This is a genomic window from Pontibacter sp. E15-1 (genome assembly GCF_022601975.1).
GTDB lineage: Bacteria > Bacteroidota > Bacteroidia > Cytophagales > Hymenobacteraceae > Pontibacter.
Genome location: NZ_JAKVIR010000031.1, coordinates 1 through 57,671, shown reverse-complemented (window position 1 = coordinate 57,671; position 57,671 = coordinate 1). Strand labels below are relative to the sequence as shown.

The following is a 57,671-nucleotide window of genomic DNA, read 5'->3' as shown; positions in this document are numbered from 1 at the left end:
ACACGCCCGGCACCACATCGGCCGCGCCCATACCCGCTCCCTTTGAGAACAGCAGGAGGTACTCTTTTAATGATCTTCGTTGCATAAGTCTGATAAACGCAAGGGGATGGCGGCTAAACGCAAAATTGCCCGTGCGGCCATACCGACGGGCAATTTATCACTTTGTATGTATAGTTTATCCTTTCAGGTTGGAGTTTTCCATATCCAGGAAGTGGCTGAAGGTATCGCCGCGCAGGCCCAGGCGGATCGTCTCCAGCGGAATCACCTCGCTTGGGGCGATGTTGCCCAGGTTCACGTTGGCACCCAGCAGCTTGATAAACCATACCTGCTGCGATTTCTGCGGGGCCTCCCACAGGATCTTCTCAAACGGGATCTTGGTCAGGATTTCCTCCACCAAGCCGCTCCGCACCTCGCCGGTTGCCCGGAACAAGCCCACGTTGCCGCCCTCGCGGGCCTCCCCGATCACCTTCCAGGCACCGGCGTCCAGCTCGGCCTGCATCAGCCTGATCCACATGTATGGCGGGATGATCTTGGTGTCGTCCTTGGAGCCCACCTCCGACAGCACGGTTACCTGCTCCGACAGGTTTCTGATGTAGTTGCACTTCACCTCATGCTCCATCTCCAGAGAGCCGTCCGATACCTCGGCATAGGTCATCTGGTACTTGTCGAGCAGGCGGCGGTAGTCCTCAAACTGGTTGCGCACGATGAAGGCCTCGAAAAGCGTGCCCCCAAAATACACCGGTATGCCCGCGGCCCGGTATACATCCAGCTTCTTCTGCAGGTTCGGCACCACATAGGAAGTGGCCCAGCCTAGTTTCACAATGTCCGTGTACTCTCCGGCAACCTCTATAAAATCTTCTACCTCACGTATGCTCAGGCCCTTGTCCATGGCCATGGTGTAACCGCGCTCACGTGGCTTCAGCGCACGCTCGGGAATACTATTAAGCGAATAATTCATTTATTTTTATTTGCGATACTGATCAATCAATCGGGACAGGGCACGCTGCGACTCCAGTTCGGGGAAGAACTCGAAGAGCAGCTTGTGCTTATCAAAGTCCAAAACTAACGCATTTTCCAGATAATTGTAAGCTTCGCGGTATTTTCCTGCCGAAAGCATGTAGGCGCAGGCCCTGTAATACAGCTCAGCCTCCTTGGGCTGAATCTCGATGGCATTCAGAATAATGTCGGTGGCTTCCTCGAAATTGCCCTGCTCGAACAGGATGATGGACCAGTTCAGGTAGATGTCCTTGTCGTCGGGCCGGATGTCGGCGGCGCGCATATAGCTCTCCAGCGCCGACACCACATGCCCCACCTGGTACTCCGCCGAGGCCAGCGCCACCCAGTAGTCAGCGCTGTCGTCGTACAGGTCCACCGCCTTCTTGAAGAAGTGCACGGCCTCATACCACTTGCCCTGCGCGTCCAGGATCATACCGATCCCAAACCAGGCCTCGTCCATCTCGGGCTCCAGGTCCACGGACTTCTGGTAATAGCGCCGCGACAGGTCCCACTGCTTCAGCTTCTCGTAACACTCCCCGATGTTGCAGTAGGCCTCGGCCGAGGGGCCGCTGTGCTCTACCATAAAGCCAAACGCCTCAATGGCCTTCAGGTAATCGCCCACAAACACCAGCGCGTTGGCCATGTTGTTGTAGGCAGTGATAAACTTGGGATCGATGATGGTGGCGTAGTCGTAGGCGGCGATGGCTTTCTCGTAGGCCCCCATCTTGTTGTACATGTTGCCCAGGTTGAACCAGGCGACTGAGGAGTAGGGCTCATTGTCGACGAACTTCTGGAAAAACGCCGTGTTTTCGCTGATAGTGTTGGTCACCTCCAGGCAATACAGAATCTCCTGCATGGCCGCCTCGTTCTCCATATTCAGCTCGATGCACTTTTTGTAGTACTTCACCGCCGAGCTGAACTTGCCCCAGGTCTGGTAAGCAAGCCCGATGTTGAAGTAAATGTCGTCGCGGTCGTCGGAGGCGTAGGCCAGGGCCTTCTTAAAATGGTCGATGGCCTCGCGGAACTCGCTGCGCTGTGTAAAGATGATGCCGCGCGTCAGCTGCACGTCTGCGTTCTCGGGGTCTACCTCTGCCACCTGGTTGATGAGGGTGAGCGCATCCTCGAAATTGCCGGCCATGGCCAGCAGCTGCGCCTTGTCGATCTGCATCTCGGTGGAGAAAGGGTATTGGGCGAGGGCAGAGTCGCAGGCCGCCAGCGCCTTGGTATATTCAAAATTAGCGGTGTAGTGATCAATTATGTACTCAAAATCCGTCAGGTCGAAGAACACTGTCTCGTTGCTGCCGAGCATGCGCTCGAAGCGTTGAATCAGTTCCAGTTCCTCGCTATGTTCTTCAAAGTTCTCTTTCATCTCCGATATCCATCCAGCTGCGTGAAAACAGCTTTTGTTTTATTACATTTTAACAGGGCAAATAGTTTAGTCGCGGCTGCCGGCTGCCAGATGAAGCTGCAGCTGCCCGCACACCCAGGCAATGGACTCGGCAACGGGCCTAAACGAGAAGCCAAGCGCATCGCATACCTTCTGGCTGCTGAAGGCGTGGCTTTTCGCAGCCACCCTAGCCGTCTGTTTCGTGATGAGCGGCCGCGCCCCGGTAAGGCGGGCCCGCACGTGCTCCAGGCGCCACACCACCTCGGCCACCAGCGGCGGCACTTTTGTGTTCGGCGCCTTTTTGCCGAAACAGCTGGCCGCCTGCTCAAAAAATGACTTATAGCTGAGGAGCCCCGCATTCAATATAAACCTTTCTCCGGATATATCCGAGAAGGTGAGTTGCAGCATGGCCGCCACCACGTCGCGCACATCCACAAAGTTAGCACTCCCGCCGGTATAAAAAGGGTGCTCGTTGTAGGCATACTTAAAGAGCTGTGTGCTGCTGCGGTCCCAATCGGCGGGGCCAAGCACAATAGAGGGGTTCACGATCACGGCGTTCAGCCCTTCGGCCACGCCGCGCCATACCTCCAGCTCGCCCCAATACTTCGTGCTGGCATAGGCCGAGTGCTCCTCGGCCGCATCCCATTTATTGCTCTCCGTGAGCACGCTGGTGCCTTTTGGCCGCCCCACCGCCGCGATGGAGCTGACGTGGCAAAGCTTGATCTCCGGGTGCTCCAGGCATGCGTCCACGATATTTGCGGTTCCTTCGATGTTCACTTGCTTCAGGGCCGCCTCGTCCTGCGGGGCATAGGAAACCAGGCCAGCGCAGTGAAAGACATAGCGCACGCCCTGTAGCGCCTCCCTAAGGAAGGTCGGGTCCAGTACGTCGCCTTCCTGCCAGTGCACCTGCCCGGCGCCCCGAATAGCCGGTACCTGCCCCCGGTAAAGCGCCCTGACCTGATGCCCCTGCTGCAGCAGCGCCGGAATCAGGAACGTGCCGATCAGGCCGCTGCCCCCCGTTACAAATACCATGCGTGTGGAAGTATGTTTCTAAGATCAGATTTGATTTGCTAGAGCAGGCTGTTGCGGAGCGGCAGCGCAAACGCCTTGCTCAGGTGCTTGCTGCTGAGTACGCGCCTCAGGCTGTCTGTATGCTTCAGGCCGTGCGTGTCGGACCCCAGAAAGTCGACCAGTCCCTCGTCTATCAGGCGCTCGGCAAAGTCTTTGGCCCCCGGCGAGTAATAGCCCGTGAGTGAGTTCAGGTTAGGCTGAAACAGCACGCCGTGCTCGCGCAGGGTCGCAAGCGCGTCGAACTTGCCATAGAAATAGGTATAGCGCTCTGGGTGCGCCAGCACGGGTTTATACCCTTTTGAGCGCATCATGAAGATGGCTTCCCGCAGGTTGAGAGGCTCGTTGAGGAAGGAGGTTTCGAACAGCAGGTACTTGTCGCCAAACGTCAGCAGTTCCTCGTTATTCTGCAGCTTCTCCAGGAAACCCTCATCCAGGTAATACTCGGCCGCGCACGCCAGCTCCATCTCTATCCCGGCCACGGCCACGGCCTTTTGCAGCTCGGCCAGCTTCCCGCGGATAATCTCGGGCGTGTTCTTGTAAAAATCGCTCATGATGTGGGGCGTCATGATCAGCTTGCGGTAGCCCAGCGCCTGCAAGGCCCGCACCAGTTCGAGCGAGCGCTCGATGTTCTCAGCGCCATCGTCGATGCCGGGCAGGATATGCGAGTGCATGTCCACCCGTAGGGCGCTGAACGATTCCTCGAGGGGGGCGCTGCTTCCAAAAATGTTCTTCAAAAACTGTATCATCTGCAACTCTTTGGCACCTGTGGCAACCCATCAGCTGCTATCGGGTAGGTAAACTTCAAAATAACGCAATTAAACATCACTGTCAAAATCAAGCCAATTTACGCATACCTCGCGCTAAAACATAGGCTTTTCCTAATAAGTAGTGCAATCCGCGCCGGGCGGTTTCCCGGGCGCATAAAACACTCTTGGCCTCCATACACAACCGCGTAGCCCCCCTATATAATTCCATAGTGTTAAGATGCCGGCTTAATTTTGATAAAATATTAAAATAGCGGTCAAATATTGAAAATTACTCAATTATCACACCCATAAAACACACCTGGTTAATTATTTATCAATATCTATCCAAAATGACACGCCTTTTCTATAGCTTTGTAAACAACGGATTTACAATGCCGTTAAACTGAATAATAACTACTACACCTGCTATACTCTAAAGAATAAATGGAATTAAGAACGACTGAAAATCAGCGTATGATCGCGGACATGATCCGTGATTTTGGTGCAAAGCATATCAAACCGAAGATGATGGAATGGGACGAAAGCCAGGAGTTCCCGATCGAAGTCTTCAAAGAGTTGGGCAAGCTAGGCCTGATGGGCGTGCTGGTGCCGACAGAGTATGGCGGCTCGGGCTTCGGGTACCTGGAGTATGTGACGGCCATTGCTGAGTTATCAAAGATCGACGGTTCCATTGGCCTTTCGATGGCGGCGCACAACTCGCTGTGCACCGGCCACATCTTACAATTCGGAAACGAGGAGCAGAAAGGCAAATACCTCCCGAAACTGGCCACCGCCGAGTGGATTGGGGCCTGGGGCCTGACGGAGCCGAACACGGGCTCGGACGCTGGCAACATGCGCACGGTGGCTGTGCAGGACGGCGACCATTGGGTAATCAACGGAGCCAAGAACTTCATCACCCATGGCAAATCAGGCAATGTGGCGGTGGTGATCGTGCGTACCGGCGAGGTAGGCGACTCCCACGGCATGACCACCTTTGTTGTTGAGCGCGGCACACCGGGTTTTAGCGCCGGCCGCAAGGAAGACAAGCTGGGCATGCGCGCCTCCGAAACGACAGAGATGATATTTGAGGATTGCCGCGTGCACCAGAGCCAGATGCTGGGCAACGTGGGCGAGGGCTTCATCCAGGCCATGAAAGTGCTGGATGGCGGCCGCATATCCATTGCCGCGCTTTCGCTGGGGATCGCCCAGGGTGCGTTTGATGCCGCCCTGGCCTACTCGCAGGAGCGCAACCAGTTTAACAAGCCAATCTCCAGCTTCCAGGGCATCTCCTTCAAGCTGGCCGACATGGCCACTGAGATTGAGGCGGCATCGCTGCTCACCTATCAGGCGGCAGACATGAAGAACCGGGGCCTGAACGTGACCAAGGAGTCTGCCATGGCGAAGTATTATGCCTCTGAGGTGGCGGTGCGCGCGGCAACTGAGGGCGTGCAGATTTTCGGCGGTTACGGCTTCACGAAAGACTATCCCGCCGAGAAATACTACCGCGACGCAAAGCTTTGCACCATCGGGGAGGGAACAAGTGAGATACAGAAACTTGTTATTGCCAGAGCGATACTGAAGTAATTGCCGCGTAGGTAGGTATAAAACCTCCTTTTAGCAGGATTTTAGAAAAAATAAGGGTCGGGGAGAAATATATTTAGCCAATCTATTGATTTTTAAGTATAACCTTGACTAAATTTGCAACCCTAATTCAAAGAGAAACGAGACCAATATGATTATTATCAACGTAAAGGATAACGAGTCTGTAGACCGTGCATTGAAGAGATTCAAAAAGAAATTCGAGAGAACCGGCGTTTTGAAAGAGCTGCGTTCCAGAGCGTATTTCGAGAAGCCATCTATTTCAAAGAGAAAGCAAAAAGAAAGAGCGGTATACAAGCAGCAGATGTTTGCTGATCAAAACTACTAGTCTTTCTAACAACATACTTTATTTTTCCATAAATTGGTAAGGCTGCTCCACAACAGTGGCCATACCGATTTATGGATTTGTTTTTTAAGTACCTCCAATACGAGAAGCGGTATAGCCCGCACACCCTTACCTCCTATCACACCGATCTGGGCCAGTTTGCGCAGTACCTGCGCGATGTCTACGAGATCACGGACGCCGCCGAGGCCGACCATACCATTATCCGCTCCTGGATCCTGACGCTGGTGCAGCAGAACATCCAGCCGCGCTCCATCAACCGCAAGATTGCCTGCCTGCGCTCGTACTATCGTTTCCTGCTGGCGCAGGAGCGTATCGCGGTCAACCCCATGCTGCGCATCAAGGCTCCCAAAGCCTCCAAGAAACTCCCTGTTTTTGTGGCTGAAGAGCCCTTTAACGCCTTGCTTGACACCTTTACTTTCGAGGAAAACTTTGAGGGCCAGCGAGATCGCCTGATTTTGGAGTTTTTGTATGGCACCGGTATCCGCCTGGCCGAGCTTCTGGGCGTCCAACACGCTGATATTGACCACCGTGGCAAAACAGTGCGCGTGCTCGGCAAGGGCAATAAAGAGCGCATTGTTCCCCTCAATGATTCGCTTCTGAGCAGTATAGGGGCCTATCAGGAGCAGAAAGCGCGCTTTTTTGAGGATAACAATTCGGTAAACTTGCTCGTTACTAATAAGGCTCGTCCCCTATATCCGAAGTTCGTTTATCGCGTCGTAAAAAAGTACATTAGCTTGATCACAACCTCCGAACATAACAGCCCGCACGTGTTGCGCCATTCCTTTGCAACGCACTTGCTGAACAAGGGGGCCGACCTGAACGCGATCAAGGATCTACTGGGCCATGCAAGCCTTGCGGCAACGCAGGTGTACACCCACAATTCGATCGAAAAGCTTAAATCTATTTTCGAGAAAGCACATCCAAAAGCATAAGTTAAATCATTAAACGTAAAAATTATGAAGCTACAAATGCATTCCGTTAACTTCGAGGCTGATGAGCAGCTGAATACCTTTATTCAGCAGAAGGCAAATAAATTGGAAACGTTTTACGACAGAATAATTAACGGGGAGATTTTCCTGAAAAACAACAATAAAGACGGCATAGACAACAAGACGGTGGAAATCAGGCTTTTCGTGCCGGGCTCTACGCTTTTCTCGCAGGAAGACGCCCCTTCGTTTGAGGCCGCTACCGATGCCGCCGTGGATGCCATGCGCCGCCAACTGAAAAAGCACAAGCAGAAGCAAATGGCCCACTGAACAGCGGAAGCTTCGCTTCCACTGTAATTCCGAATTACGAATTCCGAATTAGGAAATCATATATAAACAGAACGGCCTGCTACATGTAGCAGGCCGTTCTGTTTATATATGATTTGGGCTTTTGCATCTAATCGAAACACGGAGCGAAAGCAGTCTCAGCCTGCCGTTGTTGTGTGTTCTCACCAACAACTTGTTGGTCAAAAGACGCAACAAGGGCAGCTTTGCGAAAGTCCTGTATGATTTATATATGGTATGATCTTGATTTTCGGCTACAGGCCGAACTCAGCTTTGATCTTGTCTACGTAGTCGAGTTTCTCCCATGTGAAGGTCTCGAACTCCTTGATTTCCTTCTGCCCGTTTCTGGCAATCTCTACCTGCTTCATCTGCGGGGTTCTGCCCATATGACCGTAAGCCGCTGTTTCCGCAAAGATAGGGTTCTGCAAGCCGAAGCGCTGCACAATGGCGTAAGGGCGCATATCGAACAGCTTGTTCACCTTCTCGGCTATCTCGCCGTCGCTCATGGTGTTTCCTGCCGCGTCTTTCACTTTGGTAGAGCCGTAAGTCGTCACGTACAAGCCAACCGGCTTGGCTACCCCGATGGCATAGGCCACTTGCACCAACGCCTGGTCGGCCACGCCCGCTGCCACCAAGTTTTTGGCGATATGGCGGGTTGCGTAGGCTGCCGAACGGTCTACTTTGGAAGAGTCTTTCCCGGAGAAAGCACCGCCACCGTGCGCGCCCTTGCCACCATACGTATCCACGATGATCTTGCGGCCGGTCAGGCCGGTGTCGCCGTGTGGGCCACCGATCACGAACTTACCGGTTGGGTTGATGTGGTATTTGATGTTGTCGTCGAACAAAGACTGGATGCGCTCTGAGAGCTGCTTGAGTACACGCGGCATCAGGATGGCGGCAACATCTGCCTTGATCTGCTGCACCATCTTTGTCTCGGCTGCGTTCTTTGCCTCCGGGCTGTCGTTCTCTGCCATTACAAACTCATCGTGCTGGGTGGAGATCACGATCGTGTCGATCATCTCCGGCATGTGGTTGTCGTTGTAGCGGATGGTTACCTGCGACTTGGCATCGGGGCGGAGGTAGGTCATTTCCTTGCCCTCTTTGCGTATGGCCGACAGCTCCTGCAGCAAAAGGTGCGAGATGCTGAGCGCCAGTGGCATGTAATTGTCCGTTTCGTTGGTGGCATAGCCGAACATCATGCCCTGGTCGCCGGCACCTTGGTCCTCGGGGTTGGTGCGCTCCACGCCCTGGTTGATGTCTGCTGACTGCTCATGGATGGCCGAGATCACACCGCAGGCGTCCGCGTCGAACTTATATTCTGATTTGGTATAGCCAATGCGCTTGATCACCTCGCGGGCCACCTTCTGCACATCTACGTAAGCTTCTGTTTTCACCTCTCCGCTCAGCACCACCAACCCGGTGGTTACCAGCGTTTCGCAGGCTACTTTCGACTGTGGGTCCTGCTTGAGGAACTCATCTAACAGCGCATCCGATATCTGATCCGCCACTTTATCCGGATGTCCTTCTGAAACAGACTCCGATGTAAACAAATAAGGCATTAGTATGGGTTTAGGTACAAAGTATAAACCGGCTGCACGCACTGGCAGCGGATACAAAGCTAAAATAATTCCGCCATACTTAAAATAAACATATACAAAGAGAAACTCCCCGCCCTGCAATCACGACGACAAAAGTCCAGACGCCTAGCTCATTGCCTTCCAGCACGATACTGTTCCGGGGCCGATACACGATCCGGATTACCGCCAGAGGGCCGAAAACCTTTTGAAATTACGTACCGTTTGAATGGTAAATAACTTCACCCGACATATCCTATATATGAAATCTATACTAGCTGTATTTGCTTTATTTACCCTGCTGTCTGGCACTGTGCTTGGCCAGGGCAACGATTCCCCTTATGAAACCAGCCTGAAAGTAGACGCCCCCATTATTGCCGCCGGCATGGGCCTGAGCGCCTATGGGTTGAGCCTGATGCAGGACAAGGATGGTATGACGGAGCTGGAGGCCCTGTCGCAGAATAAAAATGATGTAAACCGCTTCGACCGGTTTTCGGCGGGCTGGCACTCTGAGTCAGCGAAGAAAACGAGCGATTACCCGTTCTATGGTTCCTTTGCTGCAGCCCCGCTGGTGATGCTGCTCAACGACAATGCGCGCGGCAAAGCCGGGCAGGTTTTTGTGCTGTACGTGGAAACTATGGCCGTGACCGGCGCCTTCTTCACGATGACCAACGGCCTTATACCACGCGACCGACCGCTTACCTATAGCTCTGAGGTAGAGCTTTCAGACAAGACCACCGCAAACGCCCGTAACGCGTTTTATGCAGGCCATACCGCTGCCGCTGCCAGTGCCACTTTTTTTGCCGCAAAGATTTTCCACGATTTTAACCCGAACTCCGCTGCCCGCCCTTATGTATGGGCTGCCGCTGCCGCTGTTCCGGCTGGCGTAGGCTATCTCCGGCTCCGCGCAGGCAAGCACTTCCTGAGCGACAATTTGCTGGGGTATGCGATGGGTGCCGCGGCTGGTATACTGGTGCCGCAGCTCCACAAGAAATCCAATAAAACAAATATGAGCCTGGTGCCTATCTCGGGCCGCGATTACAGTGGCGCGTTGCTGACCTATACGTTTTAGGGTTTCTCTGCGGCAAAGCCGGGCATTTGATGCATAGGCCTCCGCCTGACAGACTTCCCTATAACTTTTAATTAAAAAAGCGCAGACCGTACGGATTGACGGTCTGCGCTTTTTTTGTAGAGCGGCTTTTCGTTTGCCTAGCTCTTGTCTTCCTTCTTTTTCTTCAGGTTCTCCTCAAAAAGCTTAAAGATGCGCTTATACTCATCCGTCCAGCTGGCGGGTTCTACGAAGCCGTGACTCTCGACCGGGTATACCGCCAGTTCCCAATTGTCTTTGCCTAGTTCGATCAGGCGCTGCGTCAGGCGCACCACGTCCTGAAAGTGGACGTTGGTATCGACCATGCCGTGCGCGATCAGCAGGGCGCCTTTCAGGCCCTCTGCATAGTAGATGGGCGAGCTCTTGGCATACGCGGTGCTGTCGGTATAGGGCGTGTTCAGGATGTTGGAGGTATAGCCGTGGTTGTAGTGCGCCCAGTCTGTAACAGAGCGGAGCGCGGCACCGGCGGCAAACACATCCGGCTCTGTGAACATGGCCATCAGCGTGATAAAGCCGCCGTAGGAACCGCCATATATGCCGATGCGGCTCGGGTCTACGTTATACTTTTCCGTCAGAAACTTAGCGCCGTCCACGTGGTCGCTCAGGTCTTTGCCGCCCATAAAGCGGTAGATGCCCGTGCGCACGTCGCGGCCGTAGCCAGCGCTTCCACGGTAGTCGATATCGAGCACGGTATAGCCCTGGTCGGCCAGGAAGTTATGGAACATGTACTCCCTGAAATAGCTGCTCCACCATTTGTGGGCGTTTTGGAGGTAGCCCGCGCCATGCACGAACACCACAGCGGGTCCATTTTGCTCAGGTTTCTCAGGTCGGTACACACGGGCATATACTTCGGCTCCGTCCTGCGCCTTGAACGTCACCACTTCCGGCTCGCGCCAGTCATAGGATTTGAACTCGGCAGTGAGCGAATGTGTCACCTGCTTCGGTTTCCCGTTTTTCTTGTTGTCCATCACATACAGCTCCCAGGGCATGTTGCTGGCCGACGAGCGTATGGCCAGATCCTTCTCGTTGGGCGACAGCGTGACTTCCTGCGCACCGGGCATATCGGTCAATTGCACCAGTTCCCCTCCCTCCAGGGGCATGCGGTAGAAGTGCTGCTCGCCGGGGTGCGTTTTATTGGCGGTGAAATACCAGTTCTTTTTGTCGTCCGACAGCCGCACTCCCGACACCTCGAACTTGCCGCTGGTCAGGGCTTTCTTCTGGCCGCTGCGCACGTCCACGGTATATAGGTGCGCGTAGCCGCTTTCCTCCGACTGAAACCATACCCGCTGGTTGTCGGGCATCCAGCCGATATCCCCGGAGCCATACCCAATGCCCGGCCCATTGATCCAGGCCTCATCGCGCTGGCGGTCCAGCAGGGAGAGTTTACCGGTTGCGGGGTCCAGCTTCAGTATCCAGCGGTCTTTGTTGTCCTCGGAGCGGGCCACCACTACCGCCTGCCTGCCATTGTCAGACCAGTATGGGCCGTAAATCGCCGTCGCCCGGATGGCCTCTTTTCTGGTTTTCGTGCTTGCAGAGTCTTTGGCCGAGGCGCTTTTCGCCACCCGCTCGGCTATATATGCCGGCTGCTGGTCCATTCCCGCGATTCCCTTCATAGAAACCGAAAAAGCCGTGTCGCGCTTTGTGTCATAGACGAAAAAGGCGGAGGCATTCTGGGCGTCGCCCACCTTGGTGCGGGTCATGAGGTCCTCGGTATAACCGGAGGAGGTGATGTAGTTCGGCACGATCGCCACTTTCGCGTTCTTTGGCCGGGCAATCAGCTGGAAGAAGACAAACTGCTCGTCGGGGCTCAGACTTTGGCTGGCAACCGCCTTATCCTCGGTGTAAATTTCTTTGGGCCGGGCTGGGGATTCGCGTTTCAGCTGCTTTTCGAGTGTTTCCTTTTCCGCTTCGCGGTCGCGCACCGTTTGCAGCAGGGCCAGCTGCTGTGCCTTCAGCCAATCGCGCTGCGGGTCTTTGTCTTCGTCGGCAGGCTTTCTTCCTTTCCTGAAGTCTGTCAGTTGCACCGTTTGGCCATTGTTGATCGTCCAGGCATACAGGTTGTTGTCTTTCACATAGAGCACTTTCTGCTCGGAGTGGCTAAACGCCGGGCTGCTCTCCCGCTCCACGGTGTTGGTGATTTGCTGCGGCTTTCCGGCCTTTATATCATACAGGTAGATGTCTCCGTTTTTCTCGTACACCTTTCTGGTTTTGGCGCGGTTATACTGTCCGTTTGGGGCTGGCAGTTGTAGCCTCTCCCGCGGGCTCACCTTCTGTATGTTTTTGCCGTCAGCCGACACGCTGTAGAGCGAGTCAGCTTTGTTTCCGTCCGGGTTCCAGCTGAAATAGATCTTCTTGCCGTCTTCTGACCAGAAGATGTTGCTGGGCGAGGTGCCGATCCATTTTGGGTCGCGCATGATTTTCTCCACGCTCAACTCCATTTTCTTGTCCTGCGTCTGTGCCGTTCCGGCACTCAGCAATAGAAAGGCCCACAGGGCCACGAATCTCATTTTAAACAGCATGTTAGTGTGTATGTAGTGTTAGCTCAGGTTTGTGATCCTATAAAATTAACCGGATACCGGCATAAAACAAAAACAGCCACCTGAGGCAGGCGGCTGTTTTTTATTTTAAACTTTGGATTTCTTTTTCTTCCCAAAATTCATGTCCGGGTGTTTCTCCTCATGGTCTGTCAGGCCTTGGTAGAATTTGGCAAAGCTCAGCAGCTCTGCCTCGCCAAACAGTTTGCCCATAAACGTGATTGTGGTCGGCATGCCGTTTTCCTGGAAGCCGTTTGGCAGCACCACGCAGGGATGGCCGGTCAGATTGGTAACCACCAGGTTGCTGCTGCCAAAGGACGGGCTGAGGTACACATCCACATCCTTTAGTTTTTCCTGCATCTGCTGCACCAGCAGCGTGCGCACGCGCTGCGCCTGTAGATACTCCACGGCAGGCACGAAGCGCGCCGCCCTGAAGGTGTTTGGCCACGCGTTCTTGTGCTGCGCTACCAGCAGGCTGTCGCGCCCGCTGCGGGTCAGGTCGTCGAAGGCGGCAGCTCCTTCCACCGAGATGGTCACGGTGAGGGCGCGGGCCGGGAGGTCGGGCAGTTCAAGTGGCACCAACTCTATACCAGCCTTGCGCAGCGTCGCTAACGTGGCCTCGTCATTCTGCTTGAAGCCATACTTCCCGTCGAAGTCGTTTTTCAGATACCCCACGCGGAGCTTCTTCACATCGATGCCTGGGTTGTAGTTAAACGGCGCATCATATACCGACTGGTCCTTGCCATCCGGGCCATATATGGCGTCGAACACAATGGCGCAGTCTTCGGCTGAGCGCGCGATCGGCCCGATCTTGTCCATCGACCAGCTCAGGGCCATTGCCCCGTGGCGGCTCACACGGCCAAAAGTAGGACGGAGGCCCGTGGTGCCACACGCCGTAGACGGCGACACGATGGAGCCCAGTGTTTCGGTGCCGATGGCGTAAGGCAGCAGACCGCCTGCCACTGCCGCCGCCGACCCGGCCGAAGACCCGCTGGAGCCTTTGGTGATGTCCCAGGGCGTGCGTGTTTTGCCGCCATACCATACATCGCCCATGGCCAGCGCACCTAAGGTGGTCTTGGCCACCAGCACGCCGCCGGCATCCTGCAGGCGCTGCACCACGGTGGCGTCCTCGTCAATTACCTGGTCTTTGTAAGGCATCGCGCCCCAGGTTGTCTTGTACTTTCTGGTCGACAGGAGGTCTTTCACGCCAAACGGTATACCGTGCAGTATGCCCTTGTACTTGCCCGCCTTGATTTCTTTGTCTGCCTGCCGTGCCTGCTGCATGGCCAGTTCCTCGGTCAGGGTAGTTATACACTCCAGCGTGGGGCCGTACTTCTTCAGGCGGGCCAGGAAAAACTTGGTCAGTTCCTCTGAGCTTATCTGCTGCGTGCGCACCAGCTCGGCCAACTGCGGAACAGAGTAGAAAGCCAGCTCGTCGCGGTGCCTCGGCATTTTCACTTTTTCCGGCCTTTCCACCGCAAAGGGTGTTCTCTGCTGCGCGAAGGTATACCCCACCGGGATCGGGTTGAACACCAGCGCGGGAGGCACACTGTTTGGCAACTTCACCTTGCGCACTGCCTCATAGTTCTCCCGGTTCTCTTCCAGCTCGGTCAGGGTAGAGTCGAGTTGCGCGTCTGAGAAGTGCAGGCCCATGGTTTTCTGGGCATCCTGCAGCATGGCCACCGTTAGTTTATTGTCTGCCAGTTTGGTCACGAATGCCCCGGAAACGAAGCAGATGGTGCCTAGCAGTATGGCTTTGGTTTTCATTTGAGTTTTATCGCTTTAAATGTTACATAAGATAGTAATCTATTCCAATACAAAAGGGGCTGCTCCGAAGAACAGCCCCTTTTGTATTGGAATAGATTACCTTAAACATGCTTAATATTTTTTCAGCACAACAAAAGTTATTCTATTGCTAATTGATTCTTATAAATCAAGTTGTGGGTTATTGAGCACTTCTGCCTGAGGTATAGGAAACGTAAGTTCGTCTGCATTGTACGGAAATGAGCTTCCTGCATCAAATAAATGGTTTGCACCTCGAACAACGTTCTCTTTGAGTCGCTTCATGGCTAAGTATGCTTTACCCTCTCCCCAAAGCTCTATGCGAGTCTGAAGGTAAATCTCGTCCAGGAGTGCTTGTCCGCTAAGCCCGTCTACATAACTATAGTCAGTGATCCTTTTCTCCAGCAACTGCTTTAGCATTTCCTTAGCTGCATCGTCTTGGCCCAATCGAGCCTTAGCCTCAGCATTTAACAGGATCATTTCCTCCACACGCATGTACACGTAGTCAGTTGTCACATTTCTCTGTCCACCAATTTTTCTAGCTGGGTCAAAGAACTTATAAAGTGGCCGATAAGAAGTCGCGCTAAATTGCTTTTTCCTCAAGTCATCCTCACGTATTGCATCATATAGCCCTTTGTCGATAATTTTTGGATCTCCTGCCCAAGCATAGCTATAGGTATACGTGTCAACTTGTCCCCACCACGAAACGAGGTCGAGGTCATTGGCTAATGTAAGGTCTACACCCCACATCCAGCTAGGCGTTGCAACGTTGTTAAATCCAGACTCAGGATTCGTTAATACGCCATCTACCACTTTACCATATAACTCTTGCTCATTTGTGACGCGATACCCACCTGCTGTAATCACGTCATCTGTTAGGGTAACTACACGGCTCAGGTCTTCAGTAGTTCCTCTCGCTGCCAAGGCATAGGAGAGCAACCCTTTTGCCACAGTTTTGTCGATTTGGTCTTTGGACGTTCGGTTAAAATCATCCAAATAATCTACTGCTTGGCTCAAGTCATCAATGATTAAAGCATATACCTCTTCCGAAGTGCTTTTAGGTTGATTTGGAACCTGCGTATCAGTATAAATCGGCAGGATTTTCTCTGAGCCAGAGCCATACCCCTTTGCATACAACTGGGCCAAGTAGAAATATGCATAACCGCGCATCGCCTTTGCCTGCCCCATGATGTGACGTCTCAAGGGTTCAGTTTGCTCCTGGTCAGTTCCGCCCAAGGCATCAATTACTGTATTTGCTCCGAATATGATTCGGTAATAATAGCGCCAGGGCTTGTACGCGCCGATATCCGTATTATCGACAGTAGTCTGGAATCTGGCGATTCTAGAATACCAGCCATAAGTAACCCCACCCAGAACCATATCCGAAACGAGCATGTCGCTATAGATATCATAGCCTTTCTGCCCAAAATCATCGTGGTCAAGATCCGTTCCACCTGTTCCTGTGTTATACATGGTAGAGTATAAACCAGAGATGTTACCGTTTAACAAAGATGGATCTTTCTCGGCAGCCGCCGCAATTTGCTCAGGCGACAGCTGCTCCGTAGGCTCTACCTCAAGGAAATCTTTGTCGCAACTACTTACTAACAGTGAAAGGGCAGCTGCTCCTATTATATATAAATTCTTTTTCATATTGATTGCTGTATTAAATTAAATCTTCACTCTCAAACCTGCTGTTACAGTAGACAGGGGAGAATAACGGTATGTGTCTGAGCTTCCTGCCTCTGAAGTAGAGGGGTTGAATCCGTCGCGGGCAGTGTTGATCCACAAGTTATCACCTGACACCCATACCGAAAGCCCACCTATGCCAAACTTGCTGATATAGCTTGTAGGGAGTGTATAGCTAAGACGCACATTATTAAGTGCCAAATAATTTGCTTTGGTTATGAAGCGGGAAGAAGTTGAGCTAACGTTCTTGTCGTAATCATTAGAAATTCTAGGGATATCCGTAATATCTCCTTCCTGTTGCCATCTGTCCAGAATATCTGTATGCCAGTTGTTACCGCCAGCTACTCTGTTGTGCATTAAGCCTGCGTATGTATAATCATATGCATAGCCACCAACACTATATAAAAGCTGAGCACTCAGGTCAAACCCTTTGTATCCGGCCGACAAGTTAAAGGCACCTCTAACATCTGGCAAAGCAGATTTCCCGATATACTTCTGGGTTGCTTGAGAATAGACTTTAGTAGTACCAGTGAGCAAATCCACATCAGGGTTCTTCGCCGTGAAGTCGGTTAAGCTCGTTACTTCTTCACCTTCGTCAAATGCGTTGTTCCCGTTAGCATCTTCATAATGAACAGTCCACATGCCTCTTCCATCCAGAGGATCAACACCAGCCCACTCTCTTACATAGAAATCATAGATCGAGTGGCCCTCAGACCATGCATAGGGATTCTGCACGTCAATGATTTTGGAGTTTCCCGTTGATGGGTCTATCGGCATTTTTGTGATCTCGTTGCTGAATATTTCACCATTTACGTTAAGGCTTAAACGGTAATCTTTGCCTTCAAACACATTGCCAGTTAAGTCAAACTCCAACCCTCGGTTTTTCAGATTACCATCATTTACCTGGATTAGCGCATAACCGATAGACGGTCCAACTCTTCTTTCAAAGATCAGATCATCTGTATTTTTCACATAATAATCAATGGCACCTGTCAAGTATCTGCCAAGGCCAAACTCAACGCCAGTCTGGAACATTTTAGATGTTTCCCAAGTCAAATCTGGGTTACCCTTTACATCAAAAGAAAAGGCAGGTGCATCATTCAGGTTATCTACGTTATATAAATCATAACCTGGGTAGTAACCAACCCCTGCCTGATCACCGATTAAGCCGTAGCTTGCCTTTAATTTCAAAGAGCTAAAAATTGGCAGGTTATTCATGAAGTCCTCATTAGAAACTAACCACGCTGCACCTACTGATCCGAATGTGCCCCACTTGTCTTTCCTGAATCTTGATGATCCGTCTCTTCGAATTGTGGTTGACAAGAAATACTTTTTATTGAAATCGTAGTTTACTTGTGCAAAGTAGCTTTCGAGCGAGTATTCTTCTGTATAAGAGTTGGATGGATTCTGTACTACAGCATTGCTCAGGTCTTCAATTTGTGGATCTACCAGGCTATAGCCTGATGCTGTTAAGATGTTGCGGCTCCAATTGGTTGCTTCGTGAGCTGCTAATGCCTCCACATTGTGTTCTCCAAATGTTTTGCCATAACGCAGCAAATTTAACAGGTTGTAGTTGAACAACTCTGTTCTTCTATGGAAAAGGCTACCATTTTGAGAAGCCGAACCGCCATAGTATTTGTTTCCTCTATCTACAAACTTGTTATGATAGTATTGCGCGCCTAAGCGGTTTTCGAAAGTCAACCCCTCTGCAAGGTTAAAGTTCAAGCTAGCGCTACCGTTTAGTTCGTTGCGGTTGTTTCTATTAGTATCATAGGTTGCATCAGCAATTGCATTTGTCAAGCCACCAAAACCACGAGCCGTCACGGTACCATAGTCATACTGGTTTCCGCCAAAGATAGGATCAGTAATCAACTGACCCTCAGCATCTCTCATGAATAATGGATAGATAGATGGAATGTTATCTGCAAACCAGAATATACTCCCAGAGTTACTGCTTTGGCCGTTATTATTAGTCTCTGTGCGTGAATAATTGAAATTCAAAGCCCCATTTAACCATTTGTTGATTTCCTGGCTAACGTTTAGTCGTGCTGAAAGGCGTTGAAAGCCAGAATTAATGATATACCCTTTATCTTCCAGGTAACCAAAAGAAGAGTAATAGCTGGTCTTGTCAGATGAGCCACCAAATTTCACGTTCATCTCCTGACGGCCAGAACTCTGAAATCCATAGTCTTCCCAGTTCTCGGGATCGTACTTCCTAGTAACCCCAGGTCTTACGGTTCTGGTAACTGGATCAATTAATTCTCCTCCATTTGCTACATTCCATAGGTTATACCCTGGCCTTACACCTGAGTTGGAAAATAACCTCTCATTGGCATATTCTTCTGGATCTTGCGTAATTTTAGGGTTAGCATTAGCATTATTATACAAGCCTTCCCAACTTAACCCAATGTATTGCTCTGGAGATTTAATTGTGTTATAACGCGGGAGCAAGCTCATATTTGTACCGAAGTTTGCGTCTGCCTCGATGTATGACTTCTTTCCTTTACCACTCTTTGTTGTAATCACAACTACACCATTTGCGCCTCTGGAACCGTAGATAGCCGTTGCTGCAGCATCCTTCAAAATAGTAGTAGATGCAATATCGGCTGGGTTAATGGAGTTTAGGCTTCCAGAAAAAGGAACACCATCCACCACATACAATGGAGCGCGGTTACCGTTCACAGAACCTATACCACGAATACGCACCGTTGCTTCGGTGCCAGGCTGCCCACTCGTATTAATAACACGCACACCGGCTACTTCGCCTGCTATTGCCTGAGAAACGTTCGAAACATTTTTGCTTTCAAGTTTCTCCCCGCTAACAACTTTCGCGGAACCCGTGAAGGATTGTTGTGTTGTGGTAGAATAACCTACAACTACAACTTCAGATAGCGCCTCACTATCTTCTAACAACTGCACATTGACTGTACTTCTACCGTTAACCGACACTTCTTGTGTTTTATAACCAACGTAGCGGAACAGCAAAGTTGCTCCATTCTCAGGCACGTTTAAAGTATAAGAACCGTCTACAGATGTAGTTGCGCCTACCGTTGTTCCTTTGACTATCACAGATACGCCAGGCAACCCTTGACTGGTTGCTTGGTCTGTTACCCTTCCAGATACAGTGCTACTTTGAGCCCATGCTTGCACGACAAGCAAAAACGCAAAGAAGACACTGAGTAGTAAACTCTTCTTCATGTTAGAAAATTAAGGTTAAGAAAAAATTGTTGGTTTTAGGATAGTTATTAATCCAAATATAACCCAATAATATTTCAAAGTAAAAAATTTCCCTTATGAATTAAAGAACAACCAGCCGATTAGAACAATAGTCACAAATAAACAATTTAAAATACAAAATAAATGCTACGTACAGGGTATTACCCTATATATAGCACGGTATCACCTTAAACGATGTACAAATAAAGAATCAGAAAATAATCACTGTTTTTTTATCAAAAAACCAGTATGCATGCACAACTATTGCCAATTTAATCCTATTAAGGCTATTGCCTTACCAATATCTTATGACGCGCTCTTTTCATAGAATTAAGCACAAAAATTGGTTAAGATTCTCTTTAATAATTAGTTATAAATTAATTGTATATTTTACATTTATAAGAGCACTTTAGCAAACTTTTAACAGCCCGTATCCTGTTCTATACCCTACTTTTTAGCTCAAAACAGGCACGCAGCATGCCCCCAAAACAGATAAAGATTTTTTTTAAAGGCAAAACACCATGTGTTGTATAGAAGATGCCACTTGGCGTAATATATAGCATGTCATGCTCTGGAGAGCACGTGCACTGGCTCCCCAACTCGAAGGATTCCGGTGCTTTGGGAAAGCAGGTTCTGCCCAAACATGATTTTGTTCCGCTGCTGGCGGTAGGTAGCCAGGGTACGGAGTGGCTCCACGCTTTTCTCGGCTGTGGACTGGTTGATGGTGATAAGAACGCATCGGGCGCAGGGCTTGACTGCCCGGAATGATAGGCTGCCTATGGTGAAGTCGCTCCAAATGTCCTCTGCGAATGCCTCTCCACCCACAAACACGAGGTTCGGCCGGAACTGGTCCATAGGAATGGGCTGCTCCAGGCGGCTGTTCAGATCATCCAGAGATGCCTGCCCGATGATCAGAAACGGATAGCCGTCGGCAAAGCTCACCACCTCGCCGTTGGTCGCATACTGGGGGTCAACGGGGCGGCGGGTGTGCTGCGGCATACGCACCAGCCTTGCGGGCATGCCCAGAGCAGCCGTAAACCAGGCACTGATAGCGGGGCTGACTTCCTGAGCCATGACTGTATCATCCCAAATGCTAACCTGCAGCTCCTCACCTGAGGCATTTTCTGTAGCAAAGGGTATGAATAGTGGCGCAACCTTGTCTTGCTTGTGGCGCACCTCAAGCCCTTCCGGCAGCAGCGACACTTGCAGCAGGGCCATGTGTGCATGCTGCCGCTGCGTCAGGAAATCGCCTTTTGCATCTACCAGCATCCAGCGGCGGTCGTGTTGCAGGCCGCGCTCCTCCACCACTGCCTGGTCCAGACGAATCCCGCCCAGCGATTTAATGGGGTATATGTAAATAGCGGATAGGTATAAAGCAGGTGTCATAGGCGTGTAGGTATTGTGATGGGCGACGCAAAGGTATGGGTTTCGGCAACTTTCACAAACCCGGCAGGCTTGGTGTGGATTTGTTCCGAGCATAGGTCCCGGCTTGGCCTAAGCAATAGAAAAGTGCGCGCAAGGCCAGAGAGGGATGGGTGCTTTTGCCAAAAACTCCGTAGTGTAAACTAGCATACAACCCTGCTCCCCACTGATTTATTATGCGCAAAATGCCCTCGTGTTCACAAAGCCTACTGCTGATGCTGCTTTGCTGCGTCGTGCACAGCCATACATGGGGACAGCAGTTGCGCGGCTGTGCAGCAAGCAGGCTCCATACAGCACAGCGGCAGGCGGTCGCTTCGCCGGAGCACCAGCGCCTGATGGACCGCTATGACATAACTTTCTACAAGCTGGACCTGCAACTGGAGCGCACTAGCACGTACATTGCCGGAAACGTGACCCTGGAAGCCAACGTAAAGGCCTCCCCCCTTGCCGCCTTCGCCTTTGAGCTGCACCCTGCCTTTGCCATAGACTCGGTGCTGATAAACGGCAAAAGGGAGCGCAACATAACCCGGCAGGCAAGCGAGGTAACCGTGCAGCTCCCGGCCTCCGTTGCGGCAGGCTCCCGGTTAACGGCCGTGGTATACTACAAGGGCACAGCCCCCAACGATGCCAGCGCAGCTATCGGCAACGGGTTCAACTCGGCCATAGCACCCGACTGGGGCAACAGCGTTACCTGGAGCCTCAGCGAACCCTACGCTGCGTACGAGTGGTGGCCCACCAAGCAGGTGCTCACCGACAAGGCCGATTCCGTGCACGTGTCTGTGACGACCAGCGCCGAAAACAAGGTGGGCTCCAATGGCCTGCTCACGCGCGTCGTGGATCTGCCCAGAAACCGGAAGCGTTTTGAATGGAAGTCGCGGTACCCGATTGCCTATTATCTGGTGTCGGTGGCGGTGTCTGATTATGAGGAGTACCTGCTCCGAGCCAACCCGAAGGGTGCCGCGGCTCCCATACCTATCCTCAACTACATATATAAAGGAGGAGCCTTAAACTTTTACAAGGCAGAGATAGACCGGACGGCAGACTTCATGGAGCATTTTTCAGAGCTGTTCACGCTATACCCCTTCCACCGGGAGAAGTACGGGCACAGTATGGCCCCGATGAGCGGCGGCATGGAGCACCAGACCATGACCACGCAAAGTGAGTTCTTCTTTACCCTGACAGCCCATGAGCTGGCCCACCAGTGGTTTGGTGACAACGTGACCTGCGCCAGCTGGCAGGATATCTGGCTGAACGAGGGATTTGCCTCATACGCGGAGTACCTTGCCCTCCAACGCTATGCCCCCGAAGAGGCTGCCCCCTGGATGGAAAACGCCCATGCCGTTGCCAAACTGCGCCCCGATGGCAGCGTTAAGGTAACGGACACGACCACTGTGCGCCGTATCTTCAATTTCCGGCTCTCCTACAAAAAAGCGGCCGCCGTGATTCATATGCTGCGATTTGCGGTAAACAACGACGCGCTGTTTTTTGAGGCCTTGCAAAACTACCAACGGCAATACAGTGGCAGCACCGCCTCCACCGCAGACTTGCGGCGGGTGTTTGAGGAGACGGCCAACCTGGACTTAGCCTATTTTTTCGACCAATGGTATAGCGGGGAGGGGTATCCTGTTTTCGATATAGCCTGGAACCAGCATGAAGAGCGGCTCCTGTTGCAGACCAACCAAAGCGCAAGCGGCAGCACACCCTTCTTCCGAACGGAAATGGAGTACCTGATCCGCACCACCACCGATACCCTGCTGGTGCGCCTGCCGCATAACATGCCGCTGGAACAGCACCTGCTGCAGGTAGCGGGCACCGTTGTGAGCGTGGAGGCAGACCCGCAGCACTGGCTCCTGAAAACCGTGCGCACCCTACAGCGAAACAACATGCTGGAGGTGCCCCGCATGCAACCTACGGTGCTATACCCTAACCCGGCCACAACAGAACTTGAAGTGGCCCCGCTCTCCTTTATACCCACTGCCGCCGACATCTACAACACGGCGGGCCAGCTCGTGAAGCGCCTCACGCTCAGTGGCTCCTTTCGGGCCACGATCAGGGTTGCGGAGCTGGCGGCAGGGTATTATGTGGTTATCCTCCGCAATGGCACCCAGCAGTATCGGGCCAGCTTTGTAAAGATCGACGGGAAGTAAGGCAACACTGGGCAGGACATTGGCATACATGCGCCACAGTATTTTAGTACCGCAGCATCGTCACGACTTGCTGGGCCTCCTTCACGTTGTACTCGAAGGCAAGCCGCTTGTAATTGATCAGGTCGATGATAGTGCCCACCAGGCACAGGCCCCCGGTAAAAAAGTAGAGCAGCCCCATCATGATTTGGCCCAGCCAAAAGCGTTGCAAACCGGCCAGCCCGATAAACCCGACCAAGGTAGCGATGAGCACCATCTGCGGGTCTTTTCGGCGCGCACGGTATATATTTACGAACTGCTGCGCCTCTTGCTCAGACATCTTATCCACCAGGGTTTGCACAAAGCTCATTTCGTCCGGGTCCAGTTCCGGCATCAGGTGTAGTATATTAGCCATAGTTTTTTAGGGTAGGAGGTGATTTTCAGATGGAAGCCGCCACGTCAGCAGTTGCCAGCAACGCCGCAGCAGAATCAGGATAGCCGGCAGCGCCAGCGGGTGCGCCTGCCACGAGGCCTGCCACTGGCCACGGAACAGATACGCCACGGCGTGACCCAAACCACAGCCCCAGCAGCCTTCGGCCCATACCCAACTAAAGGGGCAAAGGCTAAACAGGTGCTGCCCTTCGGGGTGCATTAGCGCCAGTGCGCCCAGCCCTGCCAACCAAAGCACAGCCTCCAGCCGCTTGTTCTTTTGTATGGTAAGGCGCATATTGGATGGGGCAAACGCCACGTTGCAGCGAAAGCCACCGACACGGCTATCTGCATTGATTGCATATAATTTAGGATAATATTCCTTCAATTAAAAATGCGCCCTAAAAAAATCTCTGCCTGGTTGCTCTTGTTGCACCAGCGCATCAGGAGCTTGGCTAGCGCTCAAGGGTTTTGACCCGGAGCGGGCGACCGGCATGCCACGTGCAGGCAACTGCCAGTTCCCGCTTTAAAATTGCTACCTTTGCGCACTTATTTTGCCACAGCAAGAAACGCACAGAATTGAACAAGCAACTGAAAAACCAGCTTAGAGCATGTATAAATTTAGCTTCCAAAAGATGAATTTTAAACATGCTCTGAAGGCACTCGCCCTTTACCAGTTCATCGGCGGCATCCTGGGCCTCGTGCTCACCCTTTGGGTAATGTTCCGGGGAGAGGTTGTCCTGACGCAGCTAGTGCTGCGTGCCTCGCTGTTTGCAGCGGGGCTGTACGTTTTCTCCATCCTCTGTGGCCGTATGCTGTACCGCAACCCGGCGCGGGGCCTTGTGTTCTCGCTTATCAACCAGGTGCTGCAGGTGGTGTACTTTGCCTTTGGGGCCTATGGGTTTCAGTATGTGGCAGGGCTTCGCATTGGGCTGGGCCTCGACATGGCCGGCTCCTGGACGTTCAAGTTCCGGGTGGCCCTCTCCTCCTTCCAGTTCGAACTCGGCACCGAAACCAGCCAGAAGCTCATTGGCATCAACCTCGTCGCGCTTTTCCTTATTTTCTGGATAGAGCGCCTGCTGGAGGGTATAAAGTCCCGTAGAAAATAGCCTTCAAAAACTCGCCCTAACCGCTTTCCCGGCTACAGTTGCCCCTGGTAAAACTCTGCTGGCACGCCGCGCACACCCGGTTTCACGGCGAAAATACCACCGCTCAGAGGGTACTCCTCCAACTGCTCCGGCGTTTGCCACTCCCGCACGGTGGTGATGTATAAGGTAGCCAGGTTTTTGCCGCCAAAGGCAAGAGAGGTGACATTCAGGGCGGGTACGCGCACACGCTGGATAATTTTTCCGGTGGCCGGGTCACAACGGATCACAGCGCCGCCGCCCCACAGCGCAATCCAGAGCGTGCCTTCGGTGTCGATCACCATACCGTCGGGAGAGCCATTTTCAGAAGCCGGCACCCGAACCACCACCCTGCCGTTGCTTATACCACCCGTAGCGTCGTCATAGTCGAAGGCCTGCACGGTATAGGTAGGCGAGTCTACGTAGTACATCGTTTTTTTATCCGCCGTCCAGACCAGGCCGTTGGAGATCGTGACGCTGTCCAGCATTATATGGAAGCTCTTGTCTTTGTCCATGCGGTACAGTGCAGAGGCCTTGGGTTTGATGTCGTGGGCCATGGTGCCCACCCACAGCCTGCCCGATGGATCTGCCTTGCCGTCGTTGAAGCGCACCAAAGTATCGTTCAGCGGCCTTGAAATGAGCGTGAGTTTCCCTGTCTTGGTGTCGAGCATCCGGATGCTGTTCTGCATCGCCAGCAATACCCCGCCTCCCTTGATTGGTACAATAGTCCCGGCCCTCTCGCCAGTCGGGAGCTGCGTGTCTTTTTTAGTGGCTGGGTCATAGATGTGCAGCATCGCCGCCTGGATATCTAGCCAGTATAGTTTCTTCTCGGTGGGGTGCCAGATGGCCCCTTCGCCGAGCCTGGCTTTGGCGTCCAGCACCAGTTTGGCAGTCAGGTCCTGGGGGGCTACAAAGGCAGCCAACGGAACCAGGCACAGCAGCAACGCAAAAAGCAGTCTATCCATACAGGAAGATTAGGTATAAAAAAGCAATTGCGCAAGTGCCTGCCCTGTATCCTGCTAAGGTTTCCAACGGAGGGCGGTCCCAAAATAAAAAGCCGACCAGTTACCTGATCGGCTTAAGTTGACGTGGGTTTTATACTGTTGGCGCGCCCTGGGTCACAGGATCATGCGCTTCAGGTGGCATACGGAAAAGGATACTGTAAACGCTAGTTACTGCCTATTCGGCAGCGGGCTTTTCCTGCACTTCGCCTTCGCTTTGTGGGGGTTGGTTCTGTGCGGCTTTTTCCTGCTCTCGCTTCAGCCTCCTGTTTTTGATTCGTTCTTCCTCAAGCATGCCTTCTGTAACAGTGTCGGCAAATTGCCTGCTAAAACCGAAGCTTTCGTCCACGGTTTTTTCATACATATCCCCTGTGTTATAGAATAAATCTGAAAGGGATCTTCTTCCTCTTCGTTTCATAACGCACTCCCTTCTTCTTTACGCACTGGCTTTTGACCAGCGCAGGTTAAAATTTAAATAAATGCACTAATTATACTATAGTATACGCAGCTTAAACAAGAATGGCCATCGGCATGCATACATAAAAACTATGTTATAACCTGTAAATCAACACTATATATGATGTCAAAACAGAAATTCAGGATTGCACAAAAATCCTGGGCATGTTTATGCTCCCAGTCAGGCACCGGATAGAGAACACATCCTGATAAACCACAAATGCCTGTGCAGGCGTAGCGGCTGCACAGGCATTTGTGTGTGTGAGGAGGTATGGCGGCTACTTCTTTTTCTTGGCTTTGGCTTTCGCCTTTTTGGACTTGGCTGCCTTAATCTTTGCATCAGTTTCCTCTGCCTCCTGTATCAGGGCTTTCCAATCGTACTTGGCCTCGGCGCTGAAGTCGATGGTGGCTTCGTAATCGTCTTTGTCTACCTGCAGCACCTTGATGTCTTTGGTCAGGTAATCCTGAATCTCGTCCAGGATCGGCTTTTCCTCCGGGCTGCAGAACGACACGGCAATGCCCTTTTCGCGCCCACGGCCCGTACGGCCCACCCGGTGCACGTAGTTCTCGGGCTGCTCGGGCAAGTCGTAGTTCACCACGTACTCTACACCCGGTATGTCAATGCCGCGGGCACTCACATCGGTGGCGATCAGCAGCTTCACGTCCCCTGCCCTGAACTTTTTCATCGCCTCCAGGCGGTCTTTCTGCTCTTTGTCGCCATGGATGGTCATGCTTTTGATGTCTACGCGCTCCATGGCTTTCATCACCCGCTCGGCCCGTACCTTGGTGCGTACAAACACCAGTATCTTTTTGTCCGGGTTTTCCTTCACCACGCGCTCCAGAAAGAAGCGCTTGTCGTCCATATCCACATACATCACGGAGTGGTCCACGTTTTTGGCTACCGGGTCTTTCGGCGATATCTGGATACGCACCGGCTTGTTTACCAGCGAGTAGGCCAGGTCCTTGATGGTGTCGTTGATGGTGGCGGAGAAGAAAAGCGTCTGCCGCTTGCCGGGCAGTTTGGTAATGAGCTGCCGGATGTCGTGGATGAAGCCCAGGTCCAGCATGTGGTCGGCCTCGTCAAGCACCAGCACCTCCACGCGGTGCAGCTGGATGTGGCCCTGGCTCACGAGGTCGAACAGGCGGCCGGGCGTGGCCACCAGGATGTCGATGCCGCTCTCCAGCTTGGCAATCTGCGGCCCCTGCTCCACGCCGCCGAACACGCAAAAGGTCTTGACGCGGGTATGGCGGCCGATCTGCTCGAACACCTCCGTGATCTGGATGGCCAGCTCGCGCGTGGGCACCATCACGACGCACTTGATCCCGTCGACGCGGCGGCGGTTTTTGTTGAACTGCAGCCTGTCGAGTACCGGTATGGCGAAGGCCGCCGTCTTGCCTGTTCCCGTCTGCGCGATGGCCAGCACGTCCTCGCCCTTCATGATGGGGGGTATGGCTTTGTACTGGATGTCGGTGGGCTTGGTGAAGTTGAGCTTTCCGAGGCTCTTCTTTATTTCGTCGGATATACGGTACTCTTCAAATCTCATGGCAATGCGAATAGTGCTTCTGCATTTACTTACGGCAAAAGCGGGATGCAAAGGTAGCTTATCTTTTTGGCATCTGCAGCGGTGGCTTGCTTTCTAACTTGTTGCCAGCTGCAGCCGCTCCGAAACCGGCCTGGTCGGTGCCCCGCCCCGGAAGCCTGCTCTATACCGGTATAGGTAAGGAGAAAAAATCCCACCCAAAATAATAGCTTTAAAATCTTTTTTGATAGCTTTACTATCATTTGTGGATATATCTCTCTAATTTTGTCCTTGTCGAACTTTGCCAGGTATAGCCCTCGCGTGCTGCAAAGCATTAAGGGTATAACAAAAGCAGGAGCCAGACTTTGGCATGGCTGGGTATACCCTACTGAACCTTTGAGCGGACCAAATATTCACTTACACCGATATATGTTATCAGCAAGCGTAAAAATCAGCCTCGACCATAAGTCATACCTGCGGGAGCCGGAGAGCACCACCCTGGGGCGGAAAATCATCGCCGAAAGCATCCGCTTGATCGATGCGCTGGGCTTTGAGCAGTTCACGTTCAAGAAGCTAGCCGCCGAGATCGGCTCCACGGAGGCGTCTGTTTACCGGTATTTCGAGAACAAGCACAAGCTGCTGGTATACCTGGTGTCGTGGTACTGGGCCTGGCTGCACTATACCGTCACGTTTCAGCTGCAGAACCTGCCCAGCCCTACCGACCGCCTGAACCGTGCCATCGAGGTGGTGGCGCGCGCCGGACAGGCCGATGACCCCTCGGTGGCGCACATAGACGAGCGCATCCTGCACCGCGTGATTGTGGCAGAGTCGTCGAAGGTATACCATACCAAAGAAGTGGACTCCGAGAACAAAGAAGGCTTTTTCCTGGAGCTGAAGCGGTTCTGCCATTACCTGGCCCTGATCGTGCTGGAGATCAACCCCGGCTACCCGTATCCGCATGCGCTCATCAGCACCACGCTGGAGGCGGCACACCAGCAGCTCTTTTTTGCCCAGCACCTGCCCTCCCTGACCGATGTTGCGGCGGAGCAGTATACAGAAACTGTAAACTTCCTGAAGCAGATGGTGTTTGCTTCTATTAAATAAGCACCGGTTGCCACAATTTAAGTACTTGTCCGGATGGATAACCTGAACACAGAAAAGAAATTCACACCGATGCAGCGTTTCCTGCAGCTGCTCGCTATCGAGCGGCGGGAGATCATGTACATGTATGTGTATGCCATTGCTGCCGGTCTCATCAGCTTGATACTGCCTTTGGGCATACAGAGTATCATCGGCTTTGTGTCGAGTGGGCAGATCACGGTGTCTATCGTGGTGCTGATAAGCCTGATCGTGCTGGCCCTCCTGATCGTGGGGGGCTTGCAGGTGATGCAGCTATGGCTGGTCGAGTTTATCCAGCAGCGCATTTTTGCGCGCACCGCCTCTGAGTTTGCCTACCGCGTGCCGCGCTTCCAGTCTGAGGCCTTGCTGAAGTACTACCCCCCGGAACTGATGAACCGCTTTTTTGACGTGGTGGTGCTGCAGAAAGGGGTCGCGAAGATTCTGGTGGACTTCTCGACGGCCGTGATCCAGATCGTGTTCGGGCTTATCCTGCTTTCGTTTTACCACCCCTACTTTATCTTTTTTGGCCTTTTCCTGATGCTGGTACTCACGCTTATCATCTGGGCCACCGCCAAAAAGGGCATCGAAACCAGCATCCAGGAATCGAAATACAAGTATAAACTGGTGGCCTGGCTACAGGAGATGGCCCGCTCGCTGAGCACGTTTAAACTCGTTGGCCATACCGACCTGCCCATGGAGCGCACCAACTTCTATGTAAAAAGCTACCTGGATGTGCGCCGGGAGCACTTTAAGGTTCTGATGACGCAGTACTTCAGCTTTGTGGGCTTCAAGACCTTTATCACCGGCGGCTTGCTGGTGCTGGGCTGTGTGCTGGTGGTGCAGGGCGAGATCAACATCGGGCAGTTTGTTGCCTCCGAGATCATCATCATCCTGATCATGACAGCGGTAGAGAAGATCATTATCAAGCTGGATGCGATATATGACGTCATGACGAGCCTTGACAAGATTGGCGAGGTAACAGACCTCCCGACAGAGGAGGCGAAGGGCATTAAACTAGACGACCTGCCGATGGAAGGCGGCCTGAGCATTCAGGCCCGAAACCTGAGCTACCATTTCCGCGACACGAAGAAGGTCGCCCTCAGTGGCCTCAACTTCACGCTGCAGCCGTCGGAGCACATGTGCCTGGCGGGCTTCAACAGCTCCGGCAAAAGCACCTTCATCAGTATTCTGCTTGGCTTGTTCCCCTCGTATGAGGGCGGCCTGTCCTTCAACGGCATTTCGCTGCACGACCTGCACAAAGGCAACCTCCGCAGCCTGACCGGGGACAATATCTCGAAAGAGCAGGTGTTTGACGGCACGCTGCTGGAGAACATCACCCTGGGCCGCGACCTGCAGATGAAAGACATCCTGTGGGCGATTGAGCTGACCGGCCTCGGGAAGTTTGTGGACACCCTGCCCGACGGCCTGCATGCTTACCTGACCGGCGGCAGCATGCGCCTGCCGGGCAGTGTGGCCCGGAAGATCGTGATGGCCCGCAGCCTGGTGCAACGCCCCAAGCTCCTGATCATAGACAACTACTGGGCAGGCATGGCCCAAAAAGACAAGATGGACTTTCTGCAGATGCTCACCAGCCCACAGTTCGACTGGACCATGATCATTGTGTCTAACGACCGCGATGTGATGCAGCTGTGCCATAAAACCCTCCTGCTCCAGGATGGCCACATGGTTGCCTACGGCAGCTACGACGAGATCAAGCAACTTGATATTTTACACGACTTAACGGATGTTACCGCCTGACCTATGGCTATAAAACCTACCATATCCGGGCAAACGGGCCAAACACACCTCGATGTGATGTCGGAGGTGCAGACCCCGCATTTAGGGCGCGCCCTTGCCTACTGGATCGGGGGCATCTTCCTGCTCCTGTTTCTTTCCCTGTTCCTCCCCTGGACACAGAATATCCGGTCGCTGGGCATCCTGACAGCGCTCACGCCCCAGGACCGGCCCCAGACAATAGAGAGCACCATTGCCGGCCGGATAGCGAAGTGGCATGTGATGGAAGGCACCTTTGTGCGACAAGGCGACACCATTGCCAGTATTACCGAGATCAAAGAGAAGTATATGGACCCGAACCTGCTGACGCGGCTGGGCGAGCAGGTGGATGCGAAAAAGGGGGCTGTGGAGGCTACAGAAGCCAAAGAAAAGGCCATGCAGGCACAAATAAAGGCACTCCGCGAAGGCCTGGTATTCAGCCTGCAGAAGGGCCGGAACAAAGTAGAGCAGTCGCGCCTGAAACTGCAGAGCGACAGCATGGATGTGGTTGCCCAGCGCATGGAACTGGCCATTGCGGAGTCGCAGTTTAAGCGCCAGGAAAGCCTTTACGACCAGGGCCTGAAGTCGCTGACAGAGTTGGAGCAGCGCCGGCTGAAGCTACAGGAGGCGCAGGCAAAGCTGGTGTCCATCATCAATAAATACGAGGCCGCGCAGGCAGAGCTTCAGAACGCGCGAACCGAACTCAACTCGCTGCAAGCCGAATACGGCGACAAAATAGCAAAAGCCGAGGCAGAGCTGAGTGCCACACGCTCCTACATTTATGGCACGCAGGCCGATGTGGCCAAGCTCCAGAACGAGTACAGCAGCACGCAGGTCCGGAGCCAGTATTACCAGATTCTGGCACCACAGGACGGCTACCTGGTCAAGACGCTGAAAGCAGGTATAGGCGAAACGATAAAAGAAGGCGAGGCACTGGCCACCATCATGCCCGAGAACCCGGACCTGGCCGCAGAGCTATACATTAACGCCCTGGATCTGCCCCTGATCAAGCAAGGCGACCCGGTACGATTGCAGTTCGAGGGATGGCCTACGCTGGTGTTCTCGGGGTGGCCGGGGGCTAGCTTCGGCACGTTTGGCGGCAAGGTAGCCGTAATTGACAACTCCGGCACCGACGGCAAATACCGCATGCTGGTGGTGCCCGACCCTGACGCTGCCCCCTGGCCCGAGGCGTTGCGGGTTGGCTCGGGGGTGTACGGCTGGGCCATGCTGAACACCGTGCCGATCTGGTATGAGATCTGGCGCCAGCTCAACGGTTTCCCGCCTGACTATACCAACGGAAAATCAACGGGCAAAAAAGAGGAAAAAACGGCAGGACAGGCCACGTACTCAGATTCAGAAACGGAATAATTTGCCGCATGCGCATCATAAATCAAATACGATTGCAGGTGGTGCTTGCCCTGCTGCTGACCCTGGGTATGTCTGGCGCAATAGCCCAGGCCCAGGACTCGGTGCAGGTGCTCGCCTTGCCCGATTTCCACCAACTCATTCTGCAATACCACCCCGTGGCCTCGCAGGCGGCACTGCTTACAGAGCAGGCCCGGCAGGAACTGCGCATTGCCCGCGGTGCCCTGGACCCTGTTATCGCCAGCAAGGTATACCGAAAGGAGTTTGGCGGCAAAGAGTATTACAATCTCTGGAACAACACACTGCGGGTGCCTCTTTGGTTTGGCCCGGAGCTAAAAGCGGGGTATGAGAAAAACAGTGGCGCCCTGCTAAACCCGGAAAACAGCACGCCTTCCAATGGCTTAAGCTCTGTGGGCATTTCCGTGCCCCTGGGGCAAGGCCTGTTTATTGATGAACGACGCGCCATTATCCGGCAAGCACGCCTGACCCAGGACATTGCCGAGGCTGAGAAGGTAAAGCTCATCAACAAATTGCTGCTGCAGGCGACAAAAGACTACTGGGACTGGCTGCTATACTACCGCCAGGTGCAATTGTATGAGGAATCGGTGGAGTTGGCGCGGTTCCGGCTGGCGTCGGTGCGTGCCCGGGTGGAAGAAGGTGACCTGGCTGCCATTGACACTGTGGAGGCCCTGACTGAGATGCAATCACGGCAGGTGCTGTTGCAGGATGCGGCCATGAGCTACAACAATGCCCGCCTGATGGTGGCCACGCACCTGTGGGCCGCCAATGAGGTACCGTTGGAGTTGCAGGAAAGCACCATCCCGGCCCTGACAGGAAGCGAGTTGTCGCCGTTGCCCCTCGACTCGCTCCGGCAGCTGCTGGACGAAGCCCGCACCAACCACCCGGACCTGCGCAAACTGAGCCTGAAGGGAGAACAACTCCAGATAGAGCGGCAGTTTGCCGCCGATAAACTCAAGCCCAAGCTGAATGCGGAGTATAACCTGCTGCAGAAAGACTTTTACCTGGAGCCCGAAGCACTGGACCGGCAGTTTATGGGCGAAAACTATAAGCTGGGCCTTAGCTTCAGCCTGCCCCTTTTCCTGCGTGAGGAACGCGGCAAACTGCAACTGACCAAGGCCAAACAGCAGGCAAACAGCCTGGAGCTTACCCAAACCACCCGCGAAATAGAGAACAACCTGCTGGCTGCCTATAACGAGTGGCTGGCGCTGGAAGAACAGATCAGGTTGCAGCAGCAAATGGTAAACAATGCCACCACCCTGCGCAACGGCGAGGTGATCCGCTTCCAGAACGGGGAAAGCTCCCTTTTCCTGGTAAACTCCCGCGAAATGAAGCTGCTGGAGGCACAGGCGAAACTCTATACCCTCCGCACCAAATACGCCAAAGCCAAGACTTACCTGTACTGGGCAGCAGGGGTTATGATGTAGTTGTAAGTTGCTGCTCTTTTTGCACCCGCCTCCTGCCTCTGCCAAGAGCAAGGCCATCTCATTCTCTTTTATGGCGCCCCGAAAGCTTTCGGGGTGTCTAAAAATAATGTCGAGTCTGTGACTCGACTGGGCCAAAGGCCCATACTGTCTGAATAACGAGCGAAGTTGAATATCTCATCGCTGTCTTTTGATGGAGCCTAACCGCTGTTTCGGATTTCTTAATCCGAAACTTTTCCTGAAGCGGATTTCCTAATCCGCGTTAGCAGAACCACGGGGATTAGGAAATCCCCTGCAGGTGGCTTTCAGACTGGGAAGTCCGAAAGAGCCGTACGCATGCGTACTAATCGCGTGATAATGGTTGATTTTCACTAGCATGAGCGGAATCCCCCTTGTCTATAAATTGAGTGTGATGCATCCTAATCAATGGGTATAGGTATAAGTTGCTTTTTTTGAGCAAGCACCTATAACCTCCCCCCAACCACTACCTTCTTCTTATACTCCCGCTTCTGCCCGCTCAGGTCAAATAGCTCGATGTAAAACAGGTAATAGCCGATGCTGGCTTTGGTGCCGTCCTGCCGCAGACCATCCCACTGAAAGAAGCCGTTTGCGGCCAGCAGTTCGTTCCGGGCAAGCTTCCTGATCTCGCGGCCCTGTGCGTCGAACACGGTGATGGTGGCGACAAAGCCAGCCTGGCTGGTGCTGTAATTGAGGGTGGTGAAGTCCTCGTAGCCGTCACCGTCCGGGGAAAACACCAGCGGCGCGATCTTAAAAATTTGCTCCAGTGCCACCTCCCCCTGCGACTGCGAGTTTTTATACCCCGGCGTGGCGAAAACAGTGGTGGCCGCCGAGTGAAAATTGTCTGCCTGCGTTGGGCCATCCAGCCGCAGCCGCTCCAGCGACACGCCATTCTTATCATCCAGCAATGCAAAATGCATTCTCTCGCTGTAAGCGAACCGGTCGGCGGTGTGGCCATCGGCCTGCAGCACAACCACCGTTCCGGCGGCATCGGGGTAGGTGGGCAGGCTACTCATTCCCAGAAAATTTTGCCCGCTGGCAGCCGGGTAGTTCATCCTGATGTTTTCGGGGTTTGTGGTGAGGACGACGTATTGCCCGGGCTCCAGCACATAGTTGGTGGCCGTAATGGTTTTTCGATTGCTGATGCTGTCGCCGCTGGTATTGGCCAGTTGCCAGTTTTTCAGGTCGAGGTACTTGTCGCTGCGGTTCACCAGTTCTACGAAGTCGGCCCCGCCGGGGCGCGGATTAAAGAGCACTTCGTTGATGACGACATCGCCGGGCAATGGGGCTGAGGGCAACGCAAAAGTGATGTGCTGCGAAGCGCTCAGATTGCCCGAGCAGTCTGTGAGGCCGGTTGCCGTGAGGGTATACAGCTGCCGCTCCTGCAGAGGCTCTGCCAAGGTCAGGATAACCTCTGAGAACAGTGGCCCCTGCACCTCCACCCCCGCAATTCCGATAGTGGGATTGAGGGTATAAGCGCTTGCCTGTGCCGCCTGTACGCTGTCGAGGCGCTCATTGAAACGCAGTTGCAGTTTGTCTGCCGAAATCGCAGCCACGCTTTCCAGCGCCGGTGGCATGTGGTCGGGGTTGGCGGCCGCTACGGAGTTTGGCTGGGCAGGCGTCCCGCCGCGTGGGGCTGCAGCGGCTGTCCAGTTGCCAATGCCACCGCAGGGATTCGTGACGTCAATCATCTCCAGGCTCCAGCCGCCCTCGCGCTTGCCGGGGTCTTTATACCAGGCATCGGAGTACTGTACCGCATAGATGAGGCGGCCGTTGGGCTGGTGCAGTTGCAGCAGTTCGCCGCTGTTGTTCAGGCTCGGAAAGTTGCTGATGCCGATCACCTGGCCATACCCTCGGAAGTTCTCCACCTGCGCATTCGGCACCACCACGACATACTCCTGCGGCAATAACTGAACATCCGGAAAAATAGTGGTGGAGGTGGCATCGGAATACCGGATGCCTTTGAGCGACAGCACCTGCGCGGTAGGGTTATACAACTCGATGTACTCCTGCGCCGGTAGCCCCACCACAGGTGTTTCGTCGGCCATAATCTCCGTGATGAGCAACTGATTATACCCCGGCAACACGGCAGGCAGCACAAACGCAAAAGGCACATCGAGGGGCGCAGGCAGCGTGTTCCCATACAGGTCAGCCAGATTTGCCACGCGCAACGTGTTCTCACCTGATTTAAACGGCTGGCTGAAAACGAGCCGCACGGTGCCTGCCTCCGTCAATTCTGCGATGACAGGCTTCTGGCTCCCGTTGAGGGTATAGTTCGCTACATTTTCGGCTTGCAGAGGGGCGAGCGGCTCGGTAAAGGCCACCGACAGCTCATCTGGTGCGGTGGTTTGCAGCGCTGCCACCGCTGGGGGGTATGCATCCGTCACCGTGAAATCGTCGAAGAAGAACTTCTGGCTGTTGGCAGAAGAGTAGTGCAGCACCACGCCAAAATAGAGGGAGCGTGTATACATTCCGTCGGTGGCGGTGCCCTGGCTCACGTACTGCTGGCCGGTACCCGACAGGTCGATTTCCAGGTGCCATACCTCCTCCACACTCCTGCTGACGCGCACGCGCACCACATTGTCGGTGCCGCCCAGCGTTTTGTCCTCGCCGTTGATAACGTATACCGGGGCCTTGCCGCTGTCTTTCCGGAACAGGCTCACCTCATCGGGTGTGCCACCCAGGCGCACGAAATAACCGGCGGCACTGTTCAGGTCCGCCGCGTCTGCGATGAGGTATACATCGGCGTAGTTGGCGGAGGAAGTGGCCAGTTTCAGATTCGCCCAGAACTCCCATACCGTGCCCGCCACCGCCTCCGAAGCGGTAACCAGCTGCAGCGTGGTGCCCGTTGCTGCGGGGCCGTTGCTCTGCAGCTGCCCTTGCGGATTGACGACAAAGCGCTCGGCATCTCCTGCCCAGGCAGGGTTCTGCGTGAAGTCACCGTCTGAGAAGTTGTCCTGCAGTTGTGCCACTACGGCGAAAGGGCACAGCAGGAGCAGTGCAAGTATAGCTTGTTTCATAGGTATGGAGTGCGGATGATGGAATTATACTGGGCGTGACACTTTTAATGATTTGGCACTGCTTTTCGGACTGTTAACCTGATGCAGTAACGGGTCAAACCACCCCTGCCCCTCAGAGCTACGCTCGCAAGCTTTGAATTCCCATTCTCGCTTGTCCAAGGAGGGGAGTTTTACTGCTGCCCCACTTTATCCCTTCGCGCTTTCAGCTCGCGCCAGGTGGTTAGGATGATTTTTTCTTTCCGGATGACTTCGCGCAGGGCGGGGTCCAGCATTGCCAGCAGGTCGCCGTGCCGCGTGGGCCCGGAATCCGATATCTCGGCGAACACCTCCGTAGGGTCTGTGCAGTGCATGATTACCATGGTTACGCCGGGCTTCATCTGCTGCAGGGCATCCACGTAGCGCGCCGTCTTCATTTTCTGCAGGTTCCCGGCAGTGGCGGGCACCCCCTCGGGCAGGTGCCAGCCATACGACATGTTGTGGAGGTCGTCGAGCACAGGCAAGCCCGCCTGCCAAATGGTTTGGCCTACCGTGTGTGTCTGCGCCAGGATGGGGGGTATGGGCAGGGCCTGACCTTCGGTATACCGCCCTTCGCTGATGAGCTGCTGCTTCAGTTCCTCTTGGTACTGCGCCGTCAGGAAGCTGTTGTGGCCGCCCGGAAACATCACCGGAATCCTTTCCTCTACCCCAACTTTGATATAGCGCTCCAGAAACTCCGGGGTGGCAAACAGAGTGCCCATGTGCGAGTCGAGGTGCGTGGGGTTGAGGCCCATCGCGCGGGCCCGTTGCAGCTGCGCCCGGATCTCTTTTTCCACCTCGTCCGGGGAGCCATGGGCCACCACTTGCTGCACTTCCGGCCAAAGCGCTCCCTGCGGATCTATCAAGCCGGGCACCGCCGGGTTCCCGGCAACGGCTCCCCAGCGGTAATCGCGCCACTCAGCGGTCAGGGTCAGGTGTAGTCCGGCGTCTACGGTTGGGTGGGCCTGCAGGTAGCGCACAAAGCCGGGCACCCAGGGGCAGGGCATCATCACGCTCACCGAATTGGCCACGCCTTCTTCCAGCGCCCGGATGGTGCCCTGGTTGGAATCGTAGGACATTCCGGCGTCGTCTATGTGCAGAATCACGACACGGTCTCCTTTGCGCCAGCCAAGCTTTTCGGCATAGGTCTGGTCTTGTGGCTTTTTCACGGCCTTTTTCTGCTGCGCCCACACCGACACGGTGCTCAGGAGCACAAGCAGTAAGCAGAGTTGAATCTTCATTCGAGGGTATATTAAACGATTTTTCCGATGTATGCTTCGGCGGCAACCCGCTTTTGGCAAAACTGGCCGCTTCCGGCTACCTGCACTCTCCTTACACGCTGCCAGCGGCACTTCGCTCACTTGCGCGTTCCCTTCCCTGCCAAATCAAATTACAGAAAATGTTGGATTTATACATTGCAAAGTTTGCATGAAAAGCGGATTTAAATTAAAAACTTCTTAATTTGCGCTCGCGTGAAAAACACAGTCAGCAGCAGACGCCCTGTTTCTGGCCCTTGCGCGCATCTGATTAGTAGTAACAAATTAACCTTTTATCACCTTAAAACAATGAAAGTAGCAGTTGTAGGCGCCACAGGATTGGTTGGCGGCGAAATTTTGAAAGTGCTGGAAGAACGGAATTTTCCGGTAGACGAGTTGTTGTTGGTTGCTTCAGAGAGGTCTGTTGGAAAACAGATGGAGTTTAAGGGGAAACAGATAAAGGTTATCGGGATGCAGGATGCGATTGCGGCTGCCCCACAGATTGCTATTTTCTCGGCGGGTGGCGGCACGTCCACGGAGTGGGCCCCGAAATTTGCCGAGGCAGGCATCACAGTAGTAGACAATTCCTCGGCCTGGCGCATGGACCCTTCCAAGAAACTGGTGGTGCCTGAGATCAACGCCGACGAGCTTACAAAAGAAGACAAAATAATTGCCAACCCGAACTGCTCGACCATCCAGATGGTGGTGGCGCTGAATAACCTGCACAAAGAGCTGCAGATGAAGCGCGTGGTAGTGAGCACCTACCAGTCGGTAACCGGCACGGGCAAGGCTGCTGTAGACCAGTTGATGAACGAGCGCGCAGGCAAGAAAGGCGATATGGCCTATCCATACCCTATCGACCTGAACGTGCTGCCGCACATCGACGTGTTCCAGGACAATGGCTATACCAAAGAGGAGATGAAAATGATCCTTGAGACCAAGAAGATCATGGGCGACGACTCGATCCAGGTGACGGCCACTGCGGTGCGCATCCCGGTGATGGGTGGCCACTCGGAATCGGTGAACGTGGAGTTTGAGAAGGATTTCACACTGGATCAGGTATACAGCATCCTGAAGGAAACCGAGGGTGTGGTTGTGGTAGACGACGTGAAAAACCTGCAGTACCCGATGCCAAAGGACGCCCACGGCAAAGACGAGGTGTTGGTTGGCCGCGTACGCCTCGACGAAACCCAGCCACGCACCGTCAACATGTGGATCGTGGCAGACAACCTGCGCAAGGGCGCTGCCACCAACGCCGTGCAAATTGCCGAGTACCTGATTAAGCACGAGCTGGTATAGGTTTTAGACACAGGACGTTAGAGTTATATGTAATAAAAAAGGGAGCTGTATGGCTCCCTTTTTTATATGGTGGATTATTCTTGTTTAAGAATTCGAAGTAGCAATAAAAGTATAAAACAACTATTCACTATATTGGACTGCATTTTATCTGCAGTATATATGTCAAAACAGAAAAAGCAAGCCGAATTTGTGAAATGGTTCGGACCTATACTTGATGCGCTCCGTGAGCTTGGTTATTCGGGTAAGCCACAGGAAGTATCAAACAAAATAGCTGAAACCTTACATCTTGATGATGCTTTTCTAGATCAAACTTTAAAATCTGGCACAAATCGTTTCCACAACCAAGTAGCTTGGGCTAGGCAATACCTTACTTGGGAAGGGCTTTTAGACTCATCTGTTCGTGGTACTTGGAAGCTTACTGAGCAAGGCAAGAATACACACCTAGACTATCAACAGGCTCATAGTATATTCTTAAAATGGGTGGAGATTAACCAACGAGCCAGAAAGGACCGCAATAAAACTGATGTAATAAATGAACAAGAAGAGCAATCACCAGAAGATTCGGAGTTAAAAGCTGAAACCAATTTACTAGAAGTCCTCAAAAATCTATCTCCTTCTGGGTTTGAAAGAGTTTGCAAAGAACTTTTACGAGAACATAACTTTGAAAAAGTAGAGGTTACAGGCGGCTCTCATGATGGGGGTATTGATGGATACGGAATATTAGAAGTTAACCCATTTGTTAGTTTTAAAGTGCTTTTTCAATGTAAACGTTACAAAGGTTCAGTTTCTAGGGCCCAAGTTGGTGATTTTAGAAATGCGATGATAGGCAGAGCTGAAAAAGGAATTATTATGACAACTGGCACATTTACGAATGAGGCAGTGAAGGAAGCAAGTCGAGACGGAGCACCTCAGATTGAACTCGTTGATGGGCAAAAGCTTATTGTGATGTTTGAAAAAGTTGAATTAGGCTTGAAGCCTAAAGTTGTATACGAGGTAGACCTATCATACTTTAATAAGTTCAAGGATTAGAACCTGTGAAAGTCATTTATAAGATCACATATCCAAATGGCAAAATTTATATTGGGAAAGATCTCACTAACACTTTAAACTACTTTGGGAGTGCAAACAGTAAAATTATAGAACAAGATTTTACTGGAGATCAAAGGCGTGACTTTAATCCATGTTCAACTAGCTAAAGTTCTTACTTCCGAGCGCTTACAAGAGGCACACATAGAGCCGAGGTTCAGTCCATAACTTCGTAGGGACAGGTCGTGACCTGTCCGCGCATTTGCCTTTAGCTAAAGGAATAGTGCTGGGGCGTACATTCTGTCCCATTCAAAAATCCTGATGCTGAGAAATTTAATAGGAATGGTTTGATCGGGAACGATTGGACAGGTCGCGACCTGTCCCTACAAGGGTATACGCATGTAAGGCATGCAGCCCACGACGTACTCAATCCTACTTACTCTGCCTCAGTTCCCTCGGGGCAAGTGTTCTCCATCAGTTCCTGGATATTGCCGATGCAGCGCACCGGTATAAAGGCATACACCGCACTGCTGTCGGTGCCGCTGCAATACTTAAAGCTGGCGAACTCTGCGCGGCCTTTGGGGTATACCCATTTGTCATCCTGGCAGCCATAGACAAACAGCGGCAGCTCCTCGTAATCGTAATCTGTATACGACACCACCTGCTCGCCCTTCACGAACAGCAACCGCCGATATCCATGCTTCACAGGGTCGCCCGTCCACTTAAAGCCAATGGCATGGCTTATCGCTTTGTAATCCTCGTTGGGCTGAAAGTAATACATGGTTTCCCAGTCAAAGTCTGTCAGGTCGGCCAGCTGTATGGTTTTAAAGCCTTGCGGCCCCACCTCTCCCTCGGTTACGGCAGCCATCAATTTCTCGTTAAACTTGTCATCGCTGTCGGAGCAACCACTAGCCAGGGCCAGCAGCACCAGGAGGGGCACTATATATCTATTCATTAAACTGTTGCTTGTTACTGATAGGATAAAATTTCTTTACTACATCTTTTTCCAGCCTCAACCACACCACAAATACCTAAACCATAACACTTTAAATCTAAAAAAGTCTTGTGTCTTATGTCGTGATACTTGTGTCCTTTATACCCGCACCTCATTTTTGTGCGGGAAGCGGCCAAACACCTTGGCAATCCATTTGGGCAGGAAGACCGAGCCCAGGACGAGGTATGGGTAATAGGTGATCAGGCGGTACAGCACCACCACGATGCTGGCAAAGCTGCCCAGAAACAGGCCGAAGAAACTCGGAAAGGCCATTTCCACGATGCCCGCGCCGCCCGGCGTGATGGCGATCAGCATCACGATCCAGAAGATGAGGTTGCGGGAAAAGATGAGCATGTGCTCGCCCAGGCTCACGTCCACGAAGGCCGCGATGAGGCAGTTGAGCAGGAAATAGCGGGCGCTCCACACAAAGATGGTGGAGATGATGGCGCGAGCCCAGTAGTTGAACCCTTTGCCCTTCAGCTGCTCCGATGCCCACATGATCTCGTTGCCGTGCTGAAACGCGTTGACGCGCCACTTGCGCAAAAAACGGATAGAGGTCACTTTCAGCAGCAACCACTTAAAGGCCCTCGGCTTCACGAACAGCGCATAGATCATAGCAAAGGTATACACGGCAATCAGGCTGTAGCTAACGTAAAACGCCGACTGCAGCTTACCCACGTCAGAAGGGTCGAGGTTGAAGGTGGGGAACACCTGCCCCTGCGTGAGCAGCAGGGCAATGGGGGCCGCCACAATGAAAAACATGTTGTCGAGCACCGCCGTGAGCATGACGTAAGCCAGCGACTTGCCCAGCGGGATACCCTCCTTGTTGAGGATGATGGTGGCGATGGTGGTGCCGCCCACCACAGAGGGCGTAATGGCCGAGGCGAACTCCCAGAGCATGATCACGTCTACGCTGTTGCGCCAGGTCAGGAACTTGTCGGTGAGGCTGCGGATGCGGTACATATAGCCGGCGTCGCGCACCACCAGCACCACCACGGCCGCCAGCAGCCACCACACGTTGGCGTGGGCAATGCCCTTTAGCTCGCTCACTTTGTCATCGCGTATAAAAAGCCACACCGTAGCCGCCAGCCCCAACAGCACCGGTATCAGTATTTTTACCGGGCTAAAGCTCTTGAGAATTGTCTTCTTGTTCTGATCCATGTGGGTGTAATGGCTTTTACTGCCTGCCGTGCCGTGCGATGCTCCGACCAGGCATATGAAGCTTTTAACTATTATCAGGCCAAACTGTTGGCACAGGCAGGCACTTTATACTGCAGGAGCAGCTACTCCGCCACCAGCAGCTGCGTGACCTGGGTAGCCTGCCCCTCGGCCACCTTAATGATGAAATCGTTGAAGCCGTCGCCCACCTCCACCCCGATCAGGTTGAGCTGCAGCATGTCGAGGATGGCCAGGAAGTTAAAGATCATCCCAATCTTTTCGGGATAGGCCTCCATCAGCTGCGAGAAGGCCAGCTGGCTGCGCTCCGTCACCATGCGCAGGATCAGGTCGCGCTGCTCCTCGATGGTGTATGGGTACGAGATTACGGTGTGCTTCGGTTTGCTCTGCTCCTCGTCGTAGCGCACCATCACCTTCTCAAACACGCGCATCAGCTTATACAGGCTCAGGTCCTGCAACTCGTACTCGAAGTGGTTTGCCTTGGCCACCTGCTCCAGCTCCTCGTGCAGGTTGCCCCGGCTCTCCTGCGCCATGCGCTGCTCCTCCATCTGGAGGAGTTCGGGAATGGCGCTCTTGTACTTTTTATACTCCAGCAGGTGCTGCACCAGTTCCTCGCGCGGGTCAATCTCGTTGCCCTCCTCGTCCTTGTCGGCGCGCGGAAGCAGCATTTTGGCCTTGATGCGCATCAGCGTGGCGGCCACCAGTATAAAATCACTGGCCACCTCTATGTTAAGCTGTTCCAGTTGTTGCAAATATCCCAGAAACTCATTCGTGATCTGGAAGATCGGAATATCATGTATATCCAGTTCGTCGCGCTCGATAAAGAAGAGCAGCAAATCGAAGGGGCCTTCAAACAACGGTAATTTAATCTCGAAACTCACCTTTTAAGCATTATAAATGAGGCGCCTGCCACAGCGCGTTCTACAAAATTAAGGATTTTCGGCACATGCCTGCTATGTCGCTTGCTGGTACAACCAAAAGCAGGACAGGCATGGTTCAGAACCTTTGCCGCAAATGGGCCAGGCCAGGCAGCACCCCGCCATACCCTCCTTATGTACAGGCACTTCGCCCCAAAACCTGTATGGCCAGCCGCATTCAGTGCAATTCACAGACAGCAACTTCGCGTCGAGCGCCTCCTGGCAAGTACGCTAAATTATATATAACAGTACCCATATATAAGGCCTGACTTTTCTACTGCGGCTCCGTATGCAACAGAACGACCCGGAAGACGGCTGGTGTTATTTTAATTTATTAACTTTACCCGTTAGCTGCGCGTGCAGGCCCCCGGCCCTGCCGAACTTTCGCTAAGTTATTTTGTTAGAGGTCTATAAAAGACAATTCTATGATTATTCAACCCGGAGAGCTACTGGCCTCTATCAACACACCTGCCGACCTTCGGAAGCTGAAGGAGGCCCAACTGTTGCAGGTATGCCAGGAACTGAGGCAGTATATCATCGATGTCGTTTCGATACACGGTGGCCACTTCGGTGCCAGCCTTGGCGTGGTGGAACTGACGACTGCGTTGCACTATGTCTTTAACACCCCTTACGACCAACTGGTATGGGATGTGGGGCACCAGGCTTACGGGCACAAGATCCTGACTGGCCGCCGCGACATTTTCCATACCAACCGCAAGTACGGCGGCATCTCCGGGTTCCCGAAAAGAAAAGAAAGCGAGTACGATACCTTTGGCGTGGGCCACTCCAGCACCTCCATCTCGGCGGCACTGGGTATGGCTGTTGCCTCTAAGTACAAAGGCGAGGGGAAGCGCCAGCACATTGCCGTGATCGGCGACGGTGCCATGACGGGCGGAATGGCCTTTGAGGCCCTGAACCATGGCGGCGTGGCAAATGCCAACCTGCTGGTGGTGCTCAACGACAATTGCATGAGCATCGACCCGAACGTGGGCGCGCTGAAAGAATACCTCACCGACATCACCACCTCCCGCACCTACAACAAGATGCGCGACGAGGTATGGAAGATCCTGGGCAAGATCAGCAAGTTTGGCCCCGACGCGCGCCAGATCGTTTCCAAGATCGAGAGCGGTGTGAAGGCGGCTATCTTGAAGCAGAGCAACCTCTTCGAAGGCCTCAATTTCCGCTACTTCGGCCCGATAGACGGCCACGACATCGACCACCTGGTGTCGGTGATGGAAGACCTCAAGCATATCCCCGGCCCAAAAATATTGCATTGCCTCACCACCAAGGGCAAAGGCTTCGACCTCGCCGAAAAAGACCAGACCAAGTGGCACGCGCCGGGTTTGTTCGATAAGATTACCGGCGAGATTTATAAGAAGCATTATGACCAGCCGCAGCCGCCCAAGTACCAGGATGTGTTTGGCCATACCATTGTGGAGCTGGCCGAGCAGAATCCAAAGATCATGGGCGTAACGCCCGCCATGCCGTCCGGCTGCTCGCTCAATATCATGATGAAAGCCATGCCCGACCGTGCCTTTGACGTGGGCATTGCCGAGCAGCATGCGGTTACCTTCTCTGCCGGCCTCGCCACGCAGGGCCTGATTCCGTTCTGTAACATCTACAGCACTTTTATGCAACGCGGCTACGATCAGGTGGTGCACGATGTGTGCCTCCAGAACCTACCCGTGGTTTTCTGCCTCGACCGTGCCGGGTTTGCCGGTGCCGACGGCCCCACACACCACGGCGCCTACGACATTGCCTACATGCGCTGCATCCCGAACATGGTGGTGTCGGCCCCGATGAACGAGCAGGAACTGCGCAACCTCATGTATACCGCCACACAGGATGGCGCAGGCCCCTTTACCATCCGCTACCCGCGCGGTGAGGGCGTGATGCCGAACTGGCGCACCCCGCTGGAGGCGATTGAGATAGGCAAAGGCCGCACCGTGCAGGAAGGCGAGGAAGTCGCTATTTTAACCTTCGGCCATATCGGCAATTATGCCGTGGATGTGTGCAAGAAGCTGCGCTATGACGGCATAACCCCAGGCCACTACGACATGCGCTTTGCCAAGCCGCTCGACGCGGAACTCTTGCACCATGTCTTCAGCAAATACAACAAAGTGATCACGGTGGAAGACGGCTGCCTGCAGGGCGGTTTCGGAAGTGCCGTGCTCGAGTTTATGGTAGACAACGGCTATACTGCGCAGGTTAAGCGCCTGGGTATACCCGACACGATTTTTGAGCACGGCTCTCAGCTGGAGCTGCACAAAGAAGCCGGCTTTGCCCCATCCGACATCGAAAACACGGTACGCGAACTGCTGGGTGTGCCGGTGAAGGTATAGAGTTGGTCATAAACCTGAAAGAAAAAGCCTCACTGCGTTCCGAAACGTGTGAGGCTTTTTTTGTTGTATGAGTCAGGATGTACTGGATTTTAGGATTGGTGGGATTACTTTTGGGCAGACAGCAACAGCGGAAGGTATGATAAGGTATAATTAGATTTGTTACTTTATACTGATTATCCTAAAACCCTATACATCCTGACTCAGACGAAATGGCGAAAACATATATAGATGCCGGTTCCGGCGATGCCCTGGTTTTCCTGCACGGCTTCTGTGAGAGCAAACAGGTATGGGCCGAGTTTATGAAGCCGCTGCAGCAGCAGTTCCGGACCGTGGCACTGGACTTGCCCGGCCACGGCGACAACACCCTCCTCAGCGACGACCTAGGTATGGAGAGTCAGGTTGAGGACGTGATGCGCCAGTTAAAGGAGCTGGGTATAAAAAAGTGCATTCTGGTTGGCCACTCGATGGGGGGCTACGTGAGCCTGGCTTTTGCCGCAAAGTACGGCGGTATGCTACAGGGCCTTTGCCTCTTCCATTCCTCGGCCCTGCCCGATACCGACGAGAAAAAGGAAAATCGCGACAAAACCATTTCCTATGTGGAGCGCCATGGCGTAGCGAACTTCATCAACCCGTTTGTGGAGCCGCTCTTCTTCCGCGAAAACCGTGACCGGTTGAAAACAGAAATAGCCGCGCTGAAGGAAATCGGCCGTCTGACGCCAAAGGCATCGGTCATAGGTGCCCTGGCTGCCATGCGCGACCGCCCGGACCGCACCCATGTGTTGCGGGAATCAAGGTATCCTGTACTCTTTATCTTCGGGAAAGACGATGCCGCCGTGCCGCTTGACAAAGCACTGGAGCAATGCCACCTGCCTGCCAACAGCATGGTTTGCTTTCTTGCCAAAACCGGCCACATGGGTATGTTTGAACGTAGCTATGAAACCCGAAAAGCTCTGGAAAAATATGCAGAAACTATTTTCGGATAATCATTCCGCAAAAGAAATCATGAAAGTCATATAGATCGCCTGTTACGATTTATACCCCTTGCCATTCCTGGGTTTCGGCCCTCCCACTTTCTGATGCTTCAGTTCTCTAAACTCCGCTAAATCCCTCATGCCACAAACTGCCACGCTTGCGCCAGCCCCCGCCCGTATCCTGCCCACCATTGTTTTTTCGCAGTTTGCCGGCACCTCGCTGTGGTTTGCGGGCAATGCGGTACTGCCCGAGCTGCAGGCATCGCTGCAACTGCAGGAGGGCGCGTTTGCGCTGCTTACGTCGGCGGTGCAGTTGGGCTTCATCCTCGGCACGTTGTGCTTCGCCTTCCTCGCGCTAGCCGACCGTGTGTCGCCAAGGCTGCTGTTTCTGCTGTGCGCGCTGCTGGGCGCTGCAGCCAACGCCCTGGTGCTTTTTTCGGCTACCAGTGTGGCAGGTGTGCTTGTGCTGCGCGGCATCACGGGCTTTCTGCTGGCGGGCATCTACCCGGTGGGTATGAAAATAGCCGCCAGCTGGTATAGCGGCAAGCTGGGAAAAGCCATTGGCTACCTGGTGGGCGCACTGGTGCTGGGCACTGCCTTCCCGCACCTGCTGCGCGGCCTGGGTGCCTCGTTGCCGTGGCAAAGCATGCTGTTGGGAGTCAGCGCGTTGGCAGCCCTTGGCGGCGTGCTGATGTATGTGTTGGTGCCCGACGGACCCTACATGGCCAAAGGCGCAACGTTCAGGGTGGGCAATATCCTGGAAATATTTCGGGTGCGAGAGCTACGGGCCGCCGCCTTTGGCTATTTCGGGCACATGTGGGAGCTATATGCCTTCTGGGCATTTGTGCCTTATGTGCTGGCGCATGTGCTGCCGGGCACCTCGCAGGGGCAGCTGTCGGTGTATAGCTTTTATGTGATTGCAGCCGGTGCCGTGGGCTGTATTTCGGGCGGATACCTGTCGCAGCGCTGGGGAAGCGGGCGGGTGGCGTTTGTGCAGCTGCTGCTGTCGGGGGTTTGCTGTGTGTTGTCGGTGTGGGTGCTGCAGGAGCCTGCCCTACTGCTGCCTTTTCTGCTCTTCTGGGGCGTGGTGGTGGCCGGCGACTCGCCGCAATTCTCGGCACTTACGGCTAGAACGGCCCCTCCACAGCTGGTAGGCACGGCGCTTACAGTGGTTACCTCGCTCGGTTTTGCCATCACCATTGGCAGCATCCAGTTGCTTGGCCACCTGCTCACGTTTATGGCCCCGCACAGTGTTTTCGTGTTCCTGGCGGTGGGCCCAGTGGCGGGACTGCTGGCCATGCGGCCCCTGCTCCAAAAATAAAGCGGCAGCCTGCTTTACCGCAGACTGCCGCCTAAAAATCGAAACCTTACCCTGCTATACTCCAAGCAGGGAAAAGAGTTGCTACTTCGTTTCCAGTTGCATCACAGAGCCGTCCGGGGCCTTCAGGTGAATCTTGTCTTCCGTAAGTTTTGTCACTTCAAAGCTCTCCGTCATATCGCTCCCCTCCATCTGTAGGGAAATGCGTTTGGCGGCTTGGTCAAACGTCCAGGTGCCGGTTTGCAGCGACCCGCCACCGCCCATCGCGAAGCGGCCATCCGCATAAAACTGCATCGTTTGATCTTTCTCAGCCGACGACAGCTTCTCCTTGTCGCCTGCGGCGTTCAGCTCTTTATCGGCAACCCAGGTTTTGCTGGTCGGCCCGGAAATCATGTTTTCGGTGCCTACTTTGTCTTCGCCGCCGCAACTCGCCAGCGTTACCACAAAAAGCAGCACCAGCACGGCATGCAATGTATGCTTGAGGTGGTTCATTCTCTGTGTTTTTTTCATCGTCTTATCGTTTATATAGGTGCATCAGCTAAGTGCCTGTAAATGCATGTAGGTTGCTTACGGTCTTTGGCAACTAGCAGTTGCCAAAGACCGTAAGCAACTAACCGCCTCATTTGGCGTAACTTACCTAAGCGGTTATACCTAAAATAACAGTAACTCGCTGTATACCTAACATTTGACTTCTAAACTAAACGACATAGAGCTATGGGACTGATGGATTTCTTTAAAAAAGGGAAGGAAGAACCGGCGAAACCTGCCGCTGCGCCAAAAAGCACACAAAAGGCAACCACACCGGGAAATTCTGACCACACGTTTCTGAACAAGAGCGAACCCAACAAGGCGGCAACCGCGATGCCCGACCAGGACATTTATACCGTGAAAAGCGGCGACTCGCTCTCTAAAATAGCCAAGCAGCACTACGGCGACGCAAACGACTGGAAGCGCATATATGAGGCAAACAAAGAACTGATCGGCCCGAACGCCGACCTGATTCATCCGGGCCAGCGTTTCGTGATTCCGCGAAAGTAGTCGCGCTCCGGCAGAACAGCGGCGGCCAGCATCTTAGGGTGCTGGCCGCCGTTGTTTTGGCAAAAGGCATAAAAAAGCAAAAGCCTCCTGGCCATACTGGCCAGGAGGCTTTTTATCAATAAGTGCGATTCTAAAACCTGATCGCTTAGAAACGCTCGTCGGCAGTGAAGTAGAAATCGCCTTCGATCTGCGCGTTCTCGTCAGAGTCAGAGCCGTGAACGGCGTTTGCCTCGATAGACTTGGCGTATTTCTTACGGATGGTGCCTTCCTCCGCCTGGGCCGGGTTGGTGGCACCGATCAGCTTGCGGAAGTCTTCCACTGCGTTGTCTTTCTCCAGAATCATCGCCACGATAGGGCCGGAAGACATATAGCTTACCAGGTCGGCGTAGAAAGGGCGCTCTTTGTGCACTTCGTAAAACTTGCCGGCGCGCTCGGGCGTCAGCTTTGTCTTTTTCATTGCCACAACACGGAAGCCGCCTTGCTCAATCATTTGTGTAATGCCGCCAATGTGGTTTTCTGCCACCGCGTCTGGCTTAATCATGGTAAATGTGATGTTTCCGGCCATCTTTCTTAAATCTTAAAAGTTATACGTCTAATTTGGGACTGCAAAAGTAGGGCATTTTGTGCGAAATCAGCATACTTTCACGGTATACTTTTATACCCATACCCATTCCCCGGCGCCCTGTTTAGCGGCACTGTGGCACTGCTAAGGCGTCATTTTATTGTTTATGAAGTATTTTATGCTGAAATTCGCGCCTTATATCCTTATTAATCAGAGGATTTAAAACGATAGTATGCACAATATCAATGCGCTGAAGGAACTTTTGCAGGAGCCTAAAGAGGTGATGATCACCACGCACCATAAACCAGACGCGGACGCGCTAGGCTCCTCGCTGGGTTTGGCGGGCTACCTCAAAAAGAAAGGCCACCGGGTAACGGTGATCACGCCTTCCGATTACCCTGACTTCCTGAACTGGATGGAAGGCAACAACGACGTGGTGGTATACACCGAGAAAAAGGACGCCCTGGTGCAGCGCATTATCGCTGAGTCGCAGGTGATCTTTTGCCTCGACTTCAACACGCTTTCCCGCATCAACGAGATGGGCGAGTACATCCGGCACGCCCCGGGCACCAAGGTGCTGATAGACCACCACCTGCAGCCCGAGGACTTCGCGGACCTGGATTACGCCAACACCAGCGCGGCGGCCACCGCCGAGATCGTGTATGACCTGATCAAGGCCATGGGCGACGCCGACCTGATCGACACCAGCATCGGCGAGTGCCTGTATGCCGGCATCATGACGGACACGGGTTCTTTCCGGCACCCTAACACGACCCAAAACGTGCACCTGATCATCGCAGACCTGCTGCAGATCGGGGTGAAAACCTCGGACATCCACCGCCTGATCTATGATAGCTCGACGGAGCTGCGCCTGCGCTTTCTGGGGTATGCCCTGAAGGAGAAGCTGGTGGTGCTGCCCGAGTACAAGACCGCCTACATTCCCATCACGGCAGAGGAACTGAAGACCTACAACTCCAAGACGGGCGACACCGAGGGGCTAGTGAACTATGCGCTCTCCATTGAAGGCATCGTTTTTGCGGCCCTGATCATTGACCGGACGCAGGCCGTGAAAATGTCGTTCCGCTCGGTGGGCGATTTTTCTGCCAATGAGTTTGCGCGGGCGCACTTTAACGGCGGCGGCCACAAAAACGCCGCTGGCGGCATCTCGATGGAGCCGCTGGCAGCCACGGTGCAAAAATTCGAGAGCCTGTTGCCGCTTTACAAAGACCAGTTGCAGCAGGCTGCCTCATCTTCAACCAAGTAATATCTATCTCAACTTATATCAATGCTATCTAAAACTAAATTTTTGATGCCGGTACTAGCTGGCGCGCTGTTGTTGCAAGGATGCGACAAAAACAATGACCAATTTTATACGACGGCTGACGGCCTGACCTATAAAGTATATGAGAAGTCAGATGACGGCACCTACAAGAACAAGGGTGAGATTGCCGCCGACGACTCCACCGGTGCCAAGATAGGCCAGGTAGTGACGATGCAGATGTCGTATCAGAACGCGGAGGACTCTGTGCTGTTCGACTCGCGCACACAAACCCAGCCCGTGATGATCCCGGTGATGGAGCCTTCCTTTAAAGGAAGCCTGGAGCAGGCCCTGATGATGCTGTCTCCCGGAGACAGCGGCGTGTTCAAGGTGAACGCCGACTCGCTTTTTGCCAAGACCTTTGCCCAGCCGATGCCTCCGTTCATCAAGCCAGGCTCGCAGCTGACGTTCTTTATCAAAGCCGAGAAGGTGCAGTCGAGAGAGCAGGCCATGGCCGACCAGCAGAAGATGATGGAGGAGCAGATGAAAGAAGCGCAGGTGCACGCGGAGAAGCAGATCAAGATCGACGACGAGAAGATTCAGGAGTACATCAAGACCAACAACCTGCAGAACGTGCAGAAGACGGAGTCTGGGGTATACTACGTGATCAACCAGCCGGGCAAAGGGCCACAGGCCAACGCCGGTGACCAGGTTTCGGTACACTACAAGCTGTCTTTCCTGGATGGCAAGGAAGTGGAGAACTCCCGCTCTAACCCAATGGGCAACGGCGACCCCTTCCAGTTTGTGCTGGGCCAGGGCCGTGTGATCAAAGGCTGGGATGAGGCCATCCAGAAGCTGAACAAAGGCAGCCAGGCCACCCTGCTTGTGCCTTCGCCCCTGGCGTACGGCGAGCAGGACCGCGGTCCGGATATGCCAGCCAACTCTATCCTCCGCTTCGATGTGGAGCTGGTGGATGTACAGAAACAATAATCACCATTTAAACCAACCAAACATGAAGTATATCATGTTCACTGCAAAAAACAGAAGCCGCCTGCTACAGGCGCTTCTGCTCTTTGTAACATTCGGAGTACTTGCTTCCTGCGCAAAAGAGTACGAACCCTTCGACCCTGTAAAACAGCGCGAGAAGGACGACAAGCAGATTCAGGAATACCTGCAGAAAAACAACGTGGACATGAGTACCGTGACTAAGACGAACTCCGGGCTATACTATCAGCTTGTGGAGCCGGGTACTGGTGCCAAAGTTGAATCCGGGGACAACGTGGAGGTGCATTATACCGGAATACTGTTGGATGGTACTAAATTTGACTCGAGCGTTGACAGAAACGAGACTTTCGTGATTAGGCCCATTGGCGCAAACAAAGTGATTTCGGGCTGGGACGAAGGCGTGAAACTGATGCATGTAGGTGAGAAGGCCCGCCTGTACATTCCTTCACACTTAGCTTATGGCACTAGGGGAAGTTATAGCATCCCTCCTAACACAGTGCTTATTTTCGACATTGAGATTATAAGCATTCAATAGCCATCACGATAATCTGAAATAAACCGGAAGGGGCCAGCACAAACACGTGCTAGCCCCTTCCGGTTTATACCCTCTCCCGGCTCCCTATTCCGCCAGCACCTCCGACAGGATGGCCAGCGACTTAACCTCGCCCAGTTTGTCTACATGCAGCTGGTAGTAGCGGATGAGGATGTCGAGCAGCTCGCGCCGCACGCGGCCGTTCGGGATCAGACCGGGCGCACTCTCCCCCAGCAGCAGGTCGAAGTACCGCTCGTGCGCCTGCATGGCCAGCACCGTGGGGGCCGATGTGGCCGACTGCGCGTTAGCCGAGAAGGCCACCTGCTCTACAATCTCCGCCCCCGACCCCGGCCCGAAGCCCAGGTGGTAGCTGAGCTGCAGCAGAAACACCAGGTGGAAGTTCTCAAAGTCCCGCTCCTGCGCATCAAAGAAGATAATGGCGTTGTAGAGGAAATGAAACAGCACCGGGTTCTCCTCCTCCTCCTTTACCGTGCGCGATACCATCTCGGACAGAAACAACAGGATGCTGCTCTTCCGGATATCGAACGGTATGGAAAAGAAAGGCTGGGTGACCTTGAACTCGGAGATGCGCGTCAGGCCGCCTCTGGGCGAGGTATACACCACCATCTCCAGCAGCGTGAACGGCTGGAACAGCGCCACCCGCGAGCCCGGTCCCTTCTTGCGCACGCCGTTCACGATGTACGACTGCACACCCAGCGCCTCGGTATACACCCGCGCAATCACAGACGTTTCGCGGTACTTGATGTGGTTGAGTACGATACCTCGTGTTTTAACTAGCATATTCAGGGCTTTCGCAAAACAGACGTGCTGAAAACAGTTAGATGGCTGAATGGCTGAATGGCAACATGGTTAACTCGCAAGAGCCTAAACAGCTATATATAAGTATAAACTGGATACGCTGAACCTTAGCAGACAAAACAATTAACAACAAGCAATCAACAATTTTACTACTCTACTCCAGTACGGCGATTTTGCTGATGCAGGTTTGGCCGCCCGTTTCGTCGGCGCTCATCACCAGGTATACCCCGGCCTTCACGCGTTTGCCGTTGTAGTCGCGGGCATCCCAGGAGAGCGTGCCGCCAGTGGCCCTGGTTTTGTATACCAGTGTGCCCGAGATGTCGGTGATGCGCACGTGCGCATTGTTGGGCAAGCCCGAAACGCCTATCAGGCCAGTATAGTCACGGCGTACAGGGTTTGGGAACACGGTGGCGCATTCGGGTTTCCCCTCCGTGATGGTGGCACCTGCCCGGTAGGAGGCAATGCCGCCTTCGGTGGCCACAAACACCACCCCCGTCTGATGTTCCACCGCCACCGAAAGCACTTTGTCAGAAGGCAGCGGGCTGTTTTGGGCCGTATAGTGCCGCAACAGTTCGTCGCCATCCGGGCTGAAGAGCCACAGGCCATTGTCGGTGCCCATCCATTTGCGGTTTGCCCCGTCCACAGCGATCGCCCGCACGGTCTGCCCGTTCAGCAGGGGCCGCCCGCTGATGATCGGCAAGTGCGCGTCATAAGGCTGCGACTCAAACACGAACTCGGTTGTGTAGTATACGCCCGCGCCGTTGGCCGTGCCCACCCATACATCCCCGTTCAGGTCCTTGGCCATACTGTACACAGCCCCGTCCGGAAGCCCCCCGTTCCCATCCCCCACCGAGAGGGAGCGCACGAGGTTGCGTGTGTCGTCAAACACCACCAGCCCGCTTTTGGTGTTGCGGCGGCGGGAGATGGACAGCCACTTCCGGCCATAGTCGTCAATCAGGAGCTTGTCGAGGTTGCTGCCGTCGGCCACGCCAGGCAGCACAAAAGCGCTCCAGGTGCCGTCGGGCTGCAGCCGGTGCAAGCCCGGCATGTTCGCGAGCTGGTTCCGGTTTACGGCCCACACGCTTCCCTCCGCATCCACGGCCACATCCGTCACGCGCACATAGTTCCGGTCTTCCGGTGTCAGGGAGCTGACCAGCGTGCTGTTGCCGTTGTTGTGCAGCACGGCGTTTCCTAGTCCGCCCCACTCCAGCAGTCCGTTGCCATAACTCGCGAAGTACATTTTGTCGGTAACGGGGTTATATGCCGCTGCCACAAGGTCGCGGGCAGGTACGTAAGCCTGCGGGTCAGGGTATAGAAACTGGTTATAGTTTACCCACCTGCCTTCCTCATACACATAAAAACCCTCGTGGATGCTCGCATCCAGGTAGCTTTCGTTGTAGCCCCCACTCAGCACGTAGGCTTTGCCGCCGTGGGTATACAGCCTGAAGCTATTGGTGGAATACGGCCCGTTGGGGGCAAATGCCGTCGCCCCCGTGCCATCGGTAGCGAGTTGCACCAGCCCGTTTGCTCCGTCTGCCACCCATAGCCTGCCCTCGCTCCCTACCACAGCCTCCTGCGGCTGGGCCAGCAGGGCATGTGCCAGCGCGGTTATTTTCCGGGAGGTATGGAGCAGGGTAATGCCGTCGGGTGTTGCAATGGCCAGGTAGCCGTTTGCGGCAGTCAGGCTCCGGATAGCCGTGTTGCCGCCCACGGCTATCTGCTGCCAGCTTCCGGCATGCAGCGCGTATACCCCGTTTCCGGAGGTGCCGGCATACAGCTGCCCGTTGAAAGCAGCCAGAGAGGAAGCGGCATTTGGGGTCGGCAAGCCGCCGCCCATCCCGGACCAGTTATGAAAATCCTGAAGGTTAGCACCCGCGCGCCGCGCCGCCAGCAGCCCAATGTCGGTGGAGACGTAAATGCTGTCGCGGAGGATGGCGGCGGCCTGCACGCTCACCACCTCCCCGGTAGGGCCAAGGTTGCTGTAGGTGTTTTTTATTTCAAGCCGCTGCAGGTCCAGCACCACTACCCCGAAAGAGGTGGAAAGGTAGGCCAGCTTGTCGGCGATGGTTATGCGGTTGATTTTCTTTTCGCCGGAGATGGTTTTCCGGAAAATGTCGGGGATGTTGTAGAGGGTGTTGCCGCGCAGCAGGTCCACTTGCGTGTTGGCGTAAGCGATCACCAGCGTGCTCGTGGCCGCATCGTAGCCAATCGTGCTGATCCGCTGTTCCCGCAGCCCGTCTACCTTCGATACTGTTTTTGTCGTGTTAAACTCTTTGTCGTAGTAAAAGAGGCCGTTGGGGGCCGCCACGTATACCCTGTCGCCAGCGTCGGCCACGGCCCTTGCCTGCTGGTAAGGCACATGCACCTGCCAGCTGCCAAGCGGCGTGCTGCTTTGCCCATACCCTTGCCCGCTGAGCAACAGCAGAGCCAGCACCGCTACCAGGCAGCGGTAGGCAAAGTCAATATTTTTGTGCGCTGTAGCAGAAGCTTCCATGGGACTTACTATTTGCAGGCACTGCCGCGTGACGCGTGTACGTGGCAGTGCCTATTTCTTGATTTTCATACCCTCCACAAAGCAGTGGCGGCAGCGGGCCTCGTACGAGTCGGTCTCCCCTAAAAGCACCTGTTGCTCAGAGGCAGCGCTGCGGTAGGAGTACGTGGCAATGTCGCCGCACTGCACGCACACGGCATGCACCTTGGTTACGTACTCAGCCACGGCCATCAGCGCTGGCATCGGCCCGAAGGGCTTGCCCATATAGTCCATGTCCAGGCCGGCGGCAATCACGCGCACGCCGCTGTTGGCCAGCTTTACGCATACCTCGGCCAGGCCATCGTCAAAAAACTGCGCCTCGTCTACCCCTACCACATCGCAGCTGCCGCCCAGCAGCAGCATGTCCTGGGCAAAGTCGATGGGCGTGGAGCGGATGGCGTTGGCGTTGTGCGACACCACATCCTCGTCGTGGTAGCGCTTGTCTACGGTGGGCTTAAAGATCTCTATCTTCTGCTTCGCGATTTTCGCCCGGTTCAGCCTGCGAATGAGCTCTTCGGTCTTGCCCGAAAACATCGACCCGCAGATCACCTCAATCCATCCTCTTCTGGTAGCGTGGTTCTCGTTGCCTACGCGTGGTTCAATAAACATTTTTTGGCGATATGCTGGTGAGCGTAATGGTTAACTGGTTTGATGGCTGTATGTTGAATGGTTTAATGGTTCGATGGTTTAATTGTTAAATGGCTAAATTGTTAAACTGATAAACGTCTCAACTCTCTAACCTTTTAACTCTCTAACTTTCTAACTACTATAACTTTCTAACTACTATAGTTCAGGTGCGGCAATTTTGTCTGCTCGGGCACTTTTCCGGAGGCGTCGCCGTGGGCCAATGTACACTGGCAGGCAAGTCGTTCGTTCTCTTTCAGGCGGCCCTTCTCGCGGTAGCGGGTTTCAGCCACGGTCAGCGGCCCGAAGTGCTCTATCCCCTGCAGCACAATGATGCGGCAGGTGGTGCAGCGCCCCTTTCCCCCGCAGGCATGCATCCAGTCGGTGCCCTGCGCTTGCAGGGCCTGCAGCAGCGTTTGCCCCGGCTCAATTTTTACTTGAAGCTGCGCGAGGTTTTGCACCGTCAACTTCGGCATAATTTTATAACTTTACAGGAGAAAGCATACCCCCATGGACGACAAATATAATCAATTACACATAGAGCGTTACAGCAAACAGCTGGCAAATCTGCTTTGCGACCGCCACTTTGCCACCTACGACACCCTGAATGGCCCTCAGCTCCTGAATTTTACCCCTATCCGGCAGGTAAACCTGTTCGTGATAAAAGAGTTGCTGCTGAAATGGCACCAGGAAATGGCCACCCTCCGCAGCCCATACTTCGATTATGAGCATGAGGAGGTGAAGGAGGCGCTGCTGAATTTCATGAACGTGCTCTCGCGCAAGATCCTGATGAAGCGCAACGCCTTTGAACCGCTGCTGCAAAAGGCCATTTACGACGCCTTCCTGGTCGTGATCGCCCCCATCACCACGTTTGAGGAGAAGTTTCTGCGCATCCAGGAGGAGATTGCGCTGCCCAAGCTGCAGGAAAACCTGAAGTACATCGACATCGACAAGCCGCTCTTCGCGGGCTTCGTAGACACCCTCTCGGCCAGCAGCCGCGACCGGGAGTATATCCTGAGCCGCTTTAAGCTGTATATGAACGCCAACCAGGGCAAGCGCGCGCCGCTGGCAGACCTGGTGCAGAAGTTTAACGCGCTGCTGCCTATTTCGGAGCAGGAGATCATTACGGGCCAGCCCGCCCCGGCTGTGGTGGCCACTCCCATACCTGCCCCCACGCCAGCCGCCCCTTTCCGGGAGCGCGAGGTTGTCTCGCCGATCCATACCGCGCAGCGTGAGGCCTCGGCCCCTGTCGCCGTGGCCGCCCGGCCCATTTACCGGCGCGACGAGGAGGACAACGAGGACGAAACGCCTGCCAACGTGCGCCCAACCCTGAACGACAATTTCCGGAAGGCCCCGTCTGCCTCGCTAGCCGACTCGCACAGCAACCTCAAGATCGAGTCGCTGAAAAACTCGATCTCCATCAACCAGCGCTTCAGCTTCATCAACGAGCTCTTTGACGGCGACAACATGACCTACTACCATACCGTGAAGGAACTGGACGAGTACACAGACGCCGAATCGGCCAAGCGCCACGTGACGCAGACCCTGGCCAACAAGTATGACTGGAGCAAAAAGCAGGAGCACGTGAACAAGCTTCTCCGCCTGATCGAGCGCAAGTTCTCCTGAGGCACACCTGCCCCTGAAATGACAAATGCCGCCGCAACAGGGTGGCATTTGTCATTTCAGGGGAGAGGAGCCGCTTTTAAAGTGTGCGGTGGTGCTTAAAATTAGGAAACGTACTCAAAAGACAGGTATAAGCTGTTGCAATTGCGCCCCCGATATACTAATTAGTCGCTCCTTAAAAACGATATAAATCCTTATTTTTCAACATGTTGAGGTGTAAAACTTATGGTTTTCAGGG

48 protein-coding genes (1 of these 48 running past the window's edge) are annotated in these 57,671 nt (G+C 53.8%); 21 read left to right on the top strand and 27 right to left on the bottom strand.

What is annotated here, in order from left to right; translation table 11 throughout:
* From MKJ04_RS19260 to MKJ04_RS19240, 5 genes are all read right to left on the bottom strand, one after another.
* Window positions 1-85, bottom strand: partial view of a DUF368 domain-containing protein gene (locus MKJ04_RS19260; RefSeq protein ID WP_241643299.1) — the beginning only. It extends 860 nt beyond the left edge of the window; the window shows 85 of its 945 coding nt (coding positions 1-85); its start codon is at window positions 83-85; its stop codon lies off the left edge, out of view.
* Window positions 86-175: 90 nt separating this feature from the next.
* The gene (locus tag MKJ04_RS19255) at window positions 176-958 is read right to left on the bottom strand and encodes a phosphosulfolactate synthase (protein ID WP_241643298.1); all 783 of its coding nucleotides are present in this window, start codon (window positions 956-958) and stop codon (window positions 176-178) included.
* 6 nt (window positions 959-964) lie between these two features.
* Entirely contained in the window at window positions 965-2,365 is a 1,401-nt protein-coding gene (locus tag MKJ04_RS19250) for a tetratricopeptide repeat protein (protein WP_241643297.1), read from the bottom strand.
* 66 nt (window positions 2,366-2,431) lie between these two features.
* Window positions 2,432-3,415, bottom strand: coding sequence for an NAD-dependent epimerase/dehydratase family protein (locus MKJ04_RS19245; RefSeq protein WP_241643296.1), 984 nt, complete (start codon window positions 3,413-3,415; stop codon window positions 2,432-2,434).
* A 38-nt stretch (window positions 3,416-3,453) separates the two neighbouring features.
* Window positions 3,454-4,200 carry a tyrosine-protein phosphatase gene (locus MKJ04_RS19240; RefSeq protein ID WP_241643295.1) on the bottom strand — a complete coding sequence of 249 codons (747 nt, stop codon included), beginning with the start codon at window positions 4,198-4,200 and terminating at the stop codon, window positions 3,454-3,456.
* Window positions 4,201-4,644: 444 nt separating this feature from the next.
* On the opposite strand from MKJ04_RS19240, the gene MKJ04_RS19235 reads away from it, so the two are divergent.
* The 4 genes from MKJ04_RS19235 (at window position 4,645) to hpf (ending at window position 7,401) form a co-directional block, all read left to right on the top strand.
* Window positions 4,645-5,784, top strand: a complete 1,140-nt coding sequence (locus tag MKJ04_RS19235; protein ID WP_241643294.1) for an acyl-CoA dehydrogenase family protein — start codon at window positions 4,645-4,647, stop codon at window positions 5,782-5,784.
* A gap of 148 nt (window positions 5,785-5,932) precedes the next feature.
* Entirely contained in the window at window positions 5,933-6,127 is a 195-nt protein-coding gene (gene rpsU / locus MKJ04_RS19230; RefSeq protein WP_241643293.1) for a 30S ribosomal protein S21, read from the top strand.
* A 71-nt stretch (window positions 6,128-6,198) separates the two neighbouring features.
* Window positions 6,199-7,077: a tyrosine-type recombinase/integrase gene (locus MKJ04_RS19225; protein ID WP_241643292.1), complete on the top strand. Its 879-nt coding sequence runs from the start codon at window positions 6,199-6,201 to the stop codon at window positions 7,075-7,077.
* A gap of 24 nt (window positions 7,078-7,101) precedes the next feature.
* Entirely contained in the window at window positions 7,102-7,401 is a 300-nt protein-coding gene (hpf, locus tag MKJ04_RS19220) for a ribosome hibernation-promoting factor, HPF/YfiA family (protein WP_241643291.1), read from the top strand.
* Window positions 7,402-7,670: 269 nt separating this feature from the next.
* Here the strand turns inward: hpf and metK are convergent, their stop codons facing one another.
* A complete protein-coding gene (metK, locus tag MKJ04_RS19215; RefSeq protein WP_241643290.1) occupies window positions 7,671-8,975 on the bottom strand; it encodes a methionine adenosyltransferase in 1,305 nt (434 codons plus the stop codon).
* A gap of 277 nt (window positions 8,976-9,252) precedes the next feature.
* On the opposite strand from metK, the gene MKJ04_RS19210 reads away from it, so the two are divergent.
* Window positions 9,253-10,062 carry a phosphatase PAP2 family protein gene (locus tag MKJ04_RS19210; RefSeq protein WP_241643289.1) on the top strand — a complete coding sequence of 270 codons (810 nt, stop codon included), beginning with the start codon at window positions 9,253-9,255 and terminating at the stop codon, window positions 10,060-10,062.
* A 137-nt stretch (window positions 10,063-10,199) separates the two neighbouring features.
* Here the strand turns inward: MKJ04_RS19210 and MKJ04_RS19205 are convergent, their stop codons facing one another.
* From MKJ04_RS19205 to MKJ04_RS19185, 5 genes are all read right to left on the bottom strand, one after another.
* Window positions 10,200-12,617, bottom strand: coding sequence for a S9 family peptidase (locus MKJ04_RS19205; RefSeq protein WP_241643288.1), 2,418 nt, complete (start codon window positions 12,615-12,617; stop codon window positions 10,200-10,202).
* A 105-nt stretch (window positions 12,618-12,722) separates the two neighbouring features.
* Entirely contained in the window at window positions 12,723-14,399 is a 1,677-nt protein-coding gene (locus tag MKJ04_RS19200; protein ID WP_241643287.1) for an amidase, read from the bottom strand.
* A 159-nt stretch (window positions 14,400-14,558) separates the two neighbouring features.
* Entirely contained in the window at window positions 14,559-16,064 is a 1,506-nt protein-coding gene (locus tag MKJ04_RS19195) for a RagB/SusD family nutrient uptake outer membrane protein (protein WP_241643286.1), read from the bottom strand.
* A gap of 18 nt (window positions 16,065-16,082) precedes the next feature.
* Window positions 16,083-19,298: a SusC/RagA family TonB-linked outer membrane protein gene (locus tag MKJ04_RS19190; protein WP_241643285.1), complete on the bottom strand. Its 3,216-nt coding sequence runs from the start codon at window positions 19,296-19,298 to the stop codon at window positions 16,083-16,085.
* Window positions 19,299-19,880: 582 nt separating this feature from the next.
* Complete coding sequence (locus MKJ04_RS19185) at window positions 19,881-20,702, bottom strand: MOSC domain-containing protein (RefSeq protein ID WP_241643284.1); 822 nt, start codon at window positions 20,700-20,702, stop codon at window positions 19,881-19,883.
* 251 nt (window positions 20,703-20,953) lie between these two features.
* Here MKJ04_RS19185 and MKJ04_RS19180 point away from each other — a divergent pair, with 251 nt between their 5' ends.
* Window positions 20,954-22,885, top strand: coding sequence for a M1 family aminopeptidase (locus tag MKJ04_RS19180; RefSeq protein WP_241643283.1), 1,932 nt, complete (start codon window positions 20,954-20,956; stop codon window positions 22,883-22,885).
* A gap of 43 nt (window positions 22,886-22,928) precedes the next feature.
* On the opposite strand, the gene MKJ04_RS19175 is transcribed toward MKJ04_RS19180, so the two are convergent.
* Both MKJ04_RS19175 and MKJ04_RS19170 read right to left on the bottom strand, forming a co-directional pair.
* Window positions 22,929-23,276, bottom strand: a complete 348-nt coding sequence (locus MKJ04_RS19175) for a TM2 domain-containing protein (protein ID WP_241643282.1) — start codon at window positions 23,274-23,276, stop codon at window positions 22,929-22,931.
* A 6-nt stretch (window positions 23,277-23,282) separates the two neighbouring features.
* The gene (locus MKJ04_RS19170; RefSeq protein WP_241643281.1) at window positions 23,283-23,588 is read right to left on the bottom strand and encodes a DUF2752 domain-containing protein; all 306 of its coding nucleotides are present in this window, start codon (window positions 23,586-23,588) and stop codon (window positions 23,283-23,285) included.
* 337 nt (window positions 23,589-23,925) lie between these two features.
* Between MKJ04_RS19170 and MKJ04_RS19165 the strand changes: the two genes are divergently transcribed.
* Window positions 23,926-24,399 carry a hypothetical protein gene (locus MKJ04_RS19165; RefSeq protein WP_241643280.1) on the top strand — a complete coding sequence of 158 codons (474 nt, stop codon included), beginning with the start codon at window positions 23,926-23,928 and terminating at the stop codon, window positions 24,397-24,399.
* Window positions 24,400-24,431: 32 nt separating this feature from the next.
* Here the strand turns inward: MKJ04_RS19165 and MKJ04_RS19160 are convergent, their stop codons facing one another.
* The 3 genes from MKJ04_RS19160 to MKJ04_RS19150 all read right to left on the bottom strand — a co-directional run bounded on the left by MKJ04_RS19160 (window position 24,432) and on the right by MKJ04_RS19150 (window position 27,415).
* Entirely contained in the window at window positions 24,432-25,379 is a 948-nt protein-coding gene (locus MKJ04_RS19160; protein WP_241643279.1) for an SMP-30/gluconolactonase/LRE family protein, read from the bottom strand.
* A 214-nt stretch (window positions 25,380-25,593) separates the two neighbouring features.
* The gene (locus MKJ04_RS19155) at window positions 25,594-25,779 is read right to left on the bottom strand and encodes a hypothetical protein (RefSeq protein ID WP_241643278.1); all 186 of its coding nucleotides are present in this window, start codon (window positions 25,777-25,779) and stop codon (window positions 25,594-25,596) included.
* A gap of 370 nt (window positions 25,780-26,149) precedes the next feature.
* Window positions 26,150-27,415, bottom strand: a complete 1,266-nt coding sequence (locus MKJ04_RS19150; protein WP_241643277.1) for a DEAD/DEAH box helicase — start codon at window positions 27,413-27,415, stop codon at window positions 26,150-26,152.
* Window positions 27,416-27,820: 405 nt separating this feature from the next.
* Between MKJ04_RS19150 and MKJ04_RS19145 the strand changes: the two genes are divergently transcribed.
* Genes MKJ04_RS19145 through MKJ04_RS19130 form a run of 4 tightly spaced genes read left to right on the top strand, consistent with a single transcriptional unit; the run spans window position 27,821 to window position 33,093 of the window.
* The gene (locus tag MKJ04_RS19145; RefSeq protein WP_241643276.1) at window positions 27,821-28,495 is read left to right on the top strand and encodes a TetR/AcrR family transcriptional regulator; all 675 of its coding nucleotides are present in this window, start codon (window positions 27,821-27,823) and stop codon (window positions 28,493-28,495) included.
* Between the two features lie 33 nt (window positions 28,496-28,528).
* Complete coding sequence (locus MKJ04_RS19140) at window positions 28,529-30,268, top strand: peptidase domain-containing ABC transporter (RefSeq protein WP_241643275.1); 1,740 nt, start codon at window positions 28,529-28,531, stop codon at window positions 30,266-30,268.
* Between the two features lie 3 nt (window positions 30,269-30,271).
* Entirely contained in the window at window positions 30,272-31,651 is a 1,380-nt protein-coding gene (locus tag MKJ04_RS19135) for an HlyD family secretion protein (RefSeq protein WP_241643274.1), read from the top strand.
* A gap of 8 nt (window positions 31,652-31,659) precedes the next feature.
* Window positions 31,660-33,093: a TolC family protein gene (locus tag MKJ04_RS19130; protein ID WP_241643273.1), complete on the top strand. Its 1,434-nt coding sequence runs from the start codon at window positions 31,660-31,662 to the stop codon at window positions 33,091-33,093.
* Between the two features lie 461 nt (window positions 33,094-33,554).
* Here the strand turns inward: MKJ04_RS19130 and MKJ04_RS19125 are convergent, their stop codons facing one another.
* Window positions 33,555-36,128, bottom strand: coding sequence for a lamin tail domain-containing protein (locus tag MKJ04_RS19125; protein ID WP_241643272.1), 2,574 nt, complete (start codon window positions 36,126-36,128; stop codon window positions 33,555-33,557).
* Between the two features lie 170 nt (window positions 36,129-36,298).
* A complete protein-coding gene (locus MKJ04_RS19120; protein WP_241643271.1) occupies window positions 36,299-37,384 on the bottom strand; it encodes a polysaccharide deacetylase family protein in 1,086 nt (361 codons plus the stop codon).
* A 324-nt stretch (window positions 37,385-37,708) separates the two neighbouring features.
* On the opposite strand from MKJ04_RS19120, the gene MKJ04_RS19115 reads away from it, so the two are divergent.
* Together MKJ04_RS19115 and MKJ04_RS19110 are read left to right on the top strand one after the other, a co-directional pair.
* Window positions 37,709-38,698, top strand: coding sequence for an aspartate-semialdehyde dehydrogenase (locus MKJ04_RS19115; protein ID WP_241643270.1), 990 nt, complete (start codon window positions 37,709-37,711; stop codon window positions 38,696-38,698).
* A gap of 159 nt (window positions 38,699-38,857) precedes the next feature.
* On the top strand, window positions 38,858-39,727 hold the full coding sequence (locus tag MKJ04_RS19110; RefSeq protein ID WP_241643269.1) for a restriction endonuclease: 870 nt from the start codon (window positions 38,858-38,860) through the stop codon (window positions 39,725-39,727).
* 433 nt (window positions 39,728-40,160) lie between these two features.
* On the opposite strand, the gene MKJ04_RS19105 is transcribed toward MKJ04_RS19110, so the two are convergent.
* The 3 genes from MKJ04_RS19105 to MKJ04_RS19095 all read right to left on the bottom strand — a co-directional run bounded on the left by MKJ04_RS19105 (window position 40,161) and on the right by MKJ04_RS19095 (window position 42,775).
* Complete coding sequence (locus tag MKJ04_RS19105) at window positions 40,161-40,679, bottom strand: hypothetical protein (RefSeq protein WP_241643268.1); 519 nt, start codon at window positions 40,677-40,679, stop codon at window positions 40,161-40,163.
* A gap of 138 nt (window positions 40,680-40,817) precedes the next feature.
* Window positions 40,818-41,879, bottom strand: coding sequence for a lysylphosphatidylglycerol synthase transmembrane domain-containing protein (locus MKJ04_RS19100; RefSeq protein ID WP_241643267.1), 1,062 nt, complete (start codon window positions 41,877-41,879; stop codon window positions 40,818-40,820).
* A 122-nt stretch (window positions 41,880-42,001) separates the two neighbouring features.
* Complete coding sequence (locus MKJ04_RS19095) at window positions 42,002-42,775, bottom strand: segregation and condensation protein A (RefSeq protein ID WP_241643266.1); 774 nt, start codon at window positions 42,773-42,775, stop codon at window positions 42,002-42,004.
* A 461-nt stretch (window positions 42,776-43,236) separates the two neighbouring features.
* Between MKJ04_RS19095 and dxs the strand changes: the two genes are divergently transcribed.
* The 3 genes from dxs (at window position 43,237) to MKJ04_RS19080 (ending at window position 47,445) form a co-directional block, all read left to right on the top strand.
* A complete protein-coding gene (dxs, locus tag MKJ04_RS19090) occupies window positions 43,237-45,153 on the top strand; it encodes a 1-deoxy-D-xylulose-5-phosphate synthase (protein ID WP_241643265.1) in 1,917 nt (638 codons plus the stop codon).
* Window positions 45,154-45,362: 209 nt separating this feature from the next.
* Window positions 45,363-46,136: an alpha/beta fold hydrolase gene (locus MKJ04_RS19085; RefSeq protein WP_241643264.1), complete on the top strand. Its 774-nt coding sequence runs from the start codon at window positions 45,363-45,365 to the stop codon at window positions 46,134-46,136.
* Between the two features lie 127 nt (window positions 46,137-46,263).
* On the top strand, window positions 46,264-47,445 hold the full coding sequence (locus MKJ04_RS19080; protein WP_241643263.1) for an MFS transporter: 1,182 nt from the start codon (window positions 46,264-46,266) through the stop codon (window positions 47,443-47,445).
* A gap of 81 nt (window positions 47,446-47,526) precedes the next feature.
* Here the strand turns inward: MKJ04_RS19080 and MKJ04_RS19075 are convergent, their stop codons facing one another.
* Entirely contained in the window at window positions 47,527-47,952 is a 426-nt protein-coding gene (locus tag MKJ04_RS19075) for a hypothetical protein (RefSeq protein ID WP_241643262.1), read from the bottom strand.
* A gap of 204 nt (window positions 47,953-48,156) precedes the next feature.
* Here MKJ04_RS19075 and MKJ04_RS19070 point away from each other — a divergent pair, with 204 nt between their 5' ends.
* The gene (locus MKJ04_RS19070; protein WP_241643261.1) at window positions 48,157-48,480 is read left to right on the top strand and encodes a LysM peptidoglycan-binding domain-containing protein; all 324 of its coding nucleotides are present in this window, start codon (window positions 48,157-48,159) and stop codon (window positions 48,478-48,480) included.
* A gap of 145 nt (window positions 48,481-48,625) precedes the next feature.
* Here MKJ04_RS19070 and MKJ04_RS19065 read toward each other — a convergent pair whose 3' ends face one another.
* Window positions 48,626-49,045: a nucleoside-diphosphate kinase gene (locus tag MKJ04_RS19065; protein ID WP_241643260.1), complete on the bottom strand. Its 420-nt coding sequence runs from the start codon at window positions 49,043-49,045 to the stop codon at window positions 48,626-48,628.
* Between the two features lie 229 nt (window positions 49,046-49,274).
* Between MKJ04_RS19065 and MKJ04_RS19060 the strand changes: the two genes are divergently transcribed.
* Genes MKJ04_RS19060 through MKJ04_RS19050 form a run of 3 tightly spaced genes read left to right on the top strand, consistent with a single transcriptional unit; the run spans window position 49,275 to window position 51,840 of the window.
* Window positions 49,275-50,306, top strand: coding sequence for a DHH family phosphoesterase (locus tag MKJ04_RS19060; RefSeq protein WP_241643259.1), 1,032 nt, complete (start codon window positions 49,275-49,277; stop codon window positions 50,304-50,306).
* Window positions 50,307-50,351: 45 nt separating this feature from the next.
* On the top strand, window positions 50,352-51,290 hold the full coding sequence (locus MKJ04_RS19055; RefSeq protein ID WP_241643258.1) for an FKBP-type peptidyl-prolyl cis-trans isomerase: 939 nt from the start codon (window positions 50,352-50,354) through the stop codon (window positions 51,288-51,290).
* Window positions 51,291-51,312: 22 nt separating this feature from the next.
* The gene (locus MKJ04_RS19050) at window positions 51,313-51,840 is read left to right on the top strand and encodes an FKBP-type peptidyl-prolyl cis-trans isomerase (protein WP_241643257.1); all 528 of its coding nucleotides are present in this window, start codon (window positions 51,313-51,315) and stop codon (window positions 51,838-51,840) included.
* A gap of 84 nt (window positions 51,841-51,924) precedes the next feature.
* Here MKJ04_RS19050 and recO read toward each other — a convergent pair whose 3' ends face one another.
* From recO to MKJ04_RS19030, 4 genes are all read right to left on the bottom strand, one after another.
* Window positions 51,925-52,638, bottom strand: coding sequence for a DNA repair protein RecO (gene recO / locus MKJ04_RS19045; RefSeq protein ID WP_241643256.1), 714 nt, complete (start codon window positions 52,636-52,638; stop codon window positions 51,925-51,927).
* A 172-nt stretch (window positions 52,639-52,810) separates the two neighbouring features.
* Complete coding sequence (locus tag MKJ04_RS19040; RefSeq protein ID WP_241643255.1) at window positions 52,811-55,150, bottom strand: T9SS type A sorting domain-containing protein; 2,340 nt, start codon at window positions 55,148-55,150, stop codon at window positions 52,811-52,813.
* Window positions 55,151-55,201: 51 nt separating this feature from the next.
* Window positions 55,202-55,795, bottom strand: a complete 594-nt coding sequence (locus MKJ04_RS19035; RefSeq protein ID WP_241643254.1) for a thymidine kinase — start codon at window positions 55,793-55,795, stop codon at window positions 55,202-55,204.
* Window positions 55,796-55,962: 167 nt separating this feature from the next.
* Window positions 55,963-56,286, bottom strand: a complete 324-nt coding sequence (locus MKJ04_RS19030; protein WP_241643253.1) for a 2Fe-2S iron-sulfur cluster-binding protein — start codon at window positions 56,284-56,286, stop codon at window positions 55,963-55,965.
* A gap of 34 nt (window positions 56,287-56,320) precedes the next feature.
* Between MKJ04_RS19030 and MKJ04_RS19025 the strand changes: the two genes are divergently transcribed.
* The gene (locus MKJ04_RS19025; RefSeq protein WP_241643252.1) at window positions 56,321-57,436 is read left to right on the top strand and encodes a hypothetical protein; all 1,116 of its coding nucleotides are present in this window, start codon (window positions 56,321-56,323) and stop codon (window positions 57,434-57,436) included.
* Window positions 57,437-57,671: the final 235 nt, after the last annotated feature.

Excerpts from the sequence above, each read along its gene's own strand:
- MKJ04_RS19255 (WP_241643298.1), bottom strand. The coding sequence starts at position 958 with ATGAATTATTCGCTTAATAGTATTCCCGAGCGTGCGCTGAAGCCACGT.
- MKJ04_RS19250 (WP_241643297.1), bottom strand. The coding sequence starts at position 2,365 with ATGAAAGAGAACTTTGAAGAACATAGCGAGGAACTGGAACTGATTCAA.
- MKJ04_RS19245 (WP_241643296.1), bottom strand. The coding sequence starts at position 3,415 with ATGGTATTTGTAACGGGGGGCAGCGGCCTGATCGGCACGTTCCTGATT.
- MKJ04_RS19240 (WP_241643295.1), bottom strand. The coding sequence starts at position 4,200 with ATGATACAGTTTTTGAAGAACATTTTTGGAAGCAGCGCCCCCCTCGAG.
- MKJ04_RS19235 (WP_241643294.1), top strand. The coding sequence starts at position 4,645 with ATGGAATTAAGAACGACTGAAAATCAGCGTATGATCGCGGACATGATC.
- rpsU (WP_241643293.1), top strand. The coding sequence starts at position 5,933 with ATGATTATTATCAACGTAAAGGATAACGAGTCTGTAGACCGTGCATTG.
- MKJ04_RS19225 (WP_241643292.1), top strand. The coding sequence starts at position 6,199 with ATGGATTTGTTTTTTAAGTACCTCCAATACGAGAAGCGGTATAGCCCG.
- hpf (WP_241643291.1), top strand. The coding sequence starts at position 7,102 with ATGAAGCTACAAATGCATTCCGTTAACTTCGAGGCTGATGAGCAGCTG.
- metK (WP_241643290.1), bottom strand. The coding sequence starts at position 8,975 with ATGCCTTATTTGTTTACATCGGAGTCTGTTTCAGAAGGACATCCGGAT.
- MKJ04_RS19210 (WP_241643289.1), top strand. The coding sequence starts at position 9,253 with ATGAAATCTATACTAGCTGTATTTGCTTTATTTACCCTGCTGTCTGGC.
- MKJ04_RS19205 (WP_241643288.1), bottom strand. The coding sequence starts at position 12,617 with ATGCTGTTTAAAATGAGATTCGTGGCCCTGTGGGCCTTTCTATTGCTG.
- MKJ04_RS19200 (WP_241643287.1), bottom strand. The coding sequence starts at position 14,399 with ATGAAAACCAAAGCCATACTGCTAGGCACCATCTGCTTCGTTTCCGGG.
- MKJ04_RS19195 (WP_241643286.1), bottom strand. The coding sequence starts at position 16,064 with ATGAAAAAGAATTTATATATAATAGGAGCAGCTGCCCTTTCACTGTTA.
- MKJ04_RS19190 (WP_241643285.1), bottom strand. The coding sequence starts at position 19,298 with ATGAAGAAGAGTTTACTACTCAGTGTCTTCTTTGCGTTTTTGCTTGTC.
- MKJ04_RS19185 (WP_241643284.1), bottom strand. The coding sequence starts at position 20,702 with ATGACACCTGCTTTATACCTATCCGCTATTTACATATACCCCATTAAA.
- MKJ04_RS19180 (WP_241643283.1), top strand. The coding sequence starts at position 20,954 with ATGCTGCTTTGCTGCGTCGTGCACAGCCATACATGGGGACAGCAGTTG.
- MKJ04_RS19175 (WP_241643282.1), bottom strand. The coding sequence starts at position 23,276 with ATGGCTAATATACTACACCTGATGCCGGAACTGGACCCGGACGAAATG.
- MKJ04_RS19170 (WP_241643281.1), bottom strand. The coding sequence starts at position 23,588 with ATGCGCCTTACCATACAAAAGAACAAGCGGCTGGAGGCTGTGCTTTGG.
- MKJ04_RS19165 (WP_241643280.1), top strand. The coding sequence starts at position 23,926 with ATGAATTTTAAACATGCTCTGAAGGCACTCGCCCTTTACCAGTTCATC.
- MKJ04_RS19160 (WP_241643279.1), bottom strand. The coding sequence starts at position 25,379 with ATGGATAGACTGCTTTTTGCGTTGCTGCTGTGCCTGGTTCCGTTGGCT.
- MKJ04_RS19155 (WP_241643278.1), bottom strand. The coding sequence starts at position 25,779 with ATGTATGAAAAAACCGTGGACGAAAGCTTCGGTTTTAGCAGGCAATTT.
- MKJ04_RS19150 (WP_241643277.1), bottom strand. The coding sequence starts at position 27,415 with ATGAGATTTGAAGAGTACCGTATATCCGACGAAATAAAGAAGAGCCTC.
- MKJ04_RS19145 (WP_241643276.1), top strand. The coding sequence starts at position 27,821 with ATGTTATCAGCAAGCGTAAAAATCAGCCTCGACCATAAGTCATACCTG.
- MKJ04_RS19140 (WP_241643275.1), top strand. The coding sequence starts at position 28,529 with ATGGATAACCTGAACACAGAAAAGAAATTCACACCGATGCAGCGTTTC.
- MKJ04_RS19135 (WP_241643274.1), top strand. The coding sequence starts at position 30,272 with ATGGCTATAAAACCTACCATATCCGGGCAAACGGGCCAAACACACCTC.
- MKJ04_RS19130 (WP_241643273.1), top strand. The coding sequence starts at position 31,660 with ATGCGCATCATAAATCAAATACGATTGCAGGTGGTGCTTGCCCTGCTG.
- MKJ04_RS19125 (WP_241643272.1), bottom strand. The coding sequence starts at position 36,128 with ATGAAACAAGCTATACTTGCACTGCTCCTGCTGTGCCCTTTCGCCGTA.
- MKJ04_RS19120 (WP_241643271.1), bottom strand. The coding sequence starts at position 37,384 with ATGAAGATTCAACTCTGCTTACTGCTTGTGCTCCTGAGCACCGTGTCG.
- MKJ04_RS19115 (WP_241643270.1), top strand. The coding sequence starts at position 37,709 with ATGAAAGTAGCAGTTGTAGGCGCCACAGGATTGGTTGGCGGCGAAATT.
- MKJ04_RS19110 (WP_241643269.1), top strand. The coding sequence starts at position 38,858 with ATGTCAAAACAGAAAAAGCAAGCCGAATTTGTGAAATGGTTCGGACCT.
- MKJ04_RS19105 (WP_241643268.1), bottom strand. The coding sequence starts at position 40,679 with ATGAATAGATATATAGTGCCCCTCCTGGTGCTGCTGGCCCTGGCTAGT.
- MKJ04_RS19100 (WP_241643267.1), bottom strand. The coding sequence starts at position 41,879 with ATGGATCAGAACAAGAAGACAATTCTCAAGAGCTTTAGCCCGGTAAAA.
- dxs (WP_241643265.1), top strand. The coding sequence starts at position 43,237 with ATGATTATTCAACCCGGAGAGCTACTGGCCTCTATCAACACACCTGCC.
- MKJ04_RS19085 (WP_241643264.1), top strand. The coding sequence starts at position 45,363 with ATGGCGAAAACATATATAGATGCCGGTTCCGGCGATGCCCTGGTTTTC.
- MKJ04_RS19080 (WP_241643263.1), top strand. The coding sequence starts at position 46,264 with ATGCCACAAACTGCCACGCTTGCGCCAGCCCCCGCCCGTATCCTGCCC.
- MKJ04_RS19075 (WP_241643262.1), bottom strand. The coding sequence starts at position 47,952 with ATGAAAAAAACACAGAGAATGAACCACCTCAAGCATACATTGCATGCC.
- MKJ04_RS19070 (WP_241643261.1), top strand. The coding sequence starts at position 48,157 with ATGGGACTGATGGATTTCTTTAAAAAAGGGAAGGAAGAACCGGCGAAA.
- MKJ04_RS19065 (WP_241643260.1), bottom strand. The coding sequence starts at position 49,045 with ATGGCCGGAAACATCACATTTACCATGATTAAGCCAGACGCGGTGGCA.
- MKJ04_RS19060 (WP_241643259.1), top strand. The coding sequence starts at position 49,275 with ATGCACAATATCAATGCGCTGAAGGAACTTTTGCAGGAGCCTAAAGAG.
- MKJ04_RS19055 (WP_241643258.1), top strand. The coding sequence starts at position 50,352 with ATGCCGGTACTAGCTGGCGCGCTGTTGTTGCAAGGATGCGACAAAAAC.
- MKJ04_RS19050 (WP_241643257.1), top strand. The coding sequence starts at position 51,313 with ATGAAGTATATCATGTTCACTGCAAAAAACAGAAGCCGCCTGCTACAG.
- recO (WP_241643256.1), bottom strand. The coding sequence starts at position 52,638 with ATGCTAGTTAAAACACGAGGTATCGTACTCAACCACATCAAGTACCGC.
- MKJ04_RS19040 (WP_241643255.1), bottom strand. The coding sequence starts at position 55,150 with ATGGAAGCTTCTGCTACAGCGCACAAAAATATTGACTTTGCCTACCGC.
- MKJ04_RS19035 (WP_241643254.1), bottom strand. The coding sequence starts at position 55,795 with ATGTTTATTGAACCACGCGTAGGCAACGAGAACCACGCTACCAGAAGA.
- MKJ04_RS19030 (WP_241643253.1), bottom strand. The coding sequence starts at position 56,286 with ATGCCGAAGTTGACGGTGCAAAACCTCGCGCAGCTTCAAGTAAAAATT.
- MKJ04_RS19025 (WP_241643252.1), top strand. The coding sequence starts at position 56,321 with ATGGACGACAAATATAATCAATTACACATAGAGCGTTACAGCAAACAG.